This is a genomic window from Acidisphaera sp. S103 (assembly GCF_009765975.1).
Taxonomy (GTDB): domain Bacteria; phylum Pseudomonadota; class Alphaproteobacteria; order Acetobacterales; family Acetobacteraceae; genus Rhodopila.
Genome location: NZ_LMUJ01000095.1, coordinates 69,425 through 127,095 on the forward strand (window position 1 = coordinate 69,425; position 57,671 = coordinate 127,095).

The 57,671-nt window shown below is 63.7% G+C and carries 49 protein-coding genes and 1 tRNA gene (1 of these 50 cut by a window edge); 17 read left to right on the plus strand and 33 right to left on the minus strand.

All coding sequences use genetic code 11. From position 1 onward, the window contains the following. The 3 genes from GSQ89_RS31640 to GSQ89_RS31650 all read right to left on the minus strand — a co-directional run. Positions 1 to 1,239: XrtA system polysaccharide chain length determinant (locus tag GSQ89_RS31640; RefSeq protein ID WP_216856510.1), on the minus strand; the 1,239-nt coding region annotated here is incomplete at its 3' end. A 13-nt stretch (positions 1,240 to 1,252) separates the two neighbouring features. Then, the gene (locus GSQ89_RS31645; RefSeq protein WP_254073454.1) at positions 1,253 to 1,924 is read right to left on the minus strand and encodes an XrtA/PEP-CTERM system exopolysaccharide export protein; all 672 of its coding nucleotides are present in this window, start codon (positions 1,922 to 1,924) and stop codon (positions 1,253 to 1,255) included. A 148-nt stretch (positions 1,925 to 2,072) separates the two neighbouring features. Then, positions 2,073 to 2,143, minus strand: a tRNA-Val gene (locus GSQ89_RS31650). 463 nt (positions 2,144 to 2,606) lie between these two features. On the opposite strand from GSQ89_RS31650, the gene GSQ89_RS31655 reads away from it, so the two are divergent. From GSQ89_RS31655 to GSQ89_RS31675, 5 genes are all read left to right on the plus strand, one after another. Continuing rightward, positions 2,607 to 3,956, plus strand: a complete 1,350-nt coding sequence (locus GSQ89_RS31655) for an exopolysaccharide biosynthesis polyprenyl glycosylphosphotransferase (protein WP_158932099.1) — start codon at positions 2,607 to 2,609, stop codon at positions 3,954 to 3,956. 171 nt (positions 3,957 to 4,127) lie between these two features. Further along, positions 4,128 to 6,182: an XrtA/PEP-CTERM system histidine kinase PrsK gene (gene prsK, locus GSQ89_RS31660; protein ID WP_158932100.1), complete on the plus strand. Its 2,055-nt coding sequence runs from the start codon at positions 4,128 to 4,130 to the stop codon at positions 6,180 to 6,182. 11 nt (positions 6,183 to 6,193) lie between these two features. After that, on the plus strand, positions 6,194 to 7,612 hold the full coding sequence (gene prsR, locus GSQ89_RS31665; protein ID WP_174254961.1) for a PEP-CTERM-box response regulator transcription factor: 1,419 nt from the start codon (positions 6,194 to 6,196) through the stop codon (positions 7,610 to 7,612). An 11-nt stretch (positions 7,613 to 7,623) separates the two neighbouring features. Further along, positions 7,624 to 10,389 carry an XrtA/PEP-CTERM system TPR-repeat protein PrsT gene (gene prsT, locus GSQ89_RS31670; protein WP_158932102.1) on the plus strand — a complete coding sequence of 922 codons (2,766 nt, stop codon included), beginning with the start codon at positions 7,624 to 7,626 and terminating at the stop codon, positions 10,387 to 10,389. Between the two features lie 31 nt (positions 10,390 to 10,420). Next, on the plus strand, positions 10,421 to 11,656 hold the full coding sequence (locus tag GSQ89_RS31675; RefSeq protein WP_158932103.1) for a glycosyltransferase family 4 protein: 1,236 nt from the start codon (positions 10,421 to 10,423) through the stop codon (positions 11,654 to 11,656). Here GSQ89_RS31675 and GSQ89_RS31680 read toward each other — a convergent pair. The 4 genes from GSQ89_RS31680 to tpiA all read right to left on the minus strand — a co-directional run bounded on the left by GSQ89_RS31680 (position 11,619) and on the right by tpiA (position 15,042). After that, a complete protein-coding gene (locus GSQ89_RS31680; protein ID WP_158932104.1) occupies positions 11,619 to 12,200 on the minus strand; it encodes a hypothetical protein in 582 nt (193 codons plus the stop codon). The two genes, GSQ89_RS31675 and GSQ89_RS31680, sit on opposite strands and share 38 nt — an antisense overlap. Before the next feature lie 3 nt (positions 12,201 to 12,203). Beyond that, positions 12,204 to 13,835, minus strand: a complete 1,632-nt coding sequence (locus GSQ89_RS31685; protein WP_158932105.1) for a CTP synthase — start codon at positions 13,833 to 13,835, stop codon at positions 12,204 to 12,206. 72 nt (positions 13,836 to 13,907) lie between these two features. Continuing rightward, positions 13,908 to 14,240 carry a preprotein translocase subunit SecG gene (secG, locus tag GSQ89_RS31690; protein WP_158932106.1) on the minus strand — a complete coding sequence of 111 codons (333 nt, stop codon included), beginning with the start codon at positions 14,238 to 14,240 and terminating at the stop codon, positions 13,908 to 13,910. Between the two features lie 64 nt (positions 14,241 to 14,304). Further along, the gene (tpiA, locus tag GSQ89_RS31695; protein ID WP_158932107.1) at positions 14,305 to 15,042 is read right to left on the minus strand and encodes a triose-phosphate isomerase; all 738 of its coding nucleotides are present in this window, start codon (positions 15,040 to 15,042) and stop codon (positions 14,305 to 14,307) included. A 156-nt stretch (positions 15,043 to 15,198) separates the two neighbouring features. On the opposite strand from tpiA, the gene GSQ89_RS31700 reads away from it, so the two are divergent. Further along, positions 15,199 to 16,680, plus strand: a complete 1,482-nt coding sequence (locus GSQ89_RS31700; RefSeq protein WP_158932108.1) for an NAD(P)/FAD-dependent oxidoreductase — start codon at positions 15,199 to 15,201, stop codon at positions 16,678 to 16,680. 84 nt (positions 16,681 to 16,764) lie between these two features. Here GSQ89_RS31700 and parC read toward each other — a convergent pair whose 3' ends face one another. Together parC and recO are read right to left on the minus strand one after the other, a co-directional pair. Then, positions 16,765 to 18,984 (minus strand): DNA topoisomerase IV subunit A, encoded by a 2,220-nt coding sequence (gene parC, locus GSQ89_RS31705; protein WP_158932109.1) that lies wholly within the window; start codon positions 18,982 to 18,984, stop codon positions 16,765 to 16,767. Next, positions 18,974 to 19,726, minus strand: a complete 753-nt coding sequence (gene recO / locus GSQ89_RS31710; RefSeq protein WP_158932110.1) for a DNA repair protein RecO — start codon at positions 19,724 to 19,726, stop codon at positions 18,974 to 18,976. Before recO ends, parC begins: the two co-directional genes overlap by 11 nt. On the opposite strand from recO, the gene GSQ89_RS31715 reads away from it, so the two are divergent. From GSQ89_RS31715 to GSQ89_RS31730, 4 genes are all read left to right on the plus strand, one after another. Then, a complete protein-coding gene (locus tag GSQ89_RS31715; RefSeq protein WP_158932111.1) occupies positions 19,701 to 20,003 on the plus strand; it encodes a hypothetical protein in 303 nt (100 codons plus the stop codon). The two genes, recO and GSQ89_RS31715, sit on opposite strands and share 26 nt — an antisense overlap. Positions 20,004 to 20,319: 316 nt before the next feature. Further along, a complete protein-coding gene (locus GSQ89_RS31720) occupies positions 20,320 to 21,255 on the plus strand; it encodes an ABC transporter substrate-binding protein (protein ID WP_216856511.1) in 936 nt (311 codons plus the stop codon). Between the two features lie 6 nt (positions 21,256 to 21,261). After that, positions 21,262 to 23,628 (plus strand): ATP-binding protein, encoded by a 2,367-nt coding sequence (locus GSQ89_RS31725; RefSeq protein ID WP_158932113.1) that lies wholly within the window; start codon positions 21,262 to 21,264, stop codon positions 23,626 to 23,628. Between the two features lie 383 nt (positions 23,629 to 24,011). Next, a complete protein-coding gene (locus GSQ89_RS31730) occupies positions 24,012 to 27,356 on the plus strand; it encodes a Hint domain-containing protein (RefSeq protein WP_158932114.1) in 3,345 nt (1,114 codons plus the stop codon). A gap of 21 nt (positions 27,357 to 27,377) precedes the next feature. On the opposite strand, the gene GSQ89_RS31735 is transcribed toward GSQ89_RS31730, so the two are convergent. The 8 genes from GSQ89_RS31735 to rpoZ all read right to left on the minus strand — a co-directional run bounded on the left by GSQ89_RS31735 (position 27,378) and on the right by rpoZ (position 34,953). Beyond that, the gene (locus tag GSQ89_RS31735; RefSeq protein ID WP_158932115.1) at positions 27,378 to 28,682 is read right to left on the minus strand and encodes a tetratricopeptide repeat protein; all 1,305 of its coding nucleotides are present in this window, start codon (positions 28,680 to 28,682) and stop codon (positions 27,378 to 27,380) included. A gap of 89 nt (positions 28,683 to 28,771) precedes the next feature. Further along, positions 28,772 to 29,398 carry a trimeric intracellular cation channel family protein gene (locus GSQ89_RS31740; protein ID WP_254073455.1) on the minus strand — a complete coding sequence of 209 codons (627 nt, stop codon included), beginning with the start codon at positions 29,396 to 29,398 and terminating at the stop codon, positions 28,772 to 28,774. Then, positions 29,395 to 30,306 (minus strand): GTPase Era, encoded by a 912-nt coding sequence (era, locus tag GSQ89_RS31745; RefSeq protein ID WP_254073456.1) that lies wholly within the window; start codon positions 30,304 to 30,306, stop codon positions 29,395 to 29,397. Before era ends, GSQ89_RS31740 begins: the two co-directional genes overlap by 4 nt. After that, on the minus strand, positions 30,303 to 30,974 hold the full coding sequence (gene rnc / locus GSQ89_RS31750) for a ribonuclease III (RefSeq protein ID WP_158932116.1): 672 nt from the start codon (positions 30,972 to 30,974) through the stop codon (positions 30,303 to 30,305). The genes era and rnc overlap by 4 nt, the downstream gene beginning before the upstream one ends. Beyond that, positions 30,975 to 31,730, minus strand: coding sequence for a signal peptidase I (gene lepB / locus GSQ89_RS31755; protein ID WP_158932117.1), 756 nt, complete (start codon positions 31,728 to 31,730; stop codon positions 30,975 to 30,977). It abuts the gene before it with no gap. A 92-nt stretch (positions 31,731 to 31,822) separates the two neighbouring features. After that, complete coding sequence (gene acpS / locus GSQ89_RS31760) at positions 31,823 to 32,230, minus strand: holo-ACP synthase (protein ID WP_158932118.1); 408 nt, start codon at positions 32,228 to 32,230, stop codon at positions 31,823 to 31,825. Further along, the gene (locus GSQ89_RS31765) at positions 32,227 to 34,536 is read right to left on the minus strand and encodes a bifunctional (p)ppGpp synthetase/guanosine-3',5'-bis(diphosphate) 3'-pyrophosphohydrolase (RefSeq protein WP_254073457.1); all 2,310 of its coding nucleotides are present in this window, start codon (positions 34,534 to 34,536) and stop codon (positions 32,227 to 32,229) included. The genes acpS and GSQ89_RS31765 overlap by 4 nt, the downstream gene beginning before the upstream one ends. Positions 34,537 to 34,542: 6 nt before the next feature. Continuing rightward, positions 34,543 to 34,953 carry a DNA-directed RNA polymerase subunit omega gene (gene rpoZ / locus GSQ89_RS31770; protein ID WP_158932119.1) on the minus strand — a complete coding sequence of 137 codons (411 nt, stop codon included), beginning with the start codon at positions 34,951 to 34,953 and terminating at the stop codon, positions 34,543 to 34,545. Between the two features lie 780 nt (positions 34,954 to 35,733). Here rpoZ and GSQ89_RS31775 point away from each other — a divergent pair. Then, positions 35,734 to 35,913 carry a hypothetical protein gene (locus GSQ89_RS31775; RefSeq protein WP_158932120.1) on the plus strand — a complete coding sequence of 60 codons (180 nt, stop codon included), beginning with the start codon at positions 35,734 to 35,736 and terminating at the stop codon, positions 35,911 to 35,913. Positions 35,914 to 36,453: 540 nt separating this feature from the next. After that, positions 36,454 to 37,767, plus strand: a complete 1,314-nt coding sequence (locus GSQ89_RS31780) for an MFS transporter (protein WP_158932121.1) — start codon at positions 36,454 to 36,456, stop codon at positions 37,765 to 37,767. A 259-nt stretch (positions 37,768 to 38,026) separates the two neighbouring features. Here GSQ89_RS31780 and GSQ89_RS31785 read toward each other — a convergent pair whose 3' ends face one another. Genes GSQ89_RS31785 through GSQ89_RS31795 form a run of 3 tightly spaced genes read right to left on the minus strand, consistent with a single transcriptional unit; the run spans position 38,027 to position 40,855 of the window. Further along, positions 38,027 to 39,313, minus strand: a complete 1,287-nt coding sequence (locus tag GSQ89_RS31785) for a TRAP transporter large permease (protein ID WP_158932122.1) — start codon at positions 39,311 to 39,313, stop codon at positions 38,027 to 38,029. Between the two features lie 14 nt (positions 39,314 to 39,327). Then, entirely contained in the window at positions 39,328 to 39,843 is a 516-nt protein-coding gene (locus tag GSQ89_RS31790; RefSeq protein WP_158932123.1) for a TRAP transporter small permease, read from the minus strand. A 10-nt stretch (positions 39,844 to 39,853) separates the two neighbouring features. Beyond that, on the minus strand, positions 39,854 to 40,855 hold the full coding sequence (locus tag GSQ89_RS31795) for a TRAP transporter substrate-binding protein (RefSeq protein ID WP_158932124.1): 1,002 nt from the start codon (positions 40,853 to 40,855) through the stop codon (positions 39,854 to 39,856). A 90-nt stretch (positions 40,856 to 40,945) separates the two neighbouring features. On the opposite strand from GSQ89_RS31795, the gene GSQ89_RS31800 reads away from it, so the two are divergent. After that, complete coding sequence (locus GSQ89_RS31800) at positions 40,946 to 41,722, plus strand: FadR/GntR family transcriptional regulator (RefSeq protein ID WP_158932125.1); 777 nt, start codon at positions 40,946 to 40,948, stop codon at positions 41,720 to 41,722. 30 nt (positions 41,723 to 41,752) lie between these two features. After that, a complete protein-coding gene (gene gshB, locus GSQ89_RS31805) occupies positions 41,753 to 42,736 on the plus strand; it encodes a glutathione synthase (RefSeq protein WP_158932126.1) in 984 nt (327 codons plus the stop codon). A gap of 493 nt (positions 42,737 to 43,229) precedes the next feature. Here gshB and GSQ89_RS31810 read toward each other — a convergent pair whose 3' ends face one another. From GSQ89_RS31810 to GSQ89_RS31825, 4 genes are all read right to left on the minus strand, one after another. Continuing rightward, positions 43,230 to 43,472: a hypothetical protein gene (locus tag GSQ89_RS31810; protein WP_158932127.1), complete on the minus strand. Its 243-nt coding sequence runs from the start codon at positions 43,470 to 43,472 to the stop codon at positions 43,230 to 43,232. A gap of 16 nt (positions 43,473 to 43,488) precedes the next feature. Beyond that, positions 43,489 to 44,571, minus strand: coding sequence for a Hint domain-containing protein (locus tag GSQ89_RS31815; protein ID WP_158932128.1), 1,083 nt, complete (start codon positions 44,569 to 44,571; stop codon positions 43,489 to 43,491). After that, positions 44,493 to 45,266, minus strand: coding sequence for a hypothetical protein (locus tag GSQ89_RS31820; protein ID WP_158932129.1), 774 nt, complete (start codon positions 45,264 to 45,266; stop codon positions 44,493 to 44,495). The genes GSQ89_RS31815 and GSQ89_RS31820 overlap by 79 nt, the downstream gene beginning before the upstream one ends. A gap of 476 nt (positions 45,267 to 45,742) precedes the next feature. Then, positions 45,743 to 46,975 carry a glycosyltransferase family 87 protein gene (locus tag GSQ89_RS31825; protein ID WP_158932130.1) on the minus strand — a complete coding sequence of 411 codons (1,233 nt, stop codon included), beginning with the start codon at positions 46,973 to 46,975 and terminating at the stop codon, positions 45,743 to 45,745. Between the two features lie 189 nt (positions 46,976 to 47,164). Here GSQ89_RS31825 and GSQ89_RS31830 point away from each other — a divergent pair, with 189 nt between their 5' ends. Beyond that, complete coding sequence (locus tag GSQ89_RS31830; RefSeq protein ID WP_158932131.1) at positions 47,165 to 47,581, plus strand: cupin domain-containing protein; 417 nt, start codon at positions 47,165 to 47,167, stop codon at positions 47,579 to 47,581. 96 nt (positions 47,582 to 47,677) lie between these two features. Here the strand turns inward: GSQ89_RS31830 and GSQ89_RS31835 are convergent, their stop codons facing one another. Continuing rightward, positions 47,678 to 47,932 carry a DUF1272 domain-containing protein gene (locus tag GSQ89_RS31835; RefSeq protein ID WP_158932132.1) on the minus strand — a complete coding sequence of 85 codons (255 nt, stop codon included), beginning with the start codon at positions 47,930 to 47,932 and terminating at the stop codon, positions 47,678 to 47,680. After that, positions 47,933 to 49,588 (minus strand): NAD(P)/FAD-dependent oxidoreductase, encoded by a 1,656-nt coding sequence (locus GSQ89_RS31840; protein ID WP_158932133.1) that lies wholly within the window; start codon positions 49,586 to 49,588, stop codon positions 47,933 to 47,935. Positions 49,589 to 49,796: 208 nt separating this feature from the next. On the opposite strand from GSQ89_RS31840, the gene GSQ89_RS31845 reads away from it, so the two are divergent. Beyond that, positions 49,797 to 50,513, plus strand: a complete 717-nt coding sequence (locus GSQ89_RS31845; protein WP_158932134.1) for a GntR family transcriptional regulator — start codon at positions 49,797 to 49,799, stop codon at positions 50,511 to 50,513. A gap of 72 nt (positions 50,514 to 50,585) precedes the next feature. After that, positions 50,586 to 51,323 (plus strand): GntR family transcriptional regulator, encoded by a 738-nt coding sequence (locus GSQ89_RS31850; RefSeq protein ID WP_158932135.1) that lies wholly within the window; start codon positions 50,586 to 50,588, stop codon positions 51,321 to 51,323. Positions 51,324 to 51,333: 10 nt separating this feature from the next. Here GSQ89_RS31850 and GSQ89_RS31855 read toward each other — a convergent pair whose 3' ends face one another. The 7 genes from GSQ89_RS31855 to GSQ89_RS31885 all read right to left on the minus strand — a co-directional run. Next, a complete protein-coding gene (locus GSQ89_RS31855) occupies positions 51,334 to 52,293 on the minus strand; it encodes an ABC transporter ATP-binding protein (protein WP_158932136.1) in 960 nt (319 codons plus the stop codon). Beyond that, positions 52,286 to 53,308, minus strand: a complete 1,023-nt coding sequence (locus tag GSQ89_RS31860) for an ABC transporter ATP-binding protein (protein WP_254073458.1) — start codon at positions 53,306 to 53,308, stop codon at positions 52,286 to 52,288. The genes GSQ89_RS31855 and GSQ89_RS31860 overlap by 8 nt, the downstream gene beginning before the upstream one ends. Then, positions 53,305 to 54,183, minus strand: a complete 879-nt coding sequence (locus GSQ89_RS31865) for an ABC transporter permease (protein ID WP_254073459.1) — start codon at positions 54,181 to 54,183, stop codon at positions 53,305 to 53,307. Before GSQ89_RS31865 ends, GSQ89_RS31860 begins: the two co-directional genes overlap by 4 nt. Further along, a complete protein-coding gene (locus GSQ89_RS31870) occupies positions 54,180 to 55,121 on the minus strand; it encodes an ABC transporter permease (protein ID WP_216856512.1) in 942 nt (313 codons plus the stop codon). Before GSQ89_RS31870 ends, GSQ89_RS31865 begins: the two co-directional genes overlap by 4 nt. A gap of 8 nt (positions 55,122 to 55,129) precedes the next feature. Continuing rightward, the gene (locus GSQ89_RS31875) at positions 55,130 to 56,740 is read right to left on the minus strand and encodes an ABC transporter substrate-binding protein (RefSeq protein WP_158932137.1); all 1,611 of its coding nucleotides are present in this window, start codon (positions 56,738 to 56,740) and stop codon (positions 55,130 to 55,132) included. Between the two features lie 62 nt (positions 56,741 to 56,802). Beyond that, a complete protein-coding gene (locus GSQ89_RS31880) occupies positions 56,803 to 57,198 on the minus strand; it encodes a Zn-ribbon domain-containing OB-fold protein (protein WP_158932138.1) in 396 nt (131 codons plus the stop codon). Between the two features lie 11 nt (positions 57,199 to 57,209). Then, positions 57,210 to 57,671: the final stretch of a thiolase family protein gene (locus tag GSQ89_RS31885; RefSeq protein WP_158932139.1), read on the minus strand. 696 nt of this gene lie beyond the right edge of the window; only the last 462 of its 1,158 coding nucleotides appear in the window; the start codon falls outside the window, past its right edge; its stop codon occupies positions 57,210 to 57,212.

The window sequence follows — 57,671 nt, forward strand, 5'->3', positions numbered from 1 at the left end:
CTTGTCGGCCTGCGTATCCGCCGCCTCGGCGATGTTCGCCGACTGCAGGCGACCCAGCAGTTCCTCATAGTTGCGCCGCAGCACGGTGTAGTCGCGGTCCATGTTCTGGTATTCGGCGATCAGGCCCGGTTGCTCCCGCTGGATCTTCTCCAGGCGGTCGCGATTGCGGACCGCGTCGTCGCGCTGGCGCTGCAAAGTGATGATGCCGGTATCGGCTTCGATCAGCTTGACCTTCAACTGATCGTACACCTGGTTTGGCACAGAGCGCTTGACACCGCTGGAACCGGCGTCGTGGTCGGCGGCTTTGGTCGTTGCGGTCGGCGCGGGCGTGTCCGGCGGCGCGGTTTTGAGTGACTCGATCAGCTTGCGCTGGGCGATCACATCGGGATGCTGGTCGGTGTCCTTCAGCAGCAGCATCCGAAGCTGATCTTCCGCTTCCTGCAATCGGGTCTTCACCGGTTGGCCGTTGACCGTCGTGCCATTCGGGCCGCCAGATTCGACGACAAGCATCGGCGGCGTGTTCTCCACCTCCTGCTTCAAGGCGTCACGGGCGATCAAGGCGTCCTGCAACTTGCCATCAAACTGCTGCGCCGAGGCGCGGGCACCTTCCAGTGCCGGAACGTTTGGATTGTTGTCGGCGGGCAGGATTTCAAGGTAACGGGCTCGGAAATCCGCCCGGCGTTTCTCCGCCGCGCGAAGCTGTTGCTCGTACGACTGGATCTGGCGTTCCAGGAAGCGGCGCGCATTCTCCATATCCGACCGGGAGCCGCCGGTGGCGCTTTCGACGAAGATGGTCAGCAGGGTCTGGACCACGTCGTGCGCCAGCTTGGGGCTTTTGTCGCGATAGAAAATGGTGAACAGGTTCCTGGTCTGCGGGGTGACCTTGATGTCGGTGGCCAGACGGCTCAGTAGCCGCTCACGATCGGATGGGCTGTTCAAGGTCAGATCGAGGTCAGTCTTGGAAATCAGTTTTTCCAGATTCGGCCGGCTCAACAATGTGCGCTGCAGAATCTCAAGCTGGGTGGTTGGCGCGGAATCCGCGGCGAGACCGCGCAGCAGCGGGGTCAGCACGGCATCGGCATCGACGTACAGGCGCGCGCCGGACTCGTACTGGTTGGGAATCATGTACACCCCGACCCAGCCGATGCCGCAGAGCAGCCAGGCGACGATCACGCCCATCCAGCGGCGGCGCCAGGCCGCTCGCAGATACTGGGAAAGCAGGATGCGCACTGAATCCATGACCGGTAGGTCCTCAGAACCAGGATTGGGGGATGATCAGCGTATCGCCGGGCATCATCGCGATGTTTTGGCCGATATCGCCGTCCTTGATCAGGTCGCTCAGCCGTACCTTGATGGTTTGCCGTTTGCCGTCAGTCCCGGTGCGAACGATGACCGCGCGATTGCCGGCGGCATATTTGGTCAGGCCCTTGGTCGCGATCATGACGTCCAGCAGGGTCATATTGTCGCGGTATGGGATCGCGATCGGATCGGTCGCCTCGCCGATCACCCGCACCTGCCGGTCGGCCGGTCCGATGAAGCCGCGGACGATGACCGTAACGTTCGGGTCCTGGATGTATTTGGTCAGCCGCTGCTCGATCTCGCGGGCCAGTTGCGTGGGCGTCTTGCCGGCGGCCACGATGTCCTCGATCAACGGGGTCGAGATTTTTCCGTCGGGGCGTACCGCGACGCCGGCCTCGCTGAGATCGGGATTGCGATAGACGAAGATGCTGAGCTGGTCGCCGGACCCGATGATGTACTCGTCAGGCACCTTGACCGTGCTCTTTTGGACCACCGGCGGCGGGGCGTGGCCCCCGAACATGGTCGTGTCGCAGCCGGTCAGCATCAGGACAAGGGCGACCCCCAGCACCGGCGCGAACCGCGGAAGCCAGCATGTGACGGCATCACGCCGCAACGGCCAGGACAAGCCGGCCTGCCCACGAATGAATTGTCGCGTCCGACGGAGCCAATCTTGAATCACGTTAACCTCTGGAAGAACCGCACGGTGCCAGGATGGCGGGCGACGTATCGGACAGGCATGCAACAAGCTCCGGACGGCAGCTTACGGGCGACGGTAGGCGCGGAAGGAATCGAACCCCCTCATCTGCCATGTTCAAGCAGCGCTCTGCCAATGAGCTACACGCCTTTCGCGTCAATCGAGGGTCCCCGGACCGCGGAATCATGCCGACGGACAGCCTCCCCAATTCGTGAGGACGGCTATAACACCCCGGATAGGACAGTTCAACGCGGACATGGAGATGGCCAGCAGGAAGTGGGATCGGCGTCACATGCACTACCATAGATTGTCCATCGAGCGGCATGTCTACCTAAAATCCACTTGTAACCATCTATTAACGTAGATTTTGTCTAAATGTAATAGGTTTTTTGTGAGAGCCGAGCATATTTTCGAATAGTATGATTAAGTTCGAAAAATCAATTGACGAGCCGCACATCGATCTGCAACGTTTCCTTTGGTGGCGCCCTAAACCGGCCACCCAAGCAAATGCACGCGAAAGACATCCCCCGATGGTCCACTGCGCCACGCGGCTCCGGTTCGCTACTGGCCGCCCCTTTAGCGCCTGTGCCGTCGGATTGGAAGGACGGCTTTGATGCCGCGTGCGGTGGCGCATTATCCATCACGCGAGATGGCCATCCTGGGCTTGGTTGAACTGACGTTGTCCTTCGCGGCGATCTACGTTGCGATTCAAGCCGCCGGCGCGTCCATGCCACTGCCCGCGGTCGCCGAGATCCTGCCTTCCGGTGGGGTCGCCCTGGCCGCCATTCTCACCCTCATCAGCGGCGGGGTTGCCCTGATCATCGGCCTCTATCGCCCGGAGGTCTGCCTGGAGGGCAAGCGGCTCCTGACGGCCGGCGGCCTCGCCGCGATCATCACCCTGACCGTGCTGTTCTTCGTCGACGGCTGGCCGCATCGCGGACATCGCGACGGCAACGCTGTTCATACAGCGGAAACGATCGTCGCGTGGCTCGCCGCGATGGCCCTGATCCGTCGGGCCTACGGGATCGTCACCGGCCACAGATCGATGGGCCGTCTCGTCCTGCTTCTCGGTGACCCGGCGCAGGTCGGCGCCTTGAGTGCCCATCTGTTGTCCCGCCGCGGCCGCCTGTTCGATCCCATCGTGCATCAGGGCCAGACGATGTCGTGGTCATCGCTTCGGCAGCGAGACATTTGGGGCGTCGTGGTCGCATCCCAACCCGAAGAAGCGACAATCGAAGCCCTGCTGGACTGCAAGTTCCGCGGCATGCGTATCTCCAGCGCCGCCGCCTTCCGCGAGAAGTACCTCGGCCGCATCGATCTGGACGCACTGACCGCGAACGATCTGCTGCTGGGCCAGGACTTCCTCGCCGGCAAGCGTTCCGCCGGGCTGAAACGGTTGTGCGACATCGTCGTCGGCGGCTGCATGCTGGTGCTGTTGCTGCCGCTGATGGCACTCACCGCGCTGGCGATCAAAATCGACAGCCCCGGGCCGGTGTTTTACCGCCAGCGGCGGGTCGGCCGGGTCGATACGACCTTCACCCTGTTCAAGTTCCGCAGCATGACCGCCGACGCCGAGGCGAACGGCCGTCCACTCTGGGCGCAAAAACAGGACCCGCGCGTCACAAGGGTCGGCCGCGTCATCCGTGCCACCCGCATCGACGAATTGCCGCAACTGGCGAATATCCTCCGGGGCGAAATGAGCCTGGTCGGACCGCGCCCCGAACGTCCCCATTTCGTCAAGCAACTGGCGCGGGCCATTCCGCTCTACCGCCAGCGCACATACGTCAAGCCTGGCCTGACCGGGTGGGCGCAGGTCAATTTCCCTTACGGCGCCTCGGTCGAGGACGCCCGCGAAAAGCTTGCCTTCGACCTGTACTACGTGAAAAACCGCACCATCGTGCTGGACATGATCATTCTGATCTCGACCATCCGCGTCGTGCTGTTCCGTGAGGGCGCGCGTTAGCGTCGGGGCCTGACAGTCGCCATAGCGGGCGAACGCCAGACATGGAACCCTTGTTTCGGAACCCGCCGATCGCCTTCACCCGCCACCTGATGCGCCGGACGCAGGGGGCGCACCGCCAGATCACATTCAGGCTACGGATCGACGTGAAAGTGGTCTAAGAGCAGCGTGAACATGACACTCGAAATTCCCGCGATCGTCGTCCTGCATGGCGCCTGCGCTGTCGTTTATGCTGCGCTGGCGCTGCTGATCCTCGCGCGCCCGCCGCTCAGCCGCACCGGTGCGTGGCTTGCCTTCGCCTGCGCGGTGACCGCGGTCTGGGCCGCGACCTTCGCCATGGCCTGGCATGCCCCTGTCGGCCGTCTCGCCTCGTGGCTGGAGGTCGGCCGGTCCGCCGCCTGGTATGGTTTCATCCTGCATCTGTACCGCCGATCGGTCGCGTCGGACGAGCAGGTGTCCAGTGCCTTCAAGACGATGGGGCTGCTGGCATTGCTGATTTTCGTGGGCGCTCCGCTGCTCGAGTTATTCGCCGGGCCCTCCTCCGCCAGCCTGCAATCGCTTGGTACCGCCACGCGCCTCGGTTTCGCCATCTGCAACGTGCTGCTGCTGGAAAACCTGTATTTCAACACACCTCGCGAATCGCGGTGGAACATCAATCTGCTGTGCGTCGCCCTCGGCGGTGTGTTCCTCTACGATCTGCTGCTCTACGCCGACGGCGTGCTGTTTCATCGGCTGTCGTTCGTGCTGCTGGAGGCACGCGCACCCGCCATCATCATGGCCGCGCCGTTGATCGCGCTGGCCGCGGTGCGCAATCGGCGCTGGGCTGTCGATATCCATGTGTCCCGTGACGTCGTCTTCCACAGCTTCACCCTGATCGCCAGCGGCATATTCCTGCTGGCGGTTGCCCTGATCGGCGAAGTCTTCCGCCGCGGCGGGTCCGAATGGGGCCGCGTCGCCGAAACGTCGCTTATCTTCGCCGCCATCCTCGCCGTGGCGGTCACGCTGACCTCGGGATCCGCCCGGTCCCGCATCAAATCGCTGGTGGTGGAGAATTTCTTCAGCAACCGCTACGACTACCGCCGCGAATGGATGCGCTGCATCGACGCCCTGACCGCGCCGGAAGCGTTCGTCGCACTGCACAAGCGGGCAATACGAGCAGCGGCCGAAATCGTGGACAGCCCCGCCGGCGCGTTGTTCGTGCGTCCGCCGCGCGATGTCGCCTTCCAATGGGCCGGATCCTGGAACATGCCCGCGGTCGCGACGCCGGTGCCGCCGGGCCATCCCCTGGTCGCCCTGTTCCGGGACGGCGACTGGATCGTGCGGCTGGACGAACAACCCGGATCCGACACCTGGCTACCCGAACTGCGGCGGTCCTGGGTCGTTCTGCCGCTCAATCATTTCGGTACGGTGATTGGATTCGTCGTGCTTGCCCGGTCGCGGGCGCAATTCAAACTGGACCGGGAGGCTTACGACCTGCTACGAGTGATTGGTCGCGAAATCGCGAGCCGCGTGGCGGAACAACGGGCCATGCAGATCCTGACGCAGACCCACCAGTTGCGCGAGTACAGCCAGCGCTTCGCTTTCGTCATTCATGACATCAAGAACGTGTCCGGGCAGCTTTCGATGCTTCTGACCAATGCCGAGGTTTATGCGGACAATCCCGACTTCCAGCGCGATATGCTGGCCACCGTGCGGGCCTCTGTCGGCAAGATCACCAGGCTGCTATCCCGCCTGCAGGCCGAACGGCAGGAACGCGACCACGCACTGATCACGCCAGCGGAACGGCTTCGTGACCTTGTCGACACGTGCCAGATGACACGGCACCGGGACATCGCTTTCTCCGACCGGAGTGAGGGCGCGGGCGCGGCGATCGACCCAGATGCGTTCGATGCCGTGGTTACCCACTTGCTGAACAACGCCGCCGAGGCTTCGCCCCCTGAGACACCGGTGCGGGTCGACCTGCGGATGGAGGCCCACGGCGTCGTCGTCGACATCATCGACGAAGGTGCGGGCATGGCGCCGGAATTCGTCCGCGACGAATTGTTCCGCCCGCTGCGCAGCACCAAGGGCGACGGCCACGGCATCGGCGCCTACCAGGCTCGGGAGCTGGTGCGCGACGCCGGGGGCGACCTGCTGGTGTTCAGCCGTCCGCGCGCCGGCACCACGATGCGGATCATTCTTCCCTCGGTCCGGCCCGGTGTCGGTGAGCCTGCCTCGGCCGACGCATGAACGGAAGCGGAATGTCGAAACCGAAACTGCTGATCGTCGAGGACGACGAAGGTCTCTGCTCCCAGTACCGCTGGGCATTTCCCGCCTGCGAAGTCCTGATGGCGCATGCGCGCCCGCAGGCCGTGGCGCTGGTGAAACGGGAAAGTCCACCCGTCGCCATCATGGATCTGGGCCTGCCGCCTGATCCGGACGGTGTCAGCGAAGGTTTTGCCACTCTGTCCGACGTCCTGCGCATCGCGCCGCAGACCAAGATTATCGTCGTGACCGGCAATGGCGAGCGCAAGAACGCACTGCGCGCCATCGCCGCCGGCGCCTATGATTTCTGCGAAAAACCGGTCGAGATCGAGGTGCTGCGCACCATCATCGAACGTGGCCTGAACCTGCATCGGCTGGAGGAGGAAAACCGCCGCCTCGTCGCCGCGCCGGTCTCCTCCCCGATCGAGCGGATCGTCACCGGCAATGCAGGGATGCTGAAGGTCTGCCGCGATATCGAAAAGATCGCCACCACCAACGTTCCGGTGCTGCTGCTGGGCGAAAGCGGCACCGGCAAGGAAGCCTTGGCCAAGGCGGTGCATGACCTGGGTCCCCGCGCCAAGCAGCCGTTCGTCGCCATCAATTGCGGTGCCATCCCGGAAAACCTGCTGGAAAGCGAACTGTTCGGGCACGAACGCGGGGCCTTCACCGGGGCGGTCAAGCAGACCATCGGCAAGATCGAGAACGCGCACAAAGGCACGCTGTTCCTCGACGAAATCGGCGACCTGCCGCATCCGTTGCAGGTCAAGCTGCTGCGCTTCCTGCAGGACCAGATCGTCGAGCGCATCGGCGGCCGGCAGAAGATACAGGTCGACGTCCGCATCGTCTCCGCCACCAACGCCAACCTGGATGAGAAGATCGGCCAGGGCGTTTTCCGCGGCGACCTGTTCTACCGCATGAATGCCTTCACCATCCGCATCCCGCCGCTGCGCGACCGCGGCACCGATATCGTGCTGCTGGCGAACTTTTTCCTGAACCGCTTCAATCAGGAGTTCGGCCGGGGCATCCGCGGGTTCACCGAACATGCCACCCACGCATTGAACACGCATGAATGGCCGGGCAACGTGCGGGAACTGGAAAACCGTCTCAAGCGTGCCGTCGTCATGGCAGATCGGCGGCTGATCGATGCCGTCGATCTTGAACTGGCGCCGCCGATCGGCGATCTGCCGGACCTCGATATCCGTTCCGCACGGCTGCGGGCCGAACGGGATGTGATCCAGGAGGCTTTGGTCCGCAGCAACAATACCCTGTCCGTGGCGGCGCGGATGCTCGGCGTCAGCCGTCCGACCTTGTATGGCCTGATGGAAGCGCACGGGTTCGGGAACGAAGCGATCCGATCGGGCGACGCCGCCCCGGCCACCACCGGCGCCACTGAAACCACAACGCAGAACGATTAAGGGTGTAACCGATGCGATACAGGTCTCTCGGCTGGATCTTGATGGGTGCCTGGCTCGGCGCCTTTCCGATCGCCGCCCACGCGGACTATCTGTCCACCGCGAAAGCATCGTTGAAGAAGGGCGACCTCAAATCCGCCCAGATCGACCTGCGCAACGCCGTCCGCAACGACCCCCAAAACGCCGAAGCGCATTACTGGCTCGGCCGCGTCAGCTTTGAACTGGGCGACCCGGTCGCGTCGGAACGCGAGGCGGCGGCCGCGCGCGATCGGGGCTACGACCCGCATCAGGCCGTTCCGCTTCTGGCACAGGCGCTGCTGGCGCAGAACAAATTCGATGATTTGCTGAACACGCTGAAGCCGGACGGCAAGGACCCGCTCCTGGATGCCACCATCCTGGTGTCCCGCGGCTACGCCCAAATCGGCCTGAAGCGCCCCGAGGATGCACAGAAATCCTTCGCCGAAGCCGAACAGGCGGCGCCGAACGCGGTGGAACCGTTGCTGGCCGAGGCGCGGCTCGCGGTCGCCAAGGCCGATCTGGCGGGTGCCCAGGTGAAGATCGACCGGGCGATCGCCGCCCAGCCGAAATCGTCGGAGGCGCTGCTGGCGAAGGCGCAATTGCTGCGGCTGAAGAACGACGTCCCGGGTGCGATCGCGGTACTCGATGCCTTGATCACCGACCAGCCCAGTATCATGCAGGCCCGTCTCGATCGCGCCAGCCTGGAATTGTCGGCTGGCAAGGAGGACGCAGCCCGGGCCGACATCGATACGGTGCTGAAGGGCACGCCGGGCAACGTCAACGCCATCTACCTGAAGGCGGTGATGGAGGCACAGGCGCGCAATTATAAGGCCGCGGACGCCGACCTCGAACGCATCTCGGGCTATGTCGGACGCATCCAGCGCGCCTATTACCTGCAAGCCGTGGTGAAGGAGCAGCTTGGCCAGATTGAGCAGGCGGAAGAAGCGGCCCAAAAATACCTCGGGCGGGCTCCGAACGATTTAGCGGCGTACAAGATCCTCGCGCGGATCCAGTTCGCCAAGCACCGGCCGGACCAGGTGGTCGATACGCTGGCGAAGGTCGCCGAATCCGGCAAGGGCGACGCCGAGGCGTACGACTTGCTTGGCCGAGCCTATGCGGCGACCGGGCGGGGGACGGAGGCGATCACGGCGTTCCAGAAGGCCGAGGCGCTGGCGCCGAACAATGTCGGCGTGCAAACAAGATTGGCCTCGGTTCGCATGGGCATGGGCGACGTCGATACCGCGATGGGTGACCTGGAGCACACGCTGCAACTCGCGCCCAAGATGCCGGCGGTGGGCGAAGCCCTGTTCTTCGCGGCTCTGGCGACCGGCGACACGTCGAAAGCCGCCGACGCACTGGCCAAGATCAAGGTCGCCGAAGGCTCGACCGACGTCGTCGGAAACCTGGACGGCCTGTTCAAGCTCGCCCAGATCGACTTCCCTGGTGCGAAGGCCGTTTTCACTGATCTGGTCCAGAAATATCCGGACTTCACACCTGCCAAGATCAACCTTGCCCGCGTCGATATCATGATGGGCGATAAGGCCGGGGCCGAGAAAATCCTGAATGACGTTCTCTCCAAGCAGCCGACCGCCGAACCGGCGCTGTCGATGCTGGTCTCCGGCGACGTTCAGGCGAACCGGATGCCGGATGCGATCGCCCTGCTAGAGCGCGCGCATGCCTCCGATCCGACGGTCACCCGGGTGACCGTCACCCTTGGCGACCTCTACATCCGCGGCGGTTCGGCTCAAAAGGCCCTGGACCTCGCCGAGGCGGAGAAGGGAGCGAACGCCAGTGCGTCCGATATCCTGAGCCTCGAGGCTGCCGCGTATCTCGCGCTGGGGCAGAAAAAGGAGGCCCGCGACACCTATACCCAAATTCTCAAGAATGACGGTAGCGTGGTCGGTGCGAGACGGCAGCTTGTCGCCCTGCTGATCGATGCCGGCGACTTCGAAACTGCCCGCAATGTCGTCACCGCCGGCATCGCCCTCAACCCGCGCGACTATCAGCTCTATCAGGACTATGTCATGATCGACCTGAAATCCACGGGCATCGACGCCGCGCTCGCGACGGCTGACCGGCTACAGTCCCAGGATCGCGATTTCGCCGGTATCAAGGCGCTGAAGGGCGACATCTACCTGGCGGCCAATCGGCCGGCGGACGCCGTGGCGGCCTACACCGCCGCCAACGACGCCTCTCCATCCAGTCTTCTGGTAACGCGGCTGGCAGGCGCGCTTCTGCGATCCCAGCGCCCGGACGATGCGACCAAGCTGTTGCTGGACTGGGTCGGCAAGCACGGCGACGACATGGTGGCAACCGAGCAGTTGGCTGAGATCTACATCGCCACGTCCAAATTGCCCGACGCGGCTAAATATCTGGAGATTTTGCTGAAGCAGAAACCGCATGACGCGGTTGCGCTGAACAACCTGGCCTGGGTCTACCAGCAGCTCGGGGATGACACGAAAGCACAGGCCATGGCCCGTCAGGCTTACGTGCTGGCGCCCAGCTCGCAGACCGCCGATACGCTGGGCTGGATTTTGACGACCTCGGGGAACGCGCAAAGCGGTGTGGCGCTGCTGCGCCAAGCGAGTGGTGACGGCGCGTCCGATCCCCGAATTCTGTATCACTTCGCGGTGGCCCTGAAGGATACCGGCAACAAGGACGAAGCGAAGAAGCAGTTGGAAACTGTCGTCGCCAACAAAGCCAATTTCAAGGAAAAGGTCGAGGCGCAGAAACTACTGGACGACATGGCGAAAGGCACCTGATCTGGACGCTCCGGAACGGGCCGCGCCCGGGATGGTTCCTGTTCGCCTGCTGACGTTCTCCACCTTGTTTCCGCATGCGGCCAGGCCGAACCACGGTATTTTCGTGGAGAATCGGCTGCGCCATTTGTTGGCCAGTCAACAGGTCACCAGCACTGTGCTGGCGCCGGTGCCCTGGTTCCCCAGCCGGTCCACTCGGTTCGGCGACTGGGCACTGAACGCAGGCGCGCCGGCGGCGGAAACCCGTCACGGAATCGCAATCCTGCACCCGCGCTATCCGGTCTTGCCGAAGGTAGGCATGTCGGTGGCGCCTTGGCTGCTGTATCGGGCAATGGTGCCTCAGATCGCGCGGCTACTGGCAGAGGGGCACCGGTTCGACGCAATCGACGCCCACTACGTCTACCCCGACGGCGTCGCCGCGGTGTGGCTCGGGCGTCGCTTCGGGCTGCCGGTGGTGATGACCGCCCGTGGGACGGACGTGAACCTGATCCCACACTATCGTGTGCCGCGCCGCCTGATCCAGGGTGCAATCCGGGACGCCAGCGCGCTGATCGCCGTCAGTGCCGCGCTGAAACAGGCACTGGTGGCCCTGGGCGCCCCGCCCGAGAAAGTGACGGTGCTGCGCAACGGGGTGGAGACGGATTTGTTCCGGCCACCGGCGGATCGGGCAGCCGCGCGCGCGGCGCTGGGGCTGAAGGGACCGACGTTGATCTCGGTTGGCGGGCTGATCGAGCGCAAGGGGCATCATCGGACCATCGAGGCCATGCGCCAGTTGCCCGGGTTCGGATTGGTCATCGCCGGTGAAGGGCCGGAACGCGACCGTCTGTCGGCACTGATCGCGGCGCATGGCCTGGGGGACCGGGTGCGGCTGCTGGGACCTCGGCCGCATCGGGACCTGCCGACACTCTACGGGGCGGCCGACGCGTCGGTGCTGGCTTCCTCGCGTGAGGGCTGGGCGAACGTGCTGCTGGAATCGATGGCCTGCGGCACGCCGGTGGTCGCATCGGACATCTGGGGCAACCCCGAGGTGGTGCGGGCGCCCGCGGCCGGGGTGATCTACCAGCCGAACACGCCGGACGGGATCGCCGCGGGCGTGCGCCGGCTGTTCGCGGCCATGCCCGACCGAGCGAGCACGCGGGCGTATGCTGAACCGTTTAGTTGGGATGAGACGACGCAAGGTCAGTTGGGGCTGTTCCGCCGGGTGATCAACGCGGAAAACGCACGTCCGACAGTCAAAGCCCCGTCACAAAGCGCGCCGTCACCACGATGATCGCGACCTGCATCACGCCCTGGAAGCCAACCGCATAGACATAGCGGCGCATCAGGCGGCCGATACGAGCACCATCGGGAATCGGCTTCCGCATCTCGAAATAAACCAACAGATTGACCGGCAGCAGCACCGCGAAGCCCTGGACGGTGAGGATCGCGACGATCACCAGCGCGGCCAGCACCCACCCATAAGCCGGGTAGCCAACGTCCAGCAGGCCAATCTGTCGGGCATGGAACCATCCCGCGGTACCTGTGACAGTCGCCAGCGTGGGCAGCAGAAAAAGCATTTTCGGCATCAGCCGCAGCACGATGGCCCTTCGAACCGCGACCGACGCACTGCGCAGGATCGGACCGATCACGAAACCCATGAACAGATCGATGCCGGTCCACAGCACGCCGGCCATCACATGGACAAAGTTGAGCAGCCACGCATCGTCGATCACGATCGCCGCCACCAGCACACCCAGCGCCAGCGCAACCCAGCCGAGATTGCGCAAATCGATCGGCGGCACGTCGTCCAGGGCGACGGTGGCGCCCGATGGCATCGGCTAGACCAACCGAGCCTGGCGTACCGCCGCCGCGATAAATCCGGCGAACAGCGGATGTGGCGCGAACGGCTTGGACTTCAGCTCTGGATGGTACTGCACGCCGACGAACCACGGATGGCCCGGAAACTCGATAATCTCCGGCAGCACACCATCGGGCGACATGCCGGAGAACCGCAGGCCAACCGCCTCCAGCGGCGCTCGGAAATTGACGTTGACCTCATAGCGCTGCCGGTGGCGTTCCTCCACGACCGACGCACCACCATAGATCGACCTTACCAGGCTGCCCTCGGCCAGCAGCGCCGGATAGGCGCCCAGGCGCATGGTGCCGCCCTTCGCCTCGTCGGCTGTCCGGCGCTCGATCTGGTTGCCGCGAGCCCACTCGGTTAGCAGGCCGACGACCGGGGTATCGCAAGGGCCGAACTCGGTGGACGACGCCTCGGGCATGCCGGCGAGATTCCGAGCGGCCTCGATGACCGCCATCTGCATGCCGAAGCAGATGCCGAAGAACGGCACGTTGCGTTCGCGGGCGAAGCGGACCGCCTCGATCTTGCCGGGCGTGCCGCGCTCGCCGAAACCGCCGGGCACCAGGATGCCATGCACGCCTTCAAGACGGTGGACGGTGTCCGGCTGCTCGAAGATTTCGCTGTCCACCCAGTCGAGGCGGACCTTCACCCGATTGGCGATGCCGCCGTGGACCAGAGCCTCGGAGAGCGACTTATAGCTGTCCAGCAGGTTGGTGTATTTGCCGACCACCGCGATGCGGACTTCGCCTTCCGGGGTCTGCACAGTGTCGACGATCCGGCGCCAGCGTGACAAATCGGGTTCGGCCTCGAAGTTCAGGCCGAAATGGCGCAGGACTTCGCGGTCCATGCCTTCTTCGTGGTAGGCGATCGGCACCTGATAGATCGTGCCGACATCCAGGGCCGGGATCACCGCTTCGGCGCGCACGTTGCAGAACAGCGCGATCTTTCGGCGTTCGTTGTCCGGGATCGGCCGGTCGCAGCGGCACAGCAGCATCTGCGGTTGGATGCCGACGTTCAGCAATTCCTTCACCGAGTGCTGCGTCGGCTTGGTCTTCAGTTCGCCGGCCGAAGGGATGTACGGCACCAAGGTCAGGTGCACGAACATCGCGTGCTGCGGACCAAGCTCGTTCCCAAGCTGCCTGATGGCTTCGAGGAAGGGCAGGCTTTCGATGTCGCCGACGGTGCCGCCGATTTCCACCAGCACGAAGTCGAACGCCTCCGTGTCGCGCAGCACCACTTCCTTGATGGCGTCGGTAATGTGCGGAATCACCTGCACGGTGGCGCCCAGATAGTCGCCCCGCCGCTCCTTGGCGATCACGTCCTGGTAGATGCGGCCGGTGGTGGCGTTGTCGAGCTTCGTGGCGTGGACGCCCGTGAAGCGCTCATAGTGCCCCAGATCGAGGTCGGTCTCGGCCCCGTCATCGGTGACGAAGACCTCCCCGTGCTGATACGGGCTCATAGTGCCTGGGTCGACGTTCAGGTAGGGGTCGAGTTTTCGCAGCTTGACCGTGAAACCGCGAGCCTGCAGCAGCGCGCCAAGCGCCGCCGCGGCGATTCCTTTGCCCAAGGATGAAACCACGCCGCCAGTGACAAACACATATCGCGTCATGGGCGCCCACCATACCGAACCGAATCGGGCTTGGGGAAGCCCGTCGGTGAGAATTCACACATTTGACAGCTATCAATTGGTTGGTGCGGACGGGCCTGCCGGCTTGGGCGGCGGCGGCGGTAGAGTTGTGGTGGCCGCCGGGGCCGGCGTATCCAAGATCGAATGTGCCGGCCCGGAGGAGCCGCGGTTCAATAGCGCCAGGGTCAGCGACAGCCCCATGAAGATCACCGCCAGGATAGCCGTGGTGCGGGTCAGCAGGTTGGCGGTTCCGCGGCCGGACATGAACGACCCCATGCCCTGGGAACTGCCGATGCCAAGCCCGCCACCCTCCGAACGCTGAATCAGGACGACGCCGATCAGGGCCAGGGTCACGAACAGATGGATGATCAGCAGTACGGTGCTCAACGCAGGGGGACCTTCAAACAAGCATAGCGGCGATGCCGATCGACGACACCGCCGCGCGCGCCTCTTACCCGGCCTGGGCCGCGCGGGCAATCGCTAGAAATTCTCCAGCGTTCAGGCTGGCGCCCCCGACCAGCGCGCCACCGACGTTCGGCACCGCCAGCAGGGACGCGGCGTTGGCCGCTTTGACCGACCCGCCGTAGAGGATGCGGATGGTTTGGCCGTCGTCGCCGAACTGGCGGACCAGTTCCTCGCGGATGAAGGCGTGCATCAGGGCGACATCTTCCTCGGTCGCGGTCTTGCCGGTGCCGATCGCCCAGATGGGTTCGTAAGCGACGACGCCGGCGAAAGGCTTCGGCAGGCTGCCGGCAAGCTGCCAGCCAACGACCTCGGTTTCCTGGCCACCAGCCCGCTGATCGGCGTTCTCACCCACACAGACGATCGGGGTCAGCCCGGCCGCAACCGCCGCCAGGGTCTTTTCGCGCACCAGTTCGTCGGTTTCGCCATGGTTCTGCCGGCGTTCGGAATGGCCGAGGATCACCCAGGTGGCGCCGGCGTCACGCAGCATCGGGCCGGCGATGTCGCCGGTATGGGCACCCTGCTTCGCCTGATGGCAATCCTGGCCGCCGACGGCGACCGGGGTGCCTTGCAGCGCCCGGGCGACGGCCTCGACGTGCAGGGCGGTGGGGCAGACAAGGAGTTCGGCTTCGATGCCCTGCGCGCCGGCGGCGACGCCCTGTGCCAAGGCGACCGCCTCGGCCGCGAGGCAATGCATCTTCCAGTTTCCGGCAATCAGTTGCGGCATCCTTGGTGTCTCCCCTTCCCTGCTGTGGGAATGCAGCTAACGCACTGATCGGGCGCGTCAAGAGCGAAGGCGCCGTTCCGCCTCGACGCAGCGGTTCGCGGCATCTACTATGCAGTAAGGCGAACGCGTCCAACCCAGCCAAGAAGATCCAAACCCATGAGCGAGACGGCAACACGCACCGAACACTTTGACGTCCTGGTCGTCGGCGCCGGCATCTCCGGCGTGGGTGCCGCCTACCACCTGACCACGCAATGCGCCGGCAAACGCTTCGTCGTGCTGGAAGCGCAGGACAGTTTCGGCGGCACCTGGTGGACCCACCGCTATCCGGGCATCCGGTCCGACAGCGACCTGCACACCTTCGGCTATCGCTTCAAGCCGTGGACCAGCGCGCCGATCGCCACCGCGGCGGAGATCCGGTCCTATATGGGCGAGGTCATCCAGGAGAACGGCCTGGACCAGCACATCCGCTACCACCATCGGATCGACTCGGCGAGCTGGTCGAGCGAGGCGGCGCTGTGGACCGTCGCGGCCACCAGAACGGACACCGGCGAGGCGGTTCGGTTCACCGCCAACTTCCTGTGGATGTGCCAGGGATACTACCGCCACTCGGTCGGCTACACCCCCGAGTGGCCAGGAATGGCGTCGTTCAAGGGCCGGATCGTGCATCCCCAGACTTGGCCGGAGGACCTGGACTATGCCGGCAAGCAGGTGGTGGTCATCGGTTCCGGGGCGACCGCGGCGACGCTGGTGCCGGCGATCGCCGCCGATGTCGCGCACGTGACGATGTTGCAGCGTTCACCGACGTTTTTCCGGACCGGGCGCAACGCGATCGCGCTAGCCGAGGAATTGCGGGCGCTGGGCATCCAGGAGGAATGGATCCACGAGATCGTGCGCAAGAAGATCCTGTTCGAGCAGGATGTGTTCACCCGCCGGTCGTTCAGCGAGCCGGAGGTGGTGAAGCAGGAACTGTTGGGTGCGGTGCGCAAGGAACTCGGGCCGGATTACGACGTGGCGACGCATTTCACACCGAGTTACCGGCCGTGGCGGCAGCGGATCGCGTTCGTTCCGGACGCCGATTTGTTCAAGGGGATCGCGTCTGGCAAGGCATCGGTGATGACCGATGAAATCGAACGGTTTACCGAGACTGGCATTCAGTTGAAGTCCGGCAAGGCCCTCGAGGCGGACATCATCGTCACCGCGACGGGTTTTCATCTGAACGTGCTGGGGGACATCGCGTTTTTTGTCGACGGCGAGCCGCTGGCGTTCTCCGATACGGTAACGTATCGGGGTATGATGTTCACTGGCGTGCCGAACATGGCGTGGGTGTTTGGATATTTCCGAGCGAGCTGGACGCTGCGGGCGGATCTGGTGGGCGATTTCGTTTGCCGGCTGCTGAACCATATGCAGGCCAAGGGTGTTCGATATGTGGTGCCGATGCCTCGGCCCGAAGACGCCGATATGAGGTTGCTGCCATGGATCGATCCGGAGAACTTCAATCCGGGGTATATCATGCGCGGCATCCATCTGCTGCCGAAGCGCGGCGACAAGCCGGAATGGCAGCATACGCAGGATTACTGGAACGAAAAGGACGCGTTTCCAGCGATCGATCTGGACGATAGGGTATTCGTTTACGGATGATACCATCCAGCAGGGGATAGATACCCGCCGGATGGTGGTGACTGTTTAAGTGGCTTCCCCGGCCGTAATACAAGCCAAGGACGGTTAGCCGCCGAATTTTGGTGTCTTCGGGAAGCCGTTCGGCGGCAACCGACCGGCGGTGCCGCGTTCGGCCAGCCAGGGGCGAAGATCGGTTTCGGTACGGACGCGGTCTCCGAGTTTCCAGGTCAGGCCGTCGGCGAGGCGGAAGACCTTGGCGTCGGACAGGTTGCCATCCTTGTAACGTTGCAGGATCACGCCGGAACCGCGGGCCATTTCGGGAACCTGGTCTAGGGGGAACACCAGCAGGCGGCGATTTTCGCCGATGGTGGCGACGTGGTCGCCCTCGGCCGGAACGCATAACGCCGCTTCTTCCTTGGGTTTCAGGTTCAGCACCTGTTTGCCGGTTCGTTTCTCTGCCAGAAGTTCGGTCGCCGGCACGATGAAGCCTCGGCCGGTGTTGGAGGCAATCAGGTATTTCGTGCCTTCTACCGCGACGAACAGGGCGGTGATGTCGTCCTCGTTGGTTAGTTCGGCCAGCAGGCGGACGGGCTGGCCGTCGCCTCGGCCACGCGGCAGGTCGGCGGCTTTCAGGGTGAAGGCTTTGCCGTTGGTGGCGAGCAACGTCAGGCGGTCGGTGGTCTGGCAGGGCAGCAGCAGGCGTACCTTGTCGCCTTCCTTGAATTTCAGGTCGTTTGGATCGGCTACGGCGCCTTTGACCGCCCTGATCCAGCCCTTCTCCGACAGGATGACAGTGATCGGCTCGCGCTCGACAAAGGCGTCGGTGTTGATGTCCACCGGCGCGGGCGCGGTCCCGAGTTCGGTGCGACGGTCGCCGAGGGGACCCGAGCCGAATTTCTTGCGCGTGTCCTCCAGTTCCTCGGTGATCCGTACCCAGCGCAGTTTGTCGTTGCTCAACAGCGCGCGCAGGTCTTTCAGTTCTTTCGACAAGGATTTGTGCTCCTTGCGGATTTCCATTTCCTCCAGGCGGCGCAGGCTGCGCAGACGCATGTTCAGGATCGCCTCGGCCTGCACGTCGGTCAGGCTGAAACGGGCGATCAGGCGCGGCTTGGGATGTTCTTCCTCGCGGATGATCTGGATCACCTCATCGAGGTTCAGGTAGACCAGCAGGTAGCCGTCCAGCACCTCCAGCCGGCGCTCGATCGCGGTCAGGCGATGGTTGGAGCGGCGGACCAGGACTTCGTGGCGGTGATCCAGCCAGGAACGGACGACTTCCGACAGGCCCATGACACGGGGGGTGCGGGTGGCATCGAGGACGTTCATGTTCAACGGAAACCGTGTTTCAAGCGCGGTTGCCCGGAATACCGTCTCCATCAGCACTTCCGGCTCAACGCCCCGGGTTTTCGGTTCCAGCACCAGGCGGATGATATCGCTGCTTTCGTCGCGGATATCGCCCAGCAGCGGCAGCTTCTTGTCCTCCATCAACTGAGCGACCTGCTCGATCAGCCGCGACTTCTGCACCTGATAGGGGATTTCGGTCACGACGATGGACCATGTCCCGTGCTTGCCTTTCTCCACCTCCCACTTCGCACGCAGCCGGAACCCGCCACGGCCGGTTTCGTAGGCGGTGAGGATGGCCGAGGCATCCTCCACCAGCACGCCACCGGTGGGGAAATCCGGGCCGGGCATATGACGCAGCAGATCGGCGGTGGTGGCGTCGGGGTGCTGGATCAGATGGATAGCGGCGGCGCAGATTTCCCCCGCATTGTGCGGCGGAATCGAGGTCGCCATGCCCACCGCGATGCCCGCCGCGCCGTTGGCCAGCAAATTCGGAAATGCGCCCGGCAGGACGATGGGTTCGGACTCTTCCCCGTCATAGGTCGGGCGAAAATCAACCGCGTCTTCGTCGATGCCAGCCAGCATCGCCTGGGCGACCTGGGTGAGTCGGGCCTCAGTGTACCGCATCGCGGCGGGGTTATCGCCGTCGATATTGCCGAAATTGCCCTGGCCTTCGACCAGCGGATAACGCGCGGCGAAATCCTGCGCCATGCGGACCATCGCGTCGTAAATCGAGGCATCGCCATGCGGATGGTATTTACCCATGACGTCGCCGACGACGCGGGCGCACTTCTTGAACCCAGCGGTGGGATCCAGCCGCAACTGATGCATCGCGTAAATCAACCGGCGGTGCACCGGCTTCAGGCCGTCGCGCACGTCCGGCAGCGACCGCGACATGATGGTGGACAGCGCATAGGCGAGGTAACGCTCCGACAGCGCGTCCTTCAGGTGGGTTTCCTGGATGAGGCCAGTCAGATCATCCGGCATTGTGCGACACGTCGTCCTTTGCGGCTTGGGCAGAGACTCGGTCGTATAGCATCCGGCGCGCCTGTGGCAGAGGGCGATGCTGGTGGCCGAACGCGTCCCGCTCCAGAAAGTGACCGGTCAGGCGCAGGCCGTCGCGCCAGGCCTGTGCGTCGGGCGGCGTGGGGCCGATCAGGAATGGCGGCAGCGGCAGCAACCGAGCGGCCCAATCCCCTGCCCCTTCGTCGGTCACCGCTCGGCCGGTTTTGGGAGAAACATAGGTCAGGCCGTCGATGCGCCCGGTCACCGCGCAGGCGGTCAAATCCAGGCCGTAGCCGAGGTCCGACAGGACGATGAGTTCCCAGCGGATCAGGTCGGTCAGCAGCGAGTCGCCCAGTGGCAAGCGGGGGATCAGGTGCAGCAGGCCGTCGAACACGCGGGGCAGCGGTTCGTGTTCGGGCAGTGCGCCCTCGGCGACGGCGCAGATGGCGGTCAGCATGGCGAGGGACATCGGGTCGTCCATGGCGTGGGCGGCACCGGCATGAATCATCTCACCGGTGAAGCTGCCGAGTTGGTCGGACAGGCGGGCGGTCCATCGGACGTGCAGCATGTTGCCGGGCTGCCAGGCGGCGGCCTTGCCGCGGGAGGCGCCGCCGCGGGCCAGGCCGCGATGCAGGCCGTGGGCTTCGGTCATCACGGTGGCAACGGCGTCGCCTTCGCCGTAGGGGCGGACATCGAGGATGATCGCGGGGGCGTCCCATTCCATGCGGCTGGGTTTATTCCTGATCCGGCGTAAGCGCTCGATTTTTATGCCCTATCCGCTGATCGGCGACCAGACGGTCGCGGCAGAAGGCAACCCTGCCCAGGGCTGCCGCATATTATCTGGCGTTTACCGCGACGCTGATGGCGCCGCGGCGCCCGCTGGAACGCAGGCTTGGTCGTTCGGGGCGATTGGCGACAGGGCTGGTCGTGGACGGGTGATCTTCTGCCTTTACGGCGCGCCGAGTGACGGGCATTGCCTGGATCCAGACGGACAGGTTTGACGCCGAAGACGCGACAAACTACGATTTGTATCACTTGCAACCAGCGCCACGCATGATGTGGGTTCAGACAGCTTCAGCCGATACCACCAGCAATTACGAATTTTTGACATCATATAATATCACGCGCAGTTGTTCTCGTATTCTGTTTATTTCTCGGTTTTTTGCCTCGATAGGACCCGAGAAATCGAAGACGGGTCCTGGTTTATGCTAGCAATGATCAAGCCATCATGCGAACGATCCGGCCGAGAGCATGACCCTTCGGCGTGGTGGTCAATAGTGGCACTGGAGACTTTCATTGGGGATCGACTGTAACCAGATGCGCGAAGTGCCCGCGTGCGATACCCCAGTGCATGATACGGCTGTGTCGTTCGAGGCGTGGCCTGCATCGCTGCCCGAGCTCCACGCCCCGGCGGCGGAGTGCCGGTCAGCAGCCGGTCGGCGCTCGGTGCTCGGTGCCATTGCCCGCTCGCTGCTGCCTGCTTCACTGTCGCAGGGCATGCGCGTGGCCACCCCGGCGTCCGCCACGGAACCGGTTCGCATTGTTTACGACATCCACGACAACACGCCGCTGATCTGCGGCAATGGCACCGAGATCGACCCGGTCAAGCCCGGTTTGTCGATCGAACTGCTGCGCATGGCCAGCGCACGGGCCAATATCCCCATCACACTATCCCGTGTGCCCTGGGAGCGCGGACTCTACCTGATACAAACTGGTCAGGCCGACGCCATCTTTGCCTCGAGCTACGTCCAGGATCGGCTGCGCTACGGCGTCTACCCCATGAAGAACGGGCAGCCTGACACGAGCCGGAAATTATTCGATCAGTCCTATCGCTTGTACGTCCGCGCCGGTTCGGATGTTCACTGGGATGGCAAGACGCTGACCAATCTGCATGCGCCGGTCGGCGCGACGACCGGTTACGCGGTAGTACCGGTGTTGCGCGCGATGGGCGTGCCGGTCGAGGAGGAGATGAGCCATGTCGCCGATCTGCACAAGCTGGTCGCCGGCCGCCTGGACGCCTACGCTGAACTCGAGACCCACATTCGACCAATGCTGCGGAGCAACAAGGCCGAGTTCGGCGGCATCGTCGAGCTGTCACCACCGCTGCGAACCGCAGCCTACTACCTGATGTTCTCAAAGATCTCCTATGCAAGGGCGCCCGATGTCGCCGAACGAATCTGGAATGCGATCGCCGAGGTCAACGACTCCGCCGCCTACCGGGCCTTGCTGGCCAGCAGCAAATACGCGGATTGACACGTCGTGACCGCGTCCATCGTCACACGATTGTTCCGGGTTGCATTCGGTTTCTATGTCATCGTGGCCGTCATCCTGAACATCCTGCTGGTCGCCCGGGAATACGTCGATACCAAAACGACGATCCAGCGCGAGCTGCAGATGTATCAGCGGGTCTTCGGCCCGGCTCTTGCCGACGCGTTGTGGTCGATGGACATCGGCAAGCTCGACGCGATTGCCGGCGGTATCGTCGCGGTTCCGCAGATCACCGGCCTGCGGGTCACCGATCCGGTCAACGGTCATATTTTTGTCAATGCCATCAACCGGGACGGCGCCGTCGCTATCGACCATGACGGACGAAACGATGGCGACCAGACGCAAATGGCAAATGCCGCGGGGGCAAGCCGTTCCGGGTTCGATATCGTCTTCCACCACGAGGCCGGCAGCAGCGTCGTCGGGCATGCCGAATTCATCTCGGGGCGACCGTTCCTGCTTCACCAGATCATCGGGCGGGCGATCCTGATCGTCGGGATCGCGGTGCTTGAGGGCGCGGCACTGTGGATCATCTTCCTGGCTGCCGGTCGACGTATCCTGAGTCGTCCGCTGACTGCGCTGTTCCGAGCGATCGACGCGACCACGCCCGAGAATCCGACGCCGATCGCCCTGGACCGATCGGATGAACGTGTAACCGCCGGAACCGAGCTGACTGTCATTCGGGATTCGTTCAACGGCCTGATCGCGCGCATCGAGCGCGACCGCGGTCAACTCGCCGCACTCAATGCCGGGTTGGAGCAGAAAGTCGTAGATCGCACGGCGGAACTTGCGCAGGCGACGAAGCATGCCGAGACGGCACGCGCGCTGGCGGAGGCGGCAAGCCAGGCCAAGAGCCGGTTCGTCGCGAATATGAGCCACGAGATCCGCACGCCGATCAACGGCGTGCTCGGGATGAACGGCCTGCTGCTCGATACCGCGCTTAATCCGGAGCAGCGCGAATACGCGGCGATCGTGCAGCGCTCTGCCCAGGCGCTGTTGCACATTGTCGATGACATTCTTGACGTTTCGAAACTCGATGCCGGGAAACTCGTACTCGAAACGATCGATTTCGATCTGACCGACATTGTGAAAAGCGCGACCCTGTTGTTCGAACCTCAGGCGCGCGCGAAAGACATCGCGCTTGGTGTGTGGATTGACCCGGCGGTTGAACCGTCCCGGCGTGGCGATCCGATGCGCCTGCGCCAGATCCTGCTGAACCTCGTGGGCAACGCCGTCAAGTTTACCGGGGCGGGGACCGTGTCGGTGCGTGTTGGACCGGTCGGGAGCGATCGCACCGAGCATGTGCGGTTTGAGGTGAGTGATACCGGAATCGGCATCGAAAACGGCAAGCAGGCCCATCTGTTCGAGCGGTTCAGCCAGGAAGACAGCTCGATCACCCGCCGTTACGGCGGCACCGGGCTCGGTCTAGCCATCTGCCGGGAACTCGTGGCCCTGATGGGTGGCGACATTGGGGTCTCCAGCCAGCGTGGGGTTGGCTCGACCTTCTGGTTCGAGTTGAAGCTGGCGAGCGCCTCTGGCGTTGTGCATCTCGCAGACGCCTTACAACCCGCGCCGCCCGCGGCACCTCTGCGGATCCTGGTTGCCGAGGATAATGCGATCAATCAACGGTTCATAGCGACCCTGTTGCGCAACTCAGGCCACACGGTGACCGTGGTCGCCGACGGAAACCAGGCCGTCGCCGCGGTCCGTGACGGCGATTACGACGTCGTGTTGATGGATGTGCAGATGCCGGACCTCGACGGCGTCGAGGCGACGCACCAGATCCGCGCCTTGCCGAACCAGAGAGGCCTTGTTCGGATCATCGCGCTGACCGCGAACGCCATGACTGGCGCGAAGGAGGCATATCTCGCTGCCGGCATGGATGATTTCGTCTCGAAACCGATTGATTCGACGCTGCTGCTGGCAAAGCTGGCTGGCCTGCCGGGGGCGGTGGCGCAGCCGCAACCTGTCACACCCGGTCATGATGATCCGGTGTTCGATCTCGTGCGGCTTGAGATGCTGGCGGACGTTATGTCGGCGGCGGACCTGCGTGACTTTGCCCACCTGTATCTCGAACATTCCATCACCTGCGTCAGCCGTATCGCCTCGCTGGCGGCCGAGGGTGACTATGGCGCGATGGGGCGCGAGGCGCACCAGCTTGTCGGGTCTGCCGGCAATGCCGGGGCGCAGGAAACCTGCCGTCTGGCCATGGCGCTCGACACGGCTGCCAAGGCCGGCGACCAGGAGGCGTGCCGGCGGCTCGCGTTGCTGCTGCCGCCGGCGACGGAACGTGCCGCACGCTGGCTGCGGACCTGGCTGGCGGATCCGCGGCGGGACATAGAGAAATTGGTGGAATTTTAGCGCGATCGCGGCAGGCAGCGTCGCGGGCCAGACCTCGGTGCAGGCTGTGGGGCCCGGCGGCGGTGCTGTCGAACGACAGCGCCGTGCATTTTCATTTCTTGAGGCACCGGAGGTAGACCGCTCGGCCGGAACTGTGCATACTGGTTATGGTCACATTATAACAACGGAAAAAATCAAGTCCCGGCTGCGGGCTGTGGCCGGCGACATGGGGCAAACTGGCAAGTGTCCGCCGGACAACATCCGTACTGTTTGCTTGGACTCGGGCACCGAGGATCGGGGCGGGGCAGTGTTGGCCAGCATAGACTGGATACCAGACCGTCGATGCAATGCGGGGGCGGTTGTTTCAGACTTAATTCGGCCCACAGCACGGAAGAGAAGCGAACATGACGACACGGTCCTGGGACGGTGGAACGGGTGATTGGTACAACGCGCTTCTCTGGTCCACGACGACCGACGAAACCGGTGCCCCTGTTCCGGGAGATACCGTGCTGATCAACAGCGGCACCGTCACCGTCAGCGGCGCGGAGGAAACCACGATCGGTGTCGGTCTCGATGCCGTCCTGGTCACGCTTGGCGCGGTCACGATGCTCGATCCGGCGGTCATCGCCGCCACCGACGCGCGCCTGGGTCAGGCGTTCACTATCGTCAGCAACGCCACCGCGCCCTACGCCACGTTCGACACCACCGGACCGACGGGCCTGTCGGGCACGATCCTGGCCAGCGCCGCCGGTGGCACGTTCGGCATAGACGCCACTGCCGCCGACGGCACGCAGCAGGGGGCCTTTGTCCTGTTGCATGGCGGCCTGATCGACGTGTCCGGCGGGGACGACCTGATACTGACCGGTTCCATGGTCACTGACAGCAATGTAACGATCGCCGCCGGCAGCACCTTCACCAACAACGGCATCGACAGCGTCTTTGGCGGCACCACGTTCATCTCACCCACCGCGACCCTGACCGGCGCCGGCACGTTCGAGGCAGGGCCTGGCGCGACACTGGAGTTCGAAAGTGCGGTTCCCGCCACGCAAATCATTACCTTCGGCACCGCCGGCCGGCTGGACCTGACGTCTCCATCCACCTTCGCCGGCACGATCGCGTCGTTCGTGCTGAGCGACACCATCGATCTGCTGAATATCGTCGCCAATTCCGCGTCCTACGACCTGGGGTCCGGCCTGCTGACGATCGACGACAATGGCTCACCGGTCGCGACGATCGCGATGCAGGGACCCACATCGAGCATGCTGCTGAACACCAGCAGCGACGGCTCGGGCGGCACGTTGATCACCTATCCCGGATCGGCTTCGCGCACGTCGTATGAGATCGACGTGGCCGACCAGGCAGTACAGGCCGACGTCGTTCGCCAAACGCTGACCACGGCGGCCGGCGCGCCGATCAACGGGGCCGGCATCACCATCGGCATCATGTCGGACAGCTTCAATGCCACGCTGAACGGCGTGGTCGATCCGGCCGATGTGGCAGCCGCGCTTGGCTATCTGCCGGAAACCGCGGACGACACGTCAGCCGTCACGATCCTGAAGGACTCGACGCAATCAGGGGTGGTAAACGAAGGCCTGGCGATGGCGGAGCTGGTGCATCAGATCGCACCGGGCGCGGCCATCGATTTCTACACCGCGGAAGGCGGCCAGGAGAGTTTCGCGCAGGGGGTGACGGCCCTGGTTCAGGCCGGTGCCAACATCATCGTCGATGACTGGTCGTTTTCCGACACGCCGTTTTATCAGGTCGCAGGCCCGGTCGAGACCGCCGTCGAAAACGCGGTTTCCGCCGGCGTCGACTACTTCACCGCGGCATCGAATTTCGGCGACGCCTACTATGAAAGCACGTGGCAGCCCACGGCGGCGCAACTTGTGCTGCAGTCGGGACAGCCGGCCCAGGACGTCACCGCGCAGCAGTTCAGCGACGGAACGCCGTTGCAGACCATTACGATACCGGGCAGCCTGGCGACGACGATCGAACTACAATGGAACGCGGCCTGGCCGACGCCGGGCGGCAGCGTTTCGGACCCGATCGCTATGGCGCTGTACACCGCCAACGGCACCCTGGTGAACACGTCCAGCCAAGTCTTCGACAGTTCCGCCGATTATGGATTTATTCCAGAAATCCAATTGTCCATACCGGTCACCTCGGTCGCCACGCAATACGAACTGGCGATCTACCAAACCGGAACGGCGTCGGTCTCGCAGTTCAAATACGTGCTTTTCGGCACGCCCGGAACCGTCGCCGTCGACGCCACGGTAGGTGACGGCAGCACTGTGTCGGCGCAGGACCCCGGCGGCATTATCGACGATCCGGCGGCGGGCCAGGGATCCGGCGACGTCCACGGCCAGGAACTGGTGCCCGGCGCGAACACCGCGGGCGCGTCGTACTGGTCCACGTCGCCGGCTTTCGGGGTCGCACCCGACTGGACGGAGTATTTCTCCAGCGTCGGCCCCGGAACGTTGTTGTACGACCAGAACGGCAACCCGCTGACCACGCCGCAATCGGCCGGCAAGGTCGATTTCGTGGCGCCGGACGGGATTCAGACCTCGGTTCCGGGCTTCCAGGCTTTCTTCGGCACCTCGGCGGCCGCACCGGATGCAGCCGCCGTCGCCGCGCTGATGTTGCAGGCCGATCCTTCCCTGACGACGTCGCAGGTCACCAGCATCCTGGAACAAACCGCCCTGAACATGAATTTGCCCGCCGCCGACCAGGGCGCGGGCCTGATCCAGGCAGACGCGGCGGTGGCGTTCGCGCAGACGCTGTGTTTCCTGCGCGGCACACGGATTGGAACGCCGGCGGGCGAGGTCCCGGTCGAGTGCCTGACGGCCGGTGACACGGTCCTGACCCTATGTGGCGGCACAAGGCGGATCGTCTGGATCGGCAAGGGCCATGTGCTGGCCACGCGCGGGCGGCGCGGTCCGGCGACCCCCGTCATCGTGCGCCAGGGGGCGTTCGCGCCCGACGTGCCGCATCGCGATCTTCATGTAACCAAGGGGCACGCTTTCTACATCGACGGCGTGCTGATCCCGGTGGAATTCCTGGTCAACCACCGCTCGATCATCTGGGACGATCACGCCCAGGAGGTCACGCTGTATCATGTCGAGCTTGACACCCACGACGCCCTGCTGGCCAACGGCGCGCTGGCGGAAAGCTATCGCGACGACGGCAATCGCTGGCTGTTCCAGAACGCCAACAGCGGCTGGGGCCTGCCACCGCAACAGCCGTTCGCCCCGGTGCTGACCGGCGGCCCGATCGTGGATGCCGCATGGCGCCGGCTGCTGGACCGAACCGGGCCGCGTCCGGGCCTGTCGATGACGCACGATCCCGATTTGCATCTGCTGGTGGACGGGTGCCGGATCGACGTGACGCAGCGCGCCGCCGACGCGCATGTCTTCACCCTGCCGGATCGGCCGGGGACGGTTCGCATCGTGTCGCGCGCCGCGGTGCCTCAGGAGGTCGGCGTGGCACGCGATGCCCGCGATCTGGGAGTCGCGCTGCGCGGTATCGCGCTGCGGCGAGGGACCCGGTTCCAACTCATCAAGGCGACCGACCCGCGGCTGGTGGACGGGTTCCATGATTTTGAACCGGACACCGGTGTTCGCTGGACGGACGGGGACGCAACGTTGCCGGCGGCGCTGTTCGACGGCTGGTATGGGCCGATGGAGGTCGTTCTGACAGTCGGTGGAACCACCCGCTATATAGACGATGGGGATTGTCGGCTGGTGGCGTGACGGTCTGGCGACCGACGCCGCTCAGCGCACAGCGCCGACCCCCATGACCGGAATCCCCGAGGCACCAGGTCGGCGAGCGGCAAGCAGTTCACGTGCTTCCTCCAATCGTTCCGCTTCCAGGTATGCTCTCAGCAACGTAAACGCGATCAGGTCGTGCTGCGCTCGGCTGCCGCCGATCCGTTCGCTTTCCCCGACCAGCGGCGCCAGTGCGTCGATCGCCGCCTCAAAATCCCCCCGCTCATACGCCGCGACGCCACGCGACGCGCTCGGCAGGTAAGACCCCGACGGATACCGCCCCTCGCGTGCCAAATCCTCCATCTGGCTGGCCCGCGCATCCAGCCCGCTGTCATCCCCCATGACCGCCTGAGCCAGAATGACATGCAGGTCGGCAAGCCCATTGCCCGGCCGCGCCAACGCGCTGTTCGCATAGTCATACATCGCCCGCCAGGCGTCGGCATCGCGCGGATACCCGGCGAGTTCGGACCGCCATAGAAACGCAGCCGCATCCGACATCTTCTGCTGCGGACCGCCACTGTGCCGCCCGAGCGTTAGGGCGTCCCGATACAGGCGTAGCGCCTCGGTCCAGTTGCCAATCTGCAACTCACACAGCGAGAGATGCCAACTCAAATGACCATAGAAAAATCCGTTTCTTGGATAGTCAGTCAGCCACGAGGACAGGAACAACCGTCCCGCATCAGCCTCACCCATCTCGTAACAAATATGCGCGTAGCCATGCGCGACATGGGCATTGTTAGGGTTCGCCGCCAGCGACTGCTCGATCTTCGGCTTCGCGGCCGACAACTGCCCGTCCTCGGACAATGCCATGGCGTGATGGGCCAGAAACCAGGGATCGTCGCCGTAATGCGGCGCCAAACTGTCCATCAGCACCGCGATCTGGTGCTTCTGTCCGATCCGGCCGGAGGCACCGATCAAACCATTGGGGTTCGCGGCGCTGGCCAGCACCAGTGCGTCGCGCGGCCATTGTGCCAGATGCTCGGACAACGCGGCGATCGCGGCGTCTGAGCGGCCCGCGAACACCTGGTCGAAGAACGCGATATGACCGGCCTCGCGTGCCGGCAGGCCGGCGGCCAGTGCGTCCGCCTGCGCCTGAACGGCCTTGGCCGCTGCCACATTTCCCTCCCGCATCAGCACCTGAGCCTTGCCGGTATGCGCCATGGCAAAACCGGGATCAGCGACGATCGCCCGATCAAACGCCTCGATCGCGCCGGGGTAGAGAGTCAGCGCCAGATCGCGGCCTTGAACGTAGGCGTCCCGAGCCGCGACGGAGGTGGTCGACAAGGACTGGTCGTATCGGTCGGTGAACACGGTGAATGATCCTCCTGGCCGCGTTCCTAAAGCCTACCTGCATCTTTGGCCTCCATAAAGGGGCACCCGTCGGGCGGCGCGAAAACGCCCTAATGAAACACCGGCAGATGCCAGTGCCAGAACACCCCGAGCAACCGGGCCGCGAAGCACATCAGCCCGCCGGTCGCCGACGCCACCTGCATGGAAAAACCGCACCGGCGCACCAGCAGGATCGCCACGCAGCCGAGGATGGCCGCGGTGGCATAGAAGTCGGTGCGCAAGATCACCGGCACCTGCGTAAGCAGCACATCCCGTACCACGCCGCCGCCCACCGCGGTCAGTGTTCCCATTAGGACAGTGCCGAATGGCCCGATCCCTCGCACCAACGCTTTCTGTGTCCCGGCGACGGCGAACAGCGCGAGACCCGCCGCGTCCAGCACAATCAGCGGCATGGCGGGCACCGGCGGAAGGGCCAGCGCGGCCAATACGGCCACCACCGCCCCGGCGATCGTCGCCAGCGGATAGCGTTGATCCCGAATCGCGGCCGGTGGCACTGCGCCGAGCAATACGTCTCGGATGATCCCACCGCCCAGCGCGGCCACAAAGCCGATCACCACGACACCGAGCAGGTCCAACCCGGCCTGACAGGCGATCGATGCGCCTTCCAGGGCGAACACGAAGGTTCCGCCCAGATCGGCGGCCAGCACCAGGTTGGCCAAGCCGATCCGGCGCCTCACGCCTTCCCCGGGTCTTCCAGGCCAATGGCGCGGAGCCGGGCATCTTCCTCATCCCAGCCCTTGCGTTCCTTGACGTTGAGGAACAGATGCACCGGCCGCTCCAGCAGGCTGGCCAGATCTTGCCTTGCCTTGGCGCCGATGGATTTGATCTTGCTGCCTTTGTCGCCGATCAGGATCGCCTTGTGACCGGGCCGGGCGACATAGATCGTAACCTCAATGCGAACCGAACCGTTCTTGTGGTCCTTGAAGGATTCGGTTTCGACGGTGGCACCGTAGGGGACTTCCTCGTGCGTCTGCATGAAGATTTGTTCGCGTACCGTCTCGGCTGCCAGAAGGCGATCCGGCAGGTCGGTCAGGTCGTCTTCCGGATATAGCCAGGGCCCTTCCGGCACCACGTCGGCCAGGGCGTCTGCCAGACGCCGCATGCCGTCGCCGGTCTGGGCACTGACCATGAAAGTTTCCTCGAACTTCGCCAGGGCGCTCAGCGAGGCGATCAACGGCAGCAGTGACGCTGGCGTCACCAGGTCGGTCTTGTTCAACACCAGCCAGCAGCGGCGGCCGGAGGCGCCCAGTTGCGCGGCGATCTCCCGCACGTCATCGCGCAGGCCGGACTTGGCGTCGACCATCAGCATCGCCACGTCGGCATCCGCTGCCCCCGACCACGCCGCGGCGACCATTGCCCGGTCCAGCTTACGCTTGGGGCGGAAAATGCCGGGCGTATCCACCAGTAGCACCTGCGATTCCGCGCGCATCAGGATACCCAACACCCGGAACCGAGTCGTCTGCGCCTTCGGCGACACGATCGATAGCTTCGCCCCGGTCAACCGGTTCATCAGTGTCGATTTGCCCGCGTTCGGTGCCCCGACAATGGCGACGAAGCCACACCGCATCGGCGGCGGCGCGGTCATGCCGGCAACCGCGCGAGCAATGCCTCGGCCGCGAGTTGCTCCGCGGCGCGCTTGTTGCCGCCGATGCCGATCCCATCCAACGACCCCACCGTGACGGTGACGATGAACTCGGGTGCATGCGGCGGGCCGGATCGTCCGGTTACTTCGTACACTGGCAGATCCCTACCCCTTTTCTGCGCCCATTCCTGTAACGCCGTTTTTGCATCCTTCGGCGGATCGGCCTGTTGGATCATCGCCTCATTCCAGGCACGCCGCACGAAATTCCGCGCGGGCTCCAGGCCACCGTCCAGATATAGTGCGCCGAGCGCGGCCTCCAGCGCATCGGCCAGCACGGTCGCCCGCTTGGCGACGCCGGCCTTCGCTTCCCCCGGCGATACCGACAGCGCCGCCGCGAGACCGGCCGTCTCGGCAACAACCGCCAGCACCGGCTGAGACACCAGATAAGCCAGTCGCCGGCCCAGTTCGCCCTCCTGCTCGCGCGGGAAGCGTTCGGCGAGCCATTCGGCCATGGTCAGGCCGAGAACCCGGTCGCCGATGAACTCCAGCCGTTCGTTTGATGCGTGCTTACGGCCCCTGCCCTGGGCAGCCGAACGGTGGGTCAAAGCTTCTTGCAGCAGGTCCGGGCGTTTGAATGCGTGGCCAAGGATGGTTTCGAAGGACTGGCTCATTCAGTGCAGGGGTTTGAGAATCCGGGTCCACCGGATCTCGAACGGCCATTCCCAGAATTCATACCACGGGTATTCCGCATCGATCGAGAAGAACAGGATTTCCGCCTTGCCCACCAGATTCTCCACCGGCACGAAACCAACTCCGTCCATGAACCGGCTGTCGGCACTGTTGTCGCGGTTGTCGCCCATGGCGAAGACGTGATCGGGCGGCACGACGTATTCCTGGGTGTTGTTGACCCAGCCGTCGTCCCGCTCCTTCAGGATCTCGTGCTTCACGCCGTTGGGCAGCGTCTCCTGGTACAACTTCCGCATCATTTTGATGCCGTCGTCGTCAGCCAGGTAATCGCCCTCCGGTTGGCGCGGGCACAGCACGCCGTTGATGTAGAGTTGACCCTCACGCACCTGGATATGGTCGCCCGGCAGGCCGACAATGCGCTTGATGTAGTCGATCGACGTGTCGCGCGGATACTTGAACACCACGACGTCGCCCCGCTTCGGCAATGAGCCGAAGATGCGGCCGGAGAACAGCGGCAGCGAGAACGGCAGCGAATACATCGAATAGCCGTAGCTGTATTTCGCCACGAACAGATAGTCGCCGACCAGCAGGGTCGGGATCATGCTGCCGGATGGGATGTTGAATGGCTCGAATGCCACGGTCCGTACACCAATGGCGATCAGCCCGGCATAGACGATGGTCTTGATGTTCTCGACCCAGCCGTTGGCTTGCCGTCTGGGTTTAGCCTTGGTGGTCGCCATGGGGGCAACGGACTTTCAGATGGTATCAGCGGCGCGGCCGCGAGAAGCGAGCGGATGAAGCCCATGGCCCCCCGCCCTGTCAAGGAACCGGTTTAAGACGCTGGAATCGCAGAGATAATCACATGGGCGTATGCGTAGGGGTACTCGTCGGTCATCGTCAGATGCACCATCGCCGTCATCCCCACCGGTGTAATCGCCTTCAGCCGTTCCGCCGACCCGCCTGTCATCTTCAGCGTCGGCTGGCCGCCCGGCAGATTGACCACACCTAAATCGGAGAAGAAAACGCCCCGCCGAAACCCGGTCCCCAGCGCCTTGGCCGCGGCTTCCTTGGCCGCGAACCGCTTTGCGAACGTCGCCGCCTGGATCTTCTCGATCCGTCGCATGGCCTTCGACCGCTCGGTTTCCGTGAAGATACGTTCGAGGAAGCGGGTGCCGTGACGCTCGATGGCCTTCTCGATACGGCGGATGTCGCAGATATCGGAACCGATGCCCAGGATCATCCGCCCGTCGCCCGTTCGACGCCCTTGATGGCTTTCAGTCCGCGCAGCCCGACCACGACCTTCGCCAGATGGGCGACGTCCCGCACGTCGACATCCACCAGGACCTCCATGAAATCCTGCTGACGGTTGACGATCTTCAGGTTGGCGATCGCCCCCTCCTGCTTGGCCACAGCGTTGGAGATGTCGGCCAGCGACCCCTGCTCATTGTCCGCGATGACACTGATCCTTGCGGTGTGGCCGGCCCCTTTCAGGTCGCCGCCTTCCTTGCCGACGGCCTGGTAGTTCCAATCGACGTCGATGAAGCGTTCGGGGGTCTCGGAGAACCCGGTCAGGGTCTGGCAGTCGCGGCCATGAATGGTCACGCCCTTGCCGGTGGTGACGATCCCGACAATCTCGTCCCCCGGTACCGGATGGCAGCAGCCGGCAAACGTGAAGGCCATCCCGGGGACCAGGCCGGTAACCGGCATATCGCGATCGTGCCGAGCGGGCAATTTGCCGCGCGACAGCATGGGGGGCATCATTCGCGGGCCGCGCGGGGCCTGCCGCAACTCGGGATACGCGGCGTGAACCACGTCCTTGGCCATCAGGTTGCCATTGCCGACAGCGATGTAGAGTTCGTCGGTGGAAGCGATCTTCAGCGCCTTCAGCGCGGGTTCCAGGGCTTTTTCCGACCCATCCACGCCCGCCGAACGGAATGCCTTGGTCAGCTCGACCCTGCCGGCGTCCCGGCTTTGCTGGCGCTGCTCCTGGTGGATGAAGCGGCGGATGCGCGCGCGCGCCTTGCCAGTGACGACGAAGCGGTCCCATTGCGGCGACGGGGTGCCGCCGCGGGCGGTCATGATCTCCACCTGGTCGCCGTTTTCCAGGTGGTGGCGCAGCGGCATCAGCCGGCCGTTGACCTTGGCACCGACGCAGGTGTCGCCCACCTGGCTGTGCACCGCATAGGCGAAGTCGACCGGAGTCGCGCCGCGCGGCAACTGGATCAACTGCCCCTTCGGCGTGAAGCAGAACACCTGGTCGGCGTAGAGTTCCAGCTTGGTGTTTTCCAGGAACTCATCCGGCGCGGCCGAATCCTCCAGGATTTCCAGCAGGTCCTGCACCCAGCGGAAGCGCTGCACGTCGGTGCCGTCGACCTTCTTGTCCGGGGCCTTGTAGACCCAGTGCGAGGCGACGCCGTTTTCCGCCACGTCATTCATCTCGGCGGTGCGGATCTGCACCTCGATCTTCTGGTTGCGCGGCTGGCGCAGCGTGACGCCGGTGTGCAACGACTGGTAGCCGTTGGATTTCGGGGTGGAGATGTAGTCCTTGAACCGGCCGGCGATCACCGGGTAGGCGGAGTGGACGGCGCCGAGGGCGGCATAACAGTCGGCCTTGGTCTGCACCACGATCCGAAACGCCATGATGTCGGACAACTGCTCGAAGGCGACGTTGCGTTTGTGCATTTTCTCCCAGATCGAGAACGGCGACTTCTCGCGCCCCATGATCTCGACCGGCTCGACGCCGGCCTCGCGGCAGACCTGGATCAGTTCGCGCCGGACGTCGTCGATGACGTCCGCCCCCTGCCCGCGCAGGAAGTTCAGCCGAGCCATGATGGTGCCGTAGGCTTCCGGCTCCAGTTGGGTGAAGGCCAGCGTTTGCAGTTCGGTCTTCACCGCGTCCATGCCGATGCGTTCGGCCAGCGGGGCGTAGATTTCCATCGTTTCGCGCGAAATGCGCTTGCGCCGATCTGGGTCGCGGACGAAATGCAACGTCCGCATGTTGTGCAGCCGGTCCGCCAGCTTGACCAGCAGCACGCGGATATCTCGGCTCATGGCCAGGACGAGTTTGCGGAAATTCTCCGCCTGCTTGGTGCGATCCGATTGCAGTTCCAGCCGCGTCAGCTTGGTGACACCGTCAACCAGGCCGGCGATCTCCTTGCCGAATCGGGCTTCGATCTCGGACAGCTTGTACGACGTATCCTCGACGACGTCGTGCAGCAGTGCCGTGGCGATGGAGGCAACGTCCAACCGGTAATCGGCCAGGATGCCAGCGACGGCGACGGGGTGGCTGAAATAGGGGTCGCCGTTATCGCGGCGTTGCGTGCTGTGGGCCTTCTCGGCCAGATCGTAGGCCGCGTCGATCAGCGCGGTGTCGGCTTTGGGGTCGTAATCAAGAATTTTCCGGGTCAGCTCGCACTGCGCGAGCACACCGAGCCCGGGCGGCTTGGGCAGGTCGGCGAGATCGCCGGGCAGCGCGACGGCACCGGCCAGACCAGCGGGGGTCGGCGCGGACTGGTTCATCTCGCCGCCGAAGCCCCCGTCTTTCATGGGCGGTTACCGAGGAGCTCGGCCGCCGAGTTCCGCCTCGATGGCCGCTTCCAGGTCTTCGGGTGACAGTTCCTCGGTGCCTTCCGAGGGCAGTCCGGCCGCTTCTTCCTCGGCCGCGACATCCTGCAGGCCGAAAATGTTTTGGTCGGTCGGGATCAGGTCCAACACTTCCTCGTCGGCCGGCTCCGGCTCCGGCGAGCGAGACAGCGACTTGATCAGGTCCTGCTCGATCCGCGGCAGCTCGATCGTCTCATCCGCGATCTCCCGCAGGGCGACGACCGGGTTCTTGTCATTGTCGCGATCGATCGTCAGCTCTTCGCCCCGGCTGATGTTACGGGCGCGCTGCGCGGCGAGCAGCACGAGCTCGAAGCGATTGGGGACTCTTTGAACGCAATCTTCAACGGTGACGCGCGCCATGCGCTCAGCCTCCGGGATGGAATGACGGGGAAGGGTGCATTTAGGCGAGGGGAACCCACTTTGCAAGCGGTAACACCGCAATGCAGCGTCGTGGCAACCAGGGACGCTGCGGCGTCCGGCTATGGCAGGCGTCAATGCGATCTGACGATCGTCACGCAGTCGATGCCGGCTCCGGCCGGTCTGTCACGCAACAATGACGATGGGCGTTGCCTCGGGGAAGCGCCGGCCCGGGAGATCGGTTCGACCCGGCGGATCGCGGTTCAAGCGCGTCGAACCAGATCCCCGCCCGGGATCGGCCACCGGTCCGCGGCACACGGCCGATGAAAGCAATTCGTAACCTTCGACGTGCGATACACGGTTGATATGCCTGAAAACCCTCAGGGCAAATTGATGAGTCGAAGCTCTTACGATCCGGAAACCTTGCTGGAGATGGCGGCGCAGTGGCGAGCCCGAGCGGCCGCGGCCTCGCTGGAGGAGGAACGTGTGTTCTGCCTCGCCGAAGCGGATCGATGCGAGCGTCGCGTCCAACTTTCTCGATCAACCCCAGTTCTTCGTGAGACAACGGGCCGTTTATGAGACATCAAAGGGCCATATTTGTTCGCCCTGAATGCCGCATCGTGACCGCAGATCGTTAATTTTGCTTGCAAAGCGGTTTCAAATTCCCGGGACGAATTAGTAACTTGGGCAACGATTTATTATAAATATAACGGCACGGTCACCGGTCGCTCGCAGGTGATCAGGCAAAATGCTGCCTCGAATCGATAAAATGAGAGTTGGACGATGGACGACATCTTTGGCCAGGCGTGGTCCGCCGCACGAAAGACGATCGGGCCCGATCTCTGGGAACGGTTGCCCGACGCGGTGCGGGTTCATGCAGCCTACGAGCAGATCTGCCGGATGGATGTGGACGAGATGGAAGGACGCCCGCTGTTCGGCGACAACCTGACACAGTCCTCGTAACCGGGCTTGTTCTACCTGTTTAGGCGAATGACCGCCATGAGACGTGCCGGTTCGCCGGTCAAGATCGGGCGCGTATTCCACCCCTGCTTCCTGACTGTCGAGAGAACCGAGCGGATGATGGCGGAATCCTTCGCACCATCCCGCGATCGAAAGCGACCAGAGGCCTTTTGACGTAGCGTCATCGTGTGCCGTCCCGTTCGTGAAGCCCCGGCCGTTCACGAGAACGCCATGGCAACATCACTCGATTAGCGATCAGACCTGGTTTCGCCGGCAAATCTTGCTCCTGCGCCAGACCCGTACGGACTTGGTCAGTCCGCGGTGGCGACGCCGCCCGGGAGGGTATGTTCAGCCCGGCGTGACCTGTGCAATCGCCTCTGTCGACACGGAACCCGCAGGCTAAAGCCGCGGCAAACGGAGTCCTCTTGCGTCGTCGTCAAGAAGATATTGTGCATTCTTGCCATGCGCGGTTACGCTTCTTGTGAGACGGGCCGACAGAATGCCCGTCCGAAAACAACGACAATAAACAGGGATTCCAAAACAATGTCTGGATATAACAGAACCGAAGATAATGTTCCGTGGTGGAAGGAACCCACCAAGGACCAATGGTATGCCTATTGCGCGGCCTGGATGGGTTGGACGCTGGATGCGTTCGATTTCACCGTCTTCCTGCTGATCATGGCGCCGATCGCGGCGGAATTCCATGTTCCGCTGCTGGACGTGACAGCGATCTTCTCGGTTACCCTGATCATGCGATTGAGCGGGGCGACGGCGTCGGGCTGGCTGGCCGACCGGCTGGGGCGGCGGGCACCGCTGATGATCTCCATCCTTTGGTACTCGGTCTGCAACTTCGCGGCCGGGCTGTCGCCCAGCTTCACCTTCCTGTTCCTGGCGCGCGCGATATTGGGCATCGGGATGGGGGCGGAGTGGCCGGCGGGTGCGGCCCTGGCGATGGAGTCCTGGCCGGCCCGGTCGCGCGGCCTGATGTCGGGCGTGCTGCAGGGGTCTTGGGGGCTGGGGTTTGCGTTGTCGGGGCTGGCTTACGGGTTCCTCTACGCGCCGCTGGAAGCGTGGCACAAGGGTTACGGCTGGCGTGGCATGCTGATCCTGGGTGTGCTGCCGGCATTGGCCTGCGTCTGGATCCGGTACTATGTGAAAGAGCCGGAAGTCTGGACCGAGAACAAGAAGATCCAGGACGCCAGCAAGGCTCAGGTTACGTTGCCGCTGTTCGCGATCTTCAAGCGCAAGTATTTGTTCAACACATTGACCGGCTGCGTGTGGATGGGCGCGAATTTCTGCGTCTACTACGCTATGTGGGCAATGCTGGGGACGTATCTGCAGAAGGAGCTGGGCTGGACGCCGGCTCAGGTGGCCGTTCCGGTGTTCTGGGGCAATATCCTGACCTTCGCGGCATGCAGCTTCTGGGGCGCGTTGTCGGAGCGGATCGGGCGGCGGTGGGCGCTGATGATCCCGTGCAGCATCGCCATCGTCCTGGTGCCGCTTTATCTGTCGACGACCGATCCAAACTGGTTTCTGGGTCTATTCTTGCTGACGATCTGCTTCGTCGCCGGCAAAGACGCGCTGAACCCCGGCTGGCTGTCGGAACGCTTCCCGACCGAGGTGCGTGCGACGGCGGCCGGGTTCGTTTACCACCAGGGGGCGGTCTGGGGCGCGGCTGTGGCCCCGACTCTGACCTATTTCGCGGTCAATCGGCAGATGGGGTTCGCCATGCCGATGCTGTACGCCACGGTCGGATCGCTGATCGTGTATGTGATCGCGGTGTACCTGGGGCCGGAAACCAAGGGCAAGGTGATGACGGCCGAACTGGAGGTCATCGAGGTGGGCGTGTCGGTGTAGCGCCGGGTGCGGGCGGCCGGGGCTTGGGTCCCGGCCGTGCTTCTGTTGGGTTCGGGTCACTCGCAGTTCCCGGCGGGGATGACTGTTAAGAATGAAACGCCAAGACGCCAAGTAATGCCAAGAGCGCGTGCCGGTGGATCTGGCAATGCCTCGGGACCAAAAGCAGGCTCCAGGGTGGGCCGATGTTGCCGGAACGCTCTCCCTCGGCGTGTCTTGGCGTTTTCGCTTTTTTCAACACGATCAGGCCGCGCCGCCGGCGTTATCCGTGCAGATGCACCAGCCAGAGTGAGATCGCCGGGATGTAAGTCACCAGCATCAGTACGGTGAACATCACCAGGTAGAACGGCCAGATTTCGCGCATCACCTGCTCCAGCGACACTTTCCCGACCGCGCAACCGACGAACAGGATGGCGCCGACCGGCGGGTGACACAGGCCGATGCCCAGGTTCAGCAGCATGATCATGCCGAAATGCACCGGGTCGACGCCGAAATTCACCATCACCGGCAGCAGGATCGGCGTGACGATCAGGATGGCCGGCGCCATGTCGAGCAGGCAGCCCAACACCAGCAGCAGCACGTTGATCATCATCAGGATGACGTATTTGTTGTGCGAGATCCCCAGCAGTACCGCGGTGATCTTCGCCGGCACCTGCATCAGCGCCATCATGTAGCCGACCGAGGACGCGAACGCGATCAGCGTCATCACCATCGCCACGGTGCGCAGCGTCCGGTGCACTAGGCCCGGCAGGTCGCCCCAGCGGTAATCGCGATAGATGAACATCGTCACGAAGAATGCCCAGACGCACGCCACCGCACCGGCCTCGACGGCGGTAAAGACGCCGCCCAGGATGCCGCCCAGGATGATAATCAGGGTGATCAGCCCCCAGAACGCCTCCAGTGCCATGCGTCCGGCCAGGCGCAGCGGCACCGCCTCGCCCTTCGGGTGGCCGTTCCGGTATGCCAGCACCAGGCACAGGATGATCAGCGAGAAGCCCAGCAGCAGGCTGGGCATGATGCCGGCCAGGAACAGGCTGAAAATCGAGATCGTGCCGCCGGTGGCCAGCGAATAGATCACCGCGTTATGGCTGGGCGGCATCATCAGCGCCTGCACCGAGGCGCTGATGGTCACGTTGGTGGCAAACACCCGCGGATAGCCGGCTTCCTCCATCTGCGGGATCATCACCGACCCGACGGCGGAGATGTCCGCCACCGCCGACCCCGAAATCCCCGACAGGAAGGTGGTGGCGACGATATTCACCACCGACAGCCCGCCGCGCAGGCGCATGAAGCCGACCAGTACGTTGGCGAAACCGACCAGGCGGCGGGCCATGCCGCCCTCGGCCATGATCGCGCCGGCGAGCACGAAGAACGGGATCGTGAGCATGGCGAATTTCGAGACACCGCTGGAGACTTGCAGCATCACCGCCTCGGGCGGGATGTCGATCCACCAGGCGGCTGCCAGGGCGGCGAGGCCCAGCGCGTAGGCGATGGGCACGCCGATCGCGATGCAGGCGAACAGCGTGCCGATAACGATAAGGACGTCCATATCGGGGGTTCCGGTTACTCGAAGGCGGCGGTTGCGTGGGCGTCACCGGTTGTGTCGGCGGGGGGGCCGATCAGCAGGCGCTCGATCACGAACAGCAGCAGGCAGAACCCGCCCAGTGGGATCGGCAGGTAGGTGACGCCGACGGACAGCGCCGGGAACTCGGCGATGGACTGGTTCCAGGTGGTGGCGCACAGGCCGTAGCCCCAATCCATCATGAACAGGCCGACCGCCGCCATCAGCAGTTCCGCCACGATGTCGGCGAGGCGGCCCAGCCAGGGAGGCATGCGGTCCCGGACGAAGGAGACGCGCATGTGCAGGCCGACGCGATAACAGGCGGCGGCGCCGAAGAAGGTCAGCACGATGGACAGCAGGATCGCCGCCGGTTCGGGCCAGGATGAGGCGCTGTTCAGGCCGTAGCGGGTGAAGACTCCCCACGGGACGATCAGGGAGATCAGCACCATGGCCGATCCCGCCACGACGACGCAGACACCGTAGACGGCGTCCATCGCCTGTCTGTACAGACCGACCATCTCGCCTGAACTACTGCACAGCCTGGATACGCTTGATGATGTCGGCGAATTGCGGGGCGTATTTGTCCCACACCGGCTTCACCGCGGCCTGGAACGGCGCCTTGTCCTTGATCGTCACGATCTGGATATTGGCTTCCTTCATCTTCGCCAGCGCCTTGGCCTCATATTCGTTCCACAGCACGCGTTCGCGCATCTGCGCCTGGCGCGCCAGCTTCTGGATCAGCGCCTGATCGTCCTTGGACAGCTTGTTCCAGATGGGTTTGGAGAACACCAGCATCTCCGGAACAATCAGGTGTTCCGTCAGCGTATAGTATTTCGCCACCTGGTAGTGGTTGTCGAAGACAAAACTCGGCGGGTTGTTCTCGGCACCGTCCACCACGCCGGTCTGCAGCGCGGTGAACACCTGGTCGTAGCCCATGGCCACGCCGTTGCCGCCCAAATCGTTCATCATGTCGACGAACATCGGATTGCCGATGACGCGGATCTTCAGCCCCTTCAGGTCGGCGAGGTCGGTGATCGGCCGCTTGGTGTCGTACATATTGCGCGCGCCGGCATCCATCCAGCACAGGCCGACTAGGTTGGCGGTCGGGTGGTTGGTCACCTTGTCCAGCAGTTCCTGGCCGATCTGGCCGTCCAGCACTTTCTCGGCGTGTTCGGTGTTGCGGAACAGGAACGGCAGGTTCAGCACGTTCAGGTCGGGAATGACCGGACCCAACGCCCCGACGCTGACCCGGGCGAGCGCGATGGCGCCGATCTGGGCCTGTTCGATGGCCTCCTTTTCGCCGCCGAGCTGCATGGAGGCATACATCTGGACGGTCAGGCGGCCGCTGGTGTCCTTGTCCAGTTCCTTGCCCATTTCCTCGACCGCCACCACGGTCGGATAGCCCTCGGGGTGAACGTCGGACGCCTTGAAGACCATTTTCGACTGCGCCACGGCCGGACGAGCGAATCCGCCTGCCCCCACCAGAAGCCCAGCCGCGGCGAACCGCATCGCGTCACGTTTACCGATCATCATTTCCTCCCCTGCCGGCGTGTCCGTCACCGGCTTGCCTGTTGTCACTGGCAGTCATACGATGACTGACAACAAACGCGCAACGGTCTCATGGCGGCACGATCCAAAAAAACGCTTTCGTCGCTCACCCCGATCGATCCGCCGCGCGGCCTGGTGCGGCAGACCGGCCAGCGCATCGCCGCCGACATCGCCAGCGGGCGGCTGACGCCGGGCACGCAGCTGCCCACCGAACAGGCGATGATGGACGCCATGGGCGTCAGCCGCACGGTGATCCGCGAGGCCGTCGCGGCCCTGCGCGCCGAGGGCCTGGTCACCACCCGCCAGGGCATCGGGTCCTTTGTCGCGGAGCAACCGGCGCATGCGCTGTTTCGCTTGGAGCCCGGCCAGGCGGCGTCCCTGACCGATGCCCTGCACATCATGGAACTGCGCCTGGCGGTGGAAACCGAGGCCGCCGGGCTGGCGGCCGAACGGGCCACGGAAGCGCAACGTGGCGCCATTCGTGCGGCGCTGGTCGCGATCGATGTGGCGATCGAACGCGGGGAGCCGGCGGTCGGCGAGGACTTCGCCTTTCATGCGGTCATCACCGATGCGACTGCCAACCCGCAGTTCCGGCAGTTCCTGAACTTCCTGGGGCGCTTCATTATTCCTCGGGCCAGCGTGCGGATCAGGGCGCTGAATCTTCGGACGTATCTGATGACGTTCCAGGAGGAGCATCGCGCCATCGTCGCCGCCATCGATTCCGGTTCGGTCGAGCATGCTCGTCAGGCGATGCGGGCGCATCTGGTCAACAGTATCGAGCGGTATAAGGCGCTGGCGCCGGACCGGCTGGCGTCTCATGCCCTTCCCCTGACCGAACGGACGCCGTAAGGACAAGGCCAACCGGATAGGGGATTGCGCATGGCTCGTTCGCTCAAGGTCGCGGTCCAGATGGACCCGATGGACACGATCAACATCGACGGAGATTCCACCTTTGCCCTGATGCTGGAGGCTCAGGCGCGCGGCCACAGCCTGTGGCATTACGAAGTCCGCCACATGGCGCTGAAGGAGGGCGTGGCCCGTCCCGACGGCGGCAAGCGGGAGGAGCGGTTGTTCGCCCGCGCCCACAAGGTGAAGGTGGCTCGGCGGCATGGCGCGCATTATGAGTTCGAGGCGATGGCGCCGATCGACCTGGGCACCATGGATGTGGTGCTGATGCGGCAGGATCCGCCGTTCGACATGGCCTATATCACCGCGACGCATATGCTGGAACATATTCAGCCCGGCACGCTGGTGGTGAACGACCCGGCCGCGGTGCGCAATGCGCCGGAGAAGATCCTGGTGACGAATTTCCCCGACCTGATGCCGCCGACGCTGATCACCTGGGATGTGGAGGCGATCCGGTCATTCCGAGCGGAGTACAAGGACATTATTGTCAAGCCGCTGTTCGGCAACGGCGGCGCGGGTGTCTTCCGCATCAAGCCCGATGACGAGAACCTGGGCGCGCTGGTGGAAATGCACACCGCGCGGTCTCGCGAGCCGTTGATGTTCCAGCGTTACGAACCCGCTGTCCGCCGCGGCGACAAGCGTATTATTTTGGTCGACGGCGAACCGATGGGCGCTGTCAACCGGGTTCCGGCCGCGGGTGAGGCCCGGTCCAACATGCATGTCGGCGGACGGCCGGAAAAATCGCCGCTGACCGCGCGCGACCTGGAGATCTGCAAGGCGATCGGACCGACCTTGCGCGACCAGGGCATGATCTTCGTCGGCATCGACGTGATCGGCGATTACCTGACCGAGATCAACGTCACTTCGCCCACGGGGTTGCAGGAGATCGCTCGGTTCGATGGCGTGCATCTGGAAAAGGCGATCTGGGACCGTATCGAGGCGAAAGTCGGGGGCTGAGGCGTCGTTGAGGCATGCGCGCAGGCCCTGTGCGCGGATCGATTTCGGTGCGATACGATAGCAAATCGCGTTGATGCCGACCCTTCGGTTGGCGCCGGTTGGTATCCGTGCCTTTTACGTGCAAAAGCGAAGCCGTGGTGGCGAGCCTGTGTTTCACCGTCGTGGACCATGATCGCAGTGCCGGGGATCGGTCGAAGAAAAGGCGAAAACGCCAAGACGCCAAGAAAACGCCAAGAGAGATTGTTCCAGCGACGCCGGTTGGTACAAGAACGTTGTTTTGTCCGAGCGGGCAAAATGGAACCCGCGTTTGTGTTCATTCTTTCTTCATTTCAGAACGTAGAAAGAATGATAGCCGCGGGGGACCACGAAGACGTGCCGTGTGACGGCGGTGGGACCGGCCGCACATTTCATTTGGGATAGAGATTGATATGTGTTGGCGTGACAGTCGAGCGTGAGGGGGCGGTGCGAACACCGCTGCCGGCTGTTTAGGAGATCAAGCCGCCACGCTCTCACCAAAATCGGGGTACTGTGTCTCGCCCCTGAGGGTCAGCACGACCTCGACACCACCATCCCGGAACCCGTCGAACAGGTCGGCGGGCAATGAGGCGAAGCCGTTGGTCCAGCGTAGGCCATCCGCCGGTTCATAGCCGTGGAAGCCGTCGGCCAGGCGTTCGTCCGCCGCGTCGATTGTCACGGCATTGCCGCCATGCCGCAGGATCACACGGGTCAGCGCCACGCCCAACGGTCTTGGGTCACGAATCAGGCCCAGTTCCGCGGGGACGCCGTCGCGTGAGGCGATATGAACGGTGGTTGGGCAGGTATCCAGGCGGAAAACGCTTTCCTGCCCGTATGCCTTGGCAGCATCGATCCATTTCCCGTCGACGACGAGATGCAGGTCCGGATCTCCGGTCAGCGGCGGCAGATCGCGGGGACCGGCTCGGTCCATCAGGCGCCGCCACACCGCATCGATGACCGGTCCCCCCGGTCACCACCGGCGCATACGGTTCCAGCGGCGGCAGGTCCCAGCCGGCGTTGCCATTCTGGAACAGCCAGCGGTTGCCGTCGTCGCGGTAGCTCTCGACCGGCGCCCCGTTGGTGAACACCACGTCGTGGGCGTCCAGCTCGATATGATACAGCGTGACTTCCCTGGCGTGGTCGTCCCACAGGATCGTCCTGTGATTGACCAGGAATTCCACCGGGATCAGCACGTCATCGAGGTAGACACTGTGCGCCTTGGTGACCCGCAGATCCGCATGCGGCATCTTGGGGCCCAGCGCGTTCGCGCGTACGATGACCGGCGTTGCCGCGCTGCGATGCCCGCGCGTAGCGAGCACCTTGCCGACCCCGATCCATGTGATCGTCCGTGTGCCATTGTTGCCGAGCGTGCGGACGGTGTCGCCGACGGCGAGGTTCTCGACCCTGATTTCTCCGTTGGGGGTGTCGATTTTGGTGCCGGGGCCGAAGCACAGCGTCGTCAATTCGGTGGTACCGTCGATCGTCGTGGAGTGGAAGGTACCCAGGTCGCCGACGAAGGTCAGCGTCACGGGGGAACTGCCGCTCAGCGTCACCTTGGTGACACCGTCGCTGTAGGATTGCGTGACGGTCGGGTCCGTCACCCCGGCAACGTTAATCGTGTCGCTGGGGCTGAAGCCGACGATGGTCACGCCTGCAATATTGTTGTTGGCATCGACGACCCAATCGGCATTCGGATCGAACTTCAGCGTGCCGAAATTGGTGATGGACGATCCGAATCCGTTCAGCGTGGTTTGACCAGAGCCGGCCGCGAGTTCGAACGTGCTGTTGGCGCCGCCCCCGACCACGTCGCCGATGAACACGCGGTGGTCTGATCGATGACGAGATCCGAATGGATCGAGGACGCGAACGTTACGGCGGGGCCCGTACCGCTATCGATGACGCCAGCGTTGTTGACGGTGCCGGCGACAGCATAGGAGCCGTTCTGGGTTATTTCGACGCCATAAAATCCGGTACTGACGATCGTGCCGCCGCCCAGATTTGTGACGGACCCACCGGCGGCCAGCAAAATAGCGCCGTAGTTGGTGGTTCCGCCGCCCTCGATCAGGCCCTGATTCAGAACGGTCCCGGCATAGTTGTTGACGAATATGGCGGAAGCCGCGATCGTGCCGGTACTGGTATTGGTGACGGAACCGCCGTGTTCCAACGCGATGGCGCCGGCGTTGCCTATCGCCCCGATCCGCCCGGAATTGATGACCGTGCCGCTGTATGAATTAAAGAGAATCGTTGTACCTGGCTCCGCCGGAATGCTGTTAACGTAGCCGGAGGCCAAATTGACAAACGTGTCCCCCTCGCCATGCAAGGTTGTGCCACCAAAAATCACGCCAAGTTCGCCACGAATTGTGCCGGCATTCGTAAGGACGTCGTAGTTACCTCCGACGTAGATACCGTTTTCGCCCACGCCCGTAATGATAGTCGCGCCCGGCACAACGTACGCCGACGTATTGCTGGCAGTCAGAATGTATTGCGAGGTGGAACTCGTTATGGTGATCGTCATCGTATTATCTCCGATCCTTCAGCCCAAATTGGGATGGCCATTCGGTAGCGTACCGTAACAGGGTAGCCCAGTCCGGTCGCCGTGACAGGACGCATAATTCCGACGGAGCGGTGTGTCGAAACAAAATTCGTACCTATTCGCAATGAATGGCAACAAACCTGTACGCTAACGAATTGAGCCTGCCCTCACAAGGTCCCCCAATTGCCGGAGCGGCGCATCCGTCTTACACATTGTAACGAGCGCGACCGTTACAGTCTTCCTTTACATACGATAGCGTTGCGATGCCTGCTAAATATGGTTATTTCGATATCGAAGTATAAAGGCTTGAATCAAGCGAGAGAACAACGTCATAATTGTCCGCGGTTGAAAGCAGGGCGGCGTGAAACACACGCCGGAACAATGCCGTGATCGCCCAAGTTCGAAGCCTTACGGCGTGAATCACACGAGGCAACAAATGCTTGTACAGCCGGTTTCGGTCAGCACAACCCAATCCTGCGCGAAACCGCCGAACCGCCCGCCACCCCCTGCCGCCAGACGATCAGGCCGAAGAACAACGCCAGCGGCACTGCGCTGAGCGGGAACGCGACGCCCGACGCCACCATCAGAACGGGAAACATCACAACCCAGCCCAGGATGACGACCTCGGCCAAATGGAACACACGGGTCGTCGTAAGCCGGTCCTCGATAAACAGGACAACCGCCGCGGTCAGCATGGGCATGTCATAGATGAAGGCATGCGGGGTCGCCAGGAACGTCCCCACCAGCAAGGCCGCGACGGCAAGGCGGCCAAGGTCGCGGCGAAAGCAACGTGCGACGAAAAACACCACCGCGACACTGACGATCGCTTGTGCGCCTTGCGCCACCGGCAGTGAGCAACCGGCGAGACGCAGATCGGCGATCACCGTAGGCATGAACGGCAACCATGCCTTCGAATGGTCGAACATCCCGGCATAAGCGGGCAACATCGTGATCCAGGCAGGCCACACGGTCCAGCCGAATGCCAGGGTAGCGAGCGCGGCCAATCCGGCCACCGTTGCGCAAGCCACGGCGAACGCGCCCCAAAGCCCGGCACAGGCCAGCGCAATGGGCACGAGAAACCCCAGTTGCGGCTTATAACTGAGAAGACCGGTCAGAATGCCCGTGACAACCGGCCGGGCTCCGGCGAGCCGGATTCCGGCGATCATCAGGGCCCCGGCGAGAAAACCGCTTTGTCCGGCATCCAGGGCGATCGCACTCGCGGGCGCGACGATGACGCCAAACACGCACAGCAGCCGCCGGGAGCAAGTCCCCGCCACCGCCCATACGAACAGCGCGAACGCGCCAACAATCCACAGGAGATAGGCGGCGAAGAACGGCACCAGGCTAAGCGGCCAAAGTAGAAGAATGAATGTCGGTGGATAAGGAAACGGATTTTGCGCACTCGGGATCATTCCGAGTGCGACCTGTCGGGCATGCAGGGCGGCGAAGTCATAAAGCTGGGCGGCGGGATACAGGCTGGCGATTTTCGCATAGGACCATATCGCGAAGAAATCGCCGAAGGTCGGCTTCTGGCCGGCCATGTGGTCCCGGTAATCGCCCCATATCTTCTCCAGATACGCAAGCAATACGAAGCTGCATACGCCAAGCAGAAGCGCGCACAGATAGATCGTCTTCCGCTCCCCGGGTCGCCATTGCCGGATCCGGGCGCCGCTCTTGCTTGGACCTACCATGGGGACGACAACACCACGTTCACAGGCGGCAAATCCTTCGACAGGACCGGTCCGCGACCACTGCCAGACCGTAACAGAGTGGTATCAGGGATCGTTCGCTTTTCAAGGCACACCCTGACATCGGACGGCAGCCCTTGCCGGTTGCGCCAACGGCCTTATCATCGCGGCGAACTCGATTGGAGAACCCAAATGAAGATCCTTCGCTCCTCCGCCAGGAAGACCAACCGTGCACCGGCCGCCAACTTCACCGGCACCGTGTTTTCGGATGAAGTCGTCGTCGGCGCCGCCCCATCGCGGATGCGCGGATCGGTGGTGTCCTTCACGCCCGGCGCGCGCACCGCGTGGCACAGCCATCCGGTTGGTCAAACGCTGTTCTGCCTGTCCGGTGCCGGACGGGTGCAGCGTGAGGGCGAACCGGTACAGGAAATCCGCGCCGGCGACACCGTGATCATCCCGCCGGACGTGCGGCACTGGCACGGCGCCGCGCCGGACAAACTGTTCTCCCACCTCGCGATGTCGGAACTGAACGACAAGGGCGAGGGTACCGCCTGGTTCGAGTACGTTTCGGACGCAGATTACAACGCGCCCCCGGCGCCGGTGACCTAGTATCGCGCGTCAGCGAAGCACGATACAGCCGGAAGTATCCGATTCACGCGGCGAATCGTGGTCGCGTCGCGACTCACGCGTCTCTGTGATCGGATGCTAGCCGGCCACGGCCTCACATCCCGCCGGCTTCAGCACCCGTTTGGTTGAAGCCGGATGCCGGGCCAGCATGGCGGCTGGCCGCACCGGACGACGGACCAGTTCGCCGCCGCAGTTCGGGCAGACACCGCCGCGCAGGCGGGTGGCGACGCAATCGGCGCAGAAGGTACATTCATAGCTGCACATGCGCGCGTCGGAGCTGTCGGGCGGGAGTTCCCGATCACAGCATTCGCAGTTGGGACGAAGATCGAGCACTTATTCAGCTGCCTCGGCTATGGCCGCGGGACCGGCCAGTTGGAACCCTTCATACCCATTGGCCGCGATCTCATCGCATCTCCGCCGATAGGCACCCACACCGCCGATATATGGCATGAACACACGCGGCTTGCCGGGAATGTTGGCGCCCATGTACCATGATGCAGCCGACGGATACAACGTGGTATCGGCGACTTCGTTGACGTGCTGGACCCAGGCGTTCTCGGCCGGCAAGGTCGCCTCGATGCAGGCGAGTTGCCGGTGGGTCATATGGCCCAGGCAGTCCGCGACCCAGTCCACATGCTGCTCGATAGACACCATCATGTTGCTCAGCACCGATGGACTGCCCGGGCCAGTGATCATGAACATGTTGGGGAATCCGGCCGTCATCAGCCCCAGATAGGTGCGCGGCCCGGCCTCCCACTTGTCGGCCAGCGCCTCCCCTGCCCGCCCGACAATGCCCATCCGCGTCAGTGCCCCGGTCATCGCGTCGAAGCCGGTGGCGAACACGATCGCATCGAAGGTGTAGTCCTTGCCGCCAACCCGCAGACCATCCGGAGTCACCGCTTCGATCGGCGCGCCGCGCACATCGACCAGATCGACGTTCGGGCTGTTGTAGGTCAGGTAATAGTTCGTATCGACACAGATACGCTTCGTCCCGATCGGATGGTTCACCGGCACCAGCAGATTGGCTTTCACCGGATCCTTCACCATCGCCCGTATCTTTCCGCGAACGAAGTCCGCCGCCGTATCGTTCGACGCCTTGTTGAAAATCAGGTCGTTAAACGCCGCCATGAACGTCGTCCCACCGCTTGCCCAGCGCTGTTCATACACGGCCAGCCGTTCCGCTTCCGGCGTCTCGATGGCAGAACGGTCGTTCGGGTTCGCCAGGATGCCGTTGCGGGTGAAACGAGCCTCGGCACGCCGGGCCGGGTAGCTATCCTTCCAGGATTGGGCGTAGTCCCCCGGCATCGGCTGGTTGCGCGACGGAATGCTGAAATTGGGGGTTCGCTGGAATACCGTGACATGCGCCGCCTGCCCTGCGATCACCGGAATCGCCTGGATCGCGCTCGATCCGGTGCCGACGACACCCACCCGCAGGCCGGTGAGATCGACGCCCTCATGCGGCCAGTGACCGGTGTGGTAGGTCTTGCCCTTGAAGCTGTCCAGGCCAGGAAAGTCGGGCAACCGAGCGGCGGACAGGCAGCCGGTGGCCATTACGCAGTATTTTGCCGAAACCACGTCGCCACGATCCGTCCGGACCGTCCAGCGATGGGTCGCTTCATCGAATACCGCGCCGATTACCCGCGTCTCGAACCGCATGTCGCGGCGGAGGTCCAGGCGGTCGGCGACATGGTTGGCGTAACGCAGGATTTCCGGCTGGCCGGCGAAAACTTCGCTCCACTGCCATTCCTGCTGCAGTTCCTCGGAGAACGAGTAGGAGTATTGCATGCTCTCCACGTCACAGCGCGCGCCCGGGTAGCGGTTCCAGTACCAGGTGCCGCCGACGCCGGTGGCGACATCGAACACGATGGCGGACAGCCCCAGGCCGCGCAGGCGATGCAGCATGTACATGCCGCCAAAGCCGGCACCGACGATCACGACGTCGATCTGATGCGGCACAGGTGCGCGCTGGGTTTCGGTCGCCTCTGACATGGATGCCTCTTTGATCATACTGCACACACCGCATACCACTCGATCCTGGTTTGTCAACTGATCGGTAGCTTTTTATACCATTGAGATGGGACGCGCCGTTGCGGCCGCTCCCCGCGTCCAGAACGGACGGGTCGGCGGCAAAGTTTGCGACAGGACCATCCAGACGATACAGTTCATCGCCTTAACGAGGATGACAGGGGAACGGCCGATGAAGGACGGCAAGGTGACGGCGGTGCGTGCCGATTGCGGCTTCCGTGGCCTGTCCTCAGCCTCTACGGTCGATCTCGTCGCTGAGCGGCTGCGGGAATGGATCATCGCCGGCTGGTTCCGCCGCGGCCAGATGCTGACCGTGCGAGAGGTCGCCCGGGACATCAGCGCCCCGCAACGCCTCGTGCGGGAAGCCTTCACCCGGCTCCGCGACGACGGCTTTCTGATGCGTATGGCGCGCGGCACCGCCGTTGCCCCGCTTCGCCTCGAAGCGCAGCAGTTACTCAAGCATCGCCTGCCACTTGAGGTCCAGCTAACGCGCCTCGCTACGCGTCAACTCACCACGTTCGGCCTGCGGCTGCTCGATCGTATTGAAGGAGAAATGGTGGAGGCCCAGCGGCGGTATGACCTGCCGAACGCTCAACGACACAATTACCGCTTCCACGTGGCGCTCTATCGTTTCGCCCACCGCCCGGACCTGCTGGCCGAAGTGCAGGCATTATGGGCCGGGTTCCCTTTCGACCTCATGACGACGATGCCAAGCCGCCTTCCAGCCGTCGCGGACGAACATGAAACGATCCTTGCCGCCCTCCACGCCGGAGACCCGCAATGTGCCGCTCGCGCCATGCACCATCACATTCTGCACGGATGGCAGGAATACCAGCGTCACTACCCATTGCAGTTGGAGCGGCAACCGCGCCTCGCCCGCGGTGGCTAGGTAAACCGCACATGGGCGGGATATAAGTTTTCGAAATGAAGTTCCCGTAAAGGGTCAGGAGGCATCCCGGACATGGCACTTTCAACCAAGCGCGGTCCTGAAAGCGATACCGTCCCGCCGACACCGACGCCGTTCCGGCCATTCGGCCAGCCCTGGATGATTGCCCAGATCCAGACCAAGGAGCATCAGGTCGCCGAACTTCTGCGCGAGAAGATCATCGCCGGCGGTGTCGTCCGTGGGCAGAAACTCAAGCAGGCCGAACTGGCGAAGATGCTGAACGTCTCGATCACGCCGGTACGCGAGGCATTGCGCCTGCTCGAGGCCGAAGGTTACGTCCATGTTTCCTCCCACCGCGGCGCCATCGTGGCTCCGTTTCAGATAGACCAGGTCGACGAGCTCTATGACCTGCGGATGATCCTGGAAGGCAAGCTCACCGCCGCCGCCGTGCGGAACATGACACCGGATAACCTGCAGGGGCTGATTAAGCTGAACGACAATATCCGCTCTGCCCTCGCCACGAATTCCCGCGAGGATATACGGGGCAATAATTTCCGGTTCCATTTCCGCCTGTACGAATATGCGGACCTGTCGAACACGCTGGAATTCGTGCGTGTCCTCTGGGCGAAATACCCGTTCGACCTGCTGGGCTCGATTCCCGGCCGCCCGCCGCGCGTGCTGGACGAACACGCCAAACTGCTGACCGCGTTGCAGGAACAGGATCCACGCAAGGCAACCAAGGCAATGCAGGCGCACATCACGGCGGGCCATCGGGACTTCAAGGCGACCTTCGCGCTGGAACCTCGGCGCTGAGGTATTCGGCTTACGGGATCAGATGGCAGGCGGCCATGTGTCCCGGCGCCATCTGACGTGGCTTTGGTAATTCGATCCGGCATCGTTCCATCGCGTCCGGGCAACGCGTGTGGAACGGGCATCCGGGTGGGGGCGCCAGCGGGCTGGGCGGCTCACCGCGCAGCACCGTCCGCCGCCGGTCGCCCCGCCGCGCATCCGCCGACGGCACCGAGGCCAGCAGCATTCGGGTATAGGGATGCGACGGCGTTTCGAACAGCGCTTCGGTCCCGGCCATCTCGACGATTCGCCCCAGATACATCACCGCGATACGGTCGCTGATATGGCGCACCACGGCCAGGTCATGGGCGATGAACAGATAGCTGAGGCCCAGTTCCTCCTGCAGGCGCACCATCAGGTTGATCACCTGCGCCTGCACCGAGACATCCAACGCCGAGACCGGTTCGTCGCCGATCACCAGCTTCGGCTCCAGCGCCAAGGCTCGGGCGATACCAAGCCGCTGGCGTTGGCCGCCGGAAAATTCGTGCGGATAGCGATCCATTTGGTCCGGCCGCAACCCGACACGGGCGAACAGGTCCGCAACCCGCTCCGTCCGTTCCCGCGGCGCGAACAGGCCGTAATTGATGAACGGCTCCGCGACGATCGCGCCCGCTTTCATCTTCGGATTCAGCGAGGCGTAGGGGTCCTGGAAAATCACCTGCATGTTGCGCCGTTGCTGCCGTAGGGCGGCATAGGACAGACCGGTGATCTCCACACCATCGAGTTGCACGCTGCCGCGCGACGGTTCCACCAGTCGCAGGATCGTCTTGCCCACGGTCGACTTGCCGCAACCACTTTCGCCGACGAGACCGAGAGTCTCTCCACGGCCAATATGGAGGTCGACACCGTCTACCGCCTTCAGCGTATGGCCGCCATCGAGCTGGTAGTGCTTGGCGAGGCCTTCGACGGTGAGAAGAGGCGCGGCTTCAAGCATGATGCGGCACCCGTGTTTCACCTGCGTGCCAACACGCCGCCCAGTGTCCCGGACGGTGCTGCACAAAAGGTGGCGGCGTCCCGCACTGATCCGTCGCCAACGGGCAGCGCGGTGCGAACCGGCATCCGGCCGGCAGAGCCGTCATGGGGGGGACAGTGCCGGGAATCTCCGCCAGCGGTACCCGGCGGCCGTTGGCATCACGGCCACCGGCGAAACGTGGGCTGGCTGTCAGCAAGCCGCTGGTATAGGGGTGAAGCGGGGTTCGGAAGAGGTTGTCGACCGTTGCTTCCTCGATCTTTACACCGGCATACATCACCACCACGCGTTGGGCCATTTCCGAAACGACACCCAGGTCGTGGGTGATCATCACGATCGCCGTGCCGGTGGTTTCCTGCAGCTCGACCAGCAGATCCAGGATCTGTGCCTGGATGGTAACGTCCAGTGCGGTTGTTGGCTCATCGGCGATCAGCACCTTCGGCCGGCACGCCAGCGCCATCGCGATCATCACCCGCTGCCGCATCCCGCCGGACAGTTGATGTGGATACTCGCTCAGCCGCCGCCGCTGGTCCGGGATATGCACCATGCGCAGCATATCCGCCGCCCTGTCCAGCGCCGCCCGCCGACTGAGCTTCTGATGCACCATGCCAATCTCGGCGATCTGTTCGCCGATCGTCAGGACCGGATTCAACGAGGTCATCGGGTCTTGGAAGATCATGGAGACCGTGTTGCCGCGGACGTCGCGCATTTCGGCTTCGGTCAGGCGCAGCAGGTCCCTGCCCTCCAGCAGCACACGGCCGGCGGTGATGCGGCCCGGTGGGGTCAAGATCAACCGCATCACCGACAACGCGGTCACGCTTTTGCCGCAGCCGGATTCACCGACGATCCCCAGCGTTTCGCCACGCCCCACCGCGAACGACATGCCGTCGACCGCCGCCACGGGACCATCCTGCGTGTCGAAACACGTCACCAACCCGTCGACCAGCAGTGCCGGCGTTTCCCCTGGTTGATCGGTCACAGGCGCCGCGCCAGCCGCGGATCGAGCATGTCGCGCACGCCGTCACCCAGCATGTTGATCGCCATCACCATGGTGCCGAGGAACGCCCCGGGGAACAGCACGATCCAGATCGCCAGTTGCACGTATGTCCGCCCATCCGAGATAATATTGCCCCAACTGGGTGTCTCCGGCGGAATGCCGACGCCCAGGAAGCCGAGATAGGCCTCCACCAACACGGCGGAGGCACAGACATAGGTCACCTGCACAATGATAGGTGTCAGCGCATTCGGCAGGATGTGATGCAGCAGCAGGCGTGGCAGCTTGGTGCCGATCGCCACGGCCGCCTGCACGTAGACCTGTTCCCTGATCACCAGCACGACCGATCGAACCAGGCGGGCGACGCGCGGCACCTCCGGGATCGTAATGGCAATGATAACGATGGGGATGCCGGGGCGTGTCAGGATCATCATGCCCACCGCCAGCAGGATCGCCGGGATGGCCATCAACCCATCCATAACCCGCATCAGCGGTGCGTCGGCCCAACGAAACATGCCGGCCAGCAGGCCAATCACGCTGCCGATCAAAGCACTGAGCAGCGCCGCCGAAATCCCGACGAACAACGAGACTCGTCCGCCGTACAACGTGCGGCTGAAAATGTCCCGGCCGTAATTATCGGTTCCGAACCAGTGCGACGCGCTGGGCGGCCGCAGCCGGTGGATCAGGTCGAGCGCCACCGGGTCATAGGGCGTGATCAGTGGTGCGCAGACCGACAGCAGCACCAGGATCGTCATCAGCGTGGCGCCGATCACGATCGTCAGATGCCGCGACAGAAAGCGGAACGACCGGCGCTTGCGTTTGAACGCGAGGGTCGTGGGTGTCGCGATCGCGCCCGTCACGCTCGGACCCGAGGATCGAACAGCCGGTAGCTGAGATCGACCAGCAGATTGACCACCACATAGGTGAACGACGTGACCAGGATGATCCCCTGAATCACCGGGAAATCCCGCTGCGTCACCGCATCGATCGTCAGCCGGCCGATGCCGGGTATCGAGAACACGCTTTCGGTCACCACCACGCCGCCAATCAATAGCGCGATGCCGTTGCCGATCGTGGTGACCAATGGCACCGCCGCGTTCTTCAGTCCGTGCTTGATCAGCACCGCGCCCTGCCCCAGGCCTTTGGCCCGAGCGGTGCGGATGTAGTCCTCACCAAGGACTTCGATCATGGTGCTGCGGGTCATGCGGGTCAGCAGCGCCATGAACACCAGGCCCAGCGACAATGCCGGCAGCACGAGATGTTGCAGATAAGGGACGATTCCGTTCCCGAGCGTGGTGTAGCCCTGTACTGGCAGGATCCGCAGCTTGAGCGCGAAGCCCCAGACCAGTGCGTAACCGATCAAAAAAATCGGAAACGAAAACGCCGCGATCGCCAGCGCCATTACCGCTCGATCTACCCAGCGCCCGACCTGCCAGGCGGCGACGACACCCAGTGGAATGGCGGTCAGGATGGCGAACAGCATCGTTGCGACAGCGAGTGAGACCGTCGGCTGTATGCGTGACATGATCAGGGTGCCCACAGGCACATGGCTGAACAGCGACACGCCCAGGTCGCCATGCGCCAGCCGCACCAGCCACAGCCAGAACTGCACGATCAGCGGCTGATCCAGGCCAAGCCCGGCGCGGATCTGCTCGATCATCGCCGGGGTGGCCTGATCCCCGGCGATGATCGCCGCCGGGTCACCCGGGCTGAGATGGATCAGCAGGAAGACGATCACCGCCACGAGACCCATGACGATCGCGGTCGAACTCAGCTTGCGCAGAACGAACTGGATCACGCGACGAATTACTTCTTTTCGATGTTCCAGTAGACCGGCACGCCGGCTTCCAGGACTCCCTGCAGGTTGGCACGAAACGCGATCGGCTGCACGTATTGCCCGGCAGGGACATACGGGACCGAAACGTAGGCGCGTTCCTGGATCTGATCGACCATCGCGTGGCGCTTGGCCGCATCAGGCTCGCTCGCCCATTTATCCACCAGACTGACCAGGTCCTTGTCGCAGGCCCAGCCGACATTCGCTTGGTCACAGGCCGAGTTGAACCAGATATTCGCCATCGGAGATGCCACGTCCGGGCCGCCCTGCGAGGTGATGAAGATGTTCCATCCCCCCTTGTCCGGCGCGTCCTTCTTCGCTCGGCGGGCCGTGATCGTTGCCCAATCGAGCGACTGGATATCGACGTTCACACCGGATTTGCGCAGTTCATCGATCAGCACCGTGGTGGCGGCGGCGTATTGCGGCCGGTCGGTCGGCTGCAGCACAACGATGGGTTCGCCCTTGTAGCCGGCTTCCGCCAGCAACTGCTTCGCCTTGGCGAAATCCTGCTTGGCGAACGGCTTGGCGCCGGCATCCGTCTGGTTGTCGGAGTTGCACATGAAATAGGTCGGGCAGTAGGCCATGAACAGGGACGGATCGCCGACCACCGCCTGCATCATGTCGTTCTGGTTGACCATGTACAACAGCGCTTCGCGCGCCTTGTAGTTGTTGAACGGCGGATACAGCGAATTCGGCCGCACCATCATCTGCACGCCGAGGTGGTCGATGGTCAGCACCTTCAGGTCGGCGTTCTGTTTCATCAACTGGATGAAATCGAGCGGCGGCGATTCGAAATAGTCGATCTCACCCGCCTGCAACGCCGCCAGCGCCGTGTTGTTGTCGGGCATATACAGCCATTCGACGCGATCGACCTTCGCCACCTTGCCGCCGGCCAGATAGTCCGGCGCTTCCTTGCGCGGCACGTAGTATGGGTTCTTCACGTAGACCGCCTTGTTGCCAGGCTGCCATTCATCCTTCTTGAAGATGAACGGGCCGGAGCCGGTGGTGTCGGTGATCTGCTGGTTAATCGGACCGCTGGCGATCCGTTCCGGCATCATGAACGCCGGCGCTTCGGCCCCCGCCAGGGCTTCGACCACCAGGCCGAACGGAGATTTCAGCTTGATCTTGAAGGTGTTGTCGTCAACGATCTCATAGCCGCTTTCGCCGCCCATGGCTTCCACCAAATGCTGGCCCATGGCGTTCCGCTTCGCCCAGCGCTTCAGCGATGCGACGCAATCGGCGGCGCGCACCGGGGTGCCGTCGCTCCATTTCAGGCCGGGCCGCAAGGTGAAGCTGTAGGTCAGCGCGTCGGGGCTGACGCTGTAGGTGTCCACCATCTGCGGCTTCGGTTCGAACTTCGAATTCAACGCGAACAGCGTATCGTAGACCAGGTAGCCGTGGCGGATGACGATATAGGCGGTCGACCAAGTGGGATCGAGAATCTTCAGGTCGGAGTTCACCACAGCCTTCAGGACCGTTTCGGCCTGCACAACCTGGGGCGACGTCCCCAGCGCCAGCGCGACCGCCGCGACCGCCGCGACCGCCGCGACCGCCAGCAGGCTTTTTAAGCGAAATCGCGCCATTGTCGTTCCCCAACATTATTTGATGCATTTGTTTTTGGTTTGTGCGGCGTGTCAAGGCAGGCTTAGTTCGCCAATTTCACCCGTGGGATCGTGTGGCCCTCGGCATCTGGTTCGTAACAGATTTCGACGTCGCGTCCGATCCAGCCCCCTTCCGGTTCGGGACCGATCAGGTTGGTGACGACGATCGGTCCTTCCGCCAGTTGCACCGCGACCGCGTTGTACGGCGGTTCATAATCGGACAGATATTTGCGATGGAACACGACCCAGGACAGGACCTTGCCACGCCCTGACAGGTCCCGCCACGTCGAGTCCATCGACAGGCATTTGTCGCAGACCGGCCCCGGCGGATAGCGATACGCGCCGCATCCGTCGCATTGCTGCAACTGCCATTTTCCAGCGTCGATGCTCTTCCACATCGGCTGGTCGTAGATAGACATCACGGCGCGTGATCTGGCCATCGGCGGAAACCCTATTTGCCGTAGATAACCGACACAGCCTTGCCGGCCACGTCGGAGTTGTAATGAACGAACCGGCAGTCCGGCACCTGACGTGCGCCGCATTCACCGCGCACCTGCCGTACCGCTTCCACCTGATGGGCCCAGCCTTGCATATAGGTCTCGGACAGATGGCCGCCGGCGGTGTTGACCGGCAGTTTGCCGTTCAGCGAAATCCCGTCTTCCTGCATGAACCTTCCGGCATCGCCACTGCGGCAATACCCGTAGCCTTCCAGCGCGAACGGCACGTGGCAGGAGAAACTGTCATAGACCTGCACCGCATCCATGTCCTTCGGCCCGATGCCGGCCATGTCGTAAACTTGCGCCGCGCATTTCTCCTGTGCCGGCCGATAGAAATCCAGCAGACGGGGTTCCAGGCTGGTGGCGCCTCGATTCAGATCGTAGCGGCCGACACCATGGATCGGCACCGGTGTCTT

Excerpts from the sequence above, each read along its gene's own strand:
- GSQ89_RS31855 (WP_158932136.1), bottom strand. The coding sequence starts at position 52,293 with ATGCTTGAAGCCGCGCCTCTTCTCACCGTCGAAGGCCTCGCCAAGCAC.
- GSQ89_RS31880 (WP_158932138.1), bottom strand. The coding sequence starts at position 57,198 with ATGGCCAGATCACGCGCCGTGATGTCTATCTACGACCAGCCGATGTGG.
- era (WP_254073456.1), bottom strand. The coding sequence starts at position 30,306 with ATGACCGCGCCGCCGCCGATGCGGTGTGGCTTCGTCGCCATTGTCGGG.
- tpiA (WP_158932107.1), bottom strand. The coding sequence starts at position 15,042 with ATGCCGCAACTGATTGCCGGAAACTGGAAGATGCATTGCCTCGCGGCC.
- GSQ89_RS31775 (WP_158932120.1), top strand. The coding sequence starts at position 35,734 with ATGGACGACATCTTTGGCCAGGCGTGGTCCGCCGCACGAAAGACGATC.
- GSQ89_RS31825 (WP_158932130.1), bottom strand. The coding sequence starts at position 46,975 with ATGGTAGGTCCAAGCAAGAGCGGCGCCCGGATCCGGCAATGGCGACCC.
- acpS (WP_158932118.1), bottom strand. The coding sequence starts at position 32,230 with ATGATCCTGGGCATCGGTTCCGATATCTGCGACATCCGCCGTATCGAG.
- prsK (WP_158932100.1), top strand. The coding sequence starts at position 4,128 with ATGACACTCGAAATTCCCGCGATCGTCGTCCTGCATGGCGCCTGCGCT.
- prsR (WP_174254961.1), top strand. The coding sequence starts at position 6,194 with ATGTCGAAACCGAAACTGCTGATCGTCGAGGACGACGAAGGTCTCTGC.
- GSQ89_RS31700 (WP_158932108.1), top strand. The coding sequence starts at position 15,199 with ATGAGCGAGACGGCAACACGCACCGAACACTTTGACGTCCTGGTCGTC.
- GSQ89_RS31785 (WP_158932122.1), bottom strand. The coding sequence starts at position 39,313 with ATGGACGTCCTTATCGTTATCGGCACGCTGTTCGCCTGCATCGCGATC.
- GSQ89_RS31820 (WP_158932129.1), bottom strand. The coding sequence starts at position 45,266 with ATGACGATCACCATAACGAGTTCCACCTCGCAATACATTCTGACTGCC.
- GSQ89_RS31850 (WP_158932135.1), top strand. The coding sequence starts at position 50,586 with ATGGCACTTTCAACCAAGCGCGGTCCTGAAAGCGATACCGTCCCGCCG.
- GSQ89_RS31875 (WP_158932137.1), bottom strand. The coding sequence starts at position 56,740 with ATGGCGCGATTTCGCTTAAAAAGCCTGCTGGCGGTCGCGGCGGTCGCG.
- recO (WP_158932110.1), bottom strand. The coding sequence starts at position 19,726 with ATGGAATGGGACGCCCCCGCGATCATCCTCGATGTCCGCCCCTACGGC.
- GSQ89_RS31780 (WP_158932121.1), top strand. The coding sequence starts at position 36,454 with ATGTCTGGATATAACAGAACCGAAGATAATGTTCCGTGGTGGAAGGAA.
- GSQ89_RS31840 (WP_158932133.1), bottom strand. The coding sequence starts at position 49,588 with ATGTCAGAGGCGACCGAAACCCAGCGCGCACCTGTGCCGCATCAGATC.
- rpoZ (WP_158932119.1), bottom strand. The coding sequence starts at position 34,953 with ATGGCGCGCGTCACCGTTGAAGATTGCGTTCAAAGAGTCCCCAATCGC.
- GSQ89_RS31655 (WP_158932099.1), top strand. The coding sequence starts at position 2,607 with ATGCCGCGTGCGGTGGCGCATTATCCATCACGCGAGATGGCCATCCTG.
- GSQ89_RS31790 (WP_158932123.1), bottom strand. The coding sequence starts at position 39,843 with ATGGTCGGTCTGTACAGACAGGCGATGGACGCCGTCTACGGTGTCTGC.
- rnc (WP_158932116.1), bottom strand. The coding sequence starts at position 30,974 with ATGAGCCAGTCCTTCGAAACCATCCTTGGCCACGCATTCAAACGCCCG.
- GSQ89_RS31685 (WP_158932105.1), bottom strand. The coding sequence starts at position 13,835 with ATGACGCGATATGTGTTTGTCACTGGCGGCGTGGTTTCATCCTTGGGC.
- GSQ89_RS31675 (WP_158932103.1), top strand. The coding sequence starts at position 10,421 with ATGGTTCCTGTTCGCCTGCTGACGTTCTCCACCTTGTTTCCGCATGCG.
- GSQ89_RS31795 (WP_158932124.1), bottom strand. The coding sequence starts at position 40,855 with ATGATCGGTAAACGTGACGCGATGCGGTTCGCCGCGGCTGGGCTTCTG.
- GSQ89_RS31720 (WP_216856511.1), top strand. The coding sequence starts at position 20,320 with ATGCGCGAAGTGCCCGCGTGCGATACCCCAGTGCATGATACGGCTGTG.
- GSQ89_RS31680 (WP_158932104.1), bottom strand. The coding sequence starts at position 12,200 with ATGCCATCGGGCGCCACCGTCGCCCTGGACGACGTGCCGCCGATCGAT.
- lepB (WP_158932117.1), bottom strand. The coding sequence starts at position 31,730 with ATGGCGACCACCAAGGCTAAACCCAGACGGCAAGCCAACGGCTGGGTC.
- GSQ89_RS31800 (WP_158932125.1), top strand. The coding sequence starts at position 40,946 with ATGGCGGCACGATCCAAAAAAACGCTTTCGTCGCTCACCCCGATCGAT.
- GSQ89_RS31830 (WP_158932131.1), top strand. The coding sequence starts at position 47,165 with ATGAAGATCCTTCGCTCCTCCGCCAGGAAGACCAACCGTGCACCGGCC.
- GSQ89_RS31765 (WP_254073457.1), bottom strand. The coding sequence starts at position 34,536 with ATGAAAGACGGGGGCTTCGGCGGCGAGATGAACCAGTCCGCGCCGACC.
- GSQ89_RS31730 (WP_158932114.1), top strand. The coding sequence starts at position 24,012 with ATGACGACACGGTCCTGGGACGGTGGAACGGGTGATTGGTACAACGCG.
- prsT (WP_158932102.1), top strand. The coding sequence starts at position 7,624 with ATGCGATACAGGTCTCTCGGCTGGATCTTGATGGGTGCCTGGCTCGGC.
- GSQ89_RS31715 (WP_158932111.1), top strand. The coding sequence starts at position 19,701 with ATGATCGCGGGGGCGTCCCATTCCATGCGGCTGGGTTTATTCCTGATC.
- parC (WP_158932109.1), bottom strand. The coding sequence starts at position 18,984 with ATGCCGGATGATCTGACTGGCCTCATCCAGGAAACCCACCTGAAGGAC.
- GSQ89_RS31845 (WP_158932134.1), top strand. The coding sequence starts at position 49,797 with ATGAAGGACGGCAAGGTGACGGCGGTGCGTGCCGATTGCGGCTTCCGT.
- gshB (WP_158932126.1), top strand. The coding sequence starts at position 41,753 with ATGGCTCGTTCGCTCAAGGTCGCGGTCCAGATGGACCCGATGGACACG.